Raw genomic sequence first — 57,671 nt, 5'->3', positions numbered from 1 at the left:
GTCAGGGCCAGGACCATCAGTTCCTGGTCCTTGAAGGTGTAACCGAGCTGACGCTCAAGACGGCTTAAAGAGACGCTCACGGCTTATCCACGCTGAGTTCGTGGTCGAGATCCGCCAGGGCGAGGCCCTGGAGGGCTAGAACAATTAACGCTGTGTTCAAAAATAACTTCCTGAATATCGTTGGCTGCATAGGGGCGGCCCGTTTGGCGGCACCAAAAATGCATTCGGCGCTGTGGTCAACAGCGCCGTGGGTGATTACTTGATAAGGCCAACCCGCGAGAAGTTCGGCAGGTGGCTGAGTTTCGGCTCCGGCCAGCTCATCCAGACCGCGAAAGCCTTGCCGACGATGTTCTGGTCGGGAACCATGCCCAGCAGATCCTTGGGAATGCTGGGGTCATCCCAATAGCGACTGTCGTTCGAGTTGTCGCGGTTGTCGCCCATCATGAAGTAATGCCCGGCGGGCACGACCCACTGGCGATCCGGCGGCGACCGGTAGCGGCTCATTTCCTTGCGGATCAGGTGCTCGGCCTCGCCCAGTTTTTCCTTGTACAGCTCGGCGCTGCCCAGGGTACCCGGCTCGGCGCCCACCAACTGCTCGGCGACCGACTGACCATTGACGAACAAGCGTTTGTCGGCGGTATAACGCACCTCATCGCCTGGCAGGCCGACCACACGCTTGATGTAGTTGACGTTCGGGTCGCTTGGGTAGCGGAACACCATCACATCACCGCGTTGCGGGTCACCGACCTCGATGACTTTCTTGTCGATCACCGGCAAGCGAATCCCGTAGGAAAACTTGCTCACCAGGATGAAATCGCCCACATCCAGAGTCGGCTTCATCGAGCCAGAGGGAATCTGGAATGGCTCGACCAAAAACGAACGCAGCACCAACACGATGAACAGCACCGGGAAGAACGATTTGCCGTATTCAACCAGCAAAGGCTCTTTGTTCAGTTTCTCGATCACCAACACATCGGGCTGGCTGACGCTGCCCTGATAATGGGCAACGGCCCCCCGGCGACGCGGCGCCAGAAACACCAGGTCGAGCAACGCCAGCAGGCCGCAAACGGCAACAGCGATGACCAGCAACAGCGGGAAATTTAGCGACATAGGACCTAACTATCCAACCTGAGCACTGCAAGGAAGGCTTCTTGTGGAATTTCCACGTTACCGACCTGCTTCATGCGTTTCTTACCGGCCTTCTGCTTTTCCAACAGCTTGCGCTTACGGCTGACGTCGCCGCCATAGCATTTGGCCAGTACGTTCTTTCTGAGAGCCTTGACAGTGGTCCGCGCCACAATCTGCCCGCCAATGGCGGCCTGGATTGCCACATCGAACATCTGCCGAGGAATCAGCTCCTTCATTTTCTCGGTCAATGCACGCCCTTTGTAGTGGGCGTTGTCGCGGTGGACGATCAACGCCAGGGCGTCAACTTTCTCACCGTTAATCAGTACATCCAGCTTGACCAGGTTCGCCGACTGGTAACGATCGAAATGGTAATCGAGCGAAGCATAGCCGCGGCTGGTGGATTTGAGACGGTCGAAGAAGTCCAGGACCACTTCGTTCATCGGCAAATCGTAGGTCACCTGGACCTGGGTACCGAGGAAGAGCATGTCGTGCTGCACGCCACGCTTCTCGATGCACAGGGTGATGACGTTGCCCAGGTGTTCCTGGGGCACAAGAATGTTGGCCCGCACGATAGGTTCGCGCATGTCCTCGATAGACGACAGATCCGGCAGTTTCGACGGGTTATCGACGTAGATCGTCTCACCGGTCTTGAGCAGCAGCTCGAAGATCACGGTCGGGGCGGTGGTAATCAGGTCCAGGTCGTACTCGCGCTCCAGGCGCTCCTGGATGATTTCCATGTGCAGCATGCCCAAAAACCCGCAACGGAAGCCGAAGCCCAAGGCGTCGGAGCTTTCCGGGGTGTACTGCAGGGACGAATCGTTGAGGGTCAGCTTTTGCAGCGCCTCGCGAAAGTCCTCGAAGTCGTCGGAACTGACCGGGAACAGGCCAGCGTAGACCTGCGGCTGGATGCGCTTGAAGCCAGGCAGTACATCGACGTCCGGGGTGGAGCTCAAGGTCAGGGTGTCGCCCACGGGTGCACCGTGGATGTCCTTGATGCCGGCGATGATGAAGCCCACTTCGCCCGCTTTCAGATCGACGGTGGCGGTGTGCTTGGGGTTGAACACGCCCACGCTATCCACCAGGTGGATCTTGCCGGTGGACTTGACCAGGATCTTGTCGCCCTTCTTCACGCGGCCATGGCGCACGCGAACCAGGGACACGACGCCCAGGTAGTTGTCGAACCAGGAGTCGATAATCAACGCTTGCAGCGGATCTTCGATATTGCCGGTCGGCGCGGGGATGGTCGCGACCAGGCGTTCGAGCACTTCGTCGACACCCAGGCCGGTCTTGGCACTGCAGGTGACGGCGTCGGTGGCATCGATGCCGATGATTTTCTCGATTTCTTCCTTGACCCGGTCCGGATCGGCCTGTGGCAGGTCGATCTTGTTCAGCACCGGCATTACTTCCAGGCCCTGCTCGATGGCCGTGTAGCAGTTGGCCACGGACTGGGCTTCGACGCCCTGGCCGGCATCGACCACCAGCAAGGCACCTTCACAGGCCGCCAGCGAACGGCTGACTTCATAGGTGAAGTCAACGTGGCCGGGGGTGTCAATGAAGTTCAACTGGTAGTTGATACCGTCCTTGGCTTTGTAATAGAGGGTGACGCTGTGGGCCTTGATGGTGATCCCGCGTTCACGCTCCAGGTCCATGGAATCGAGTACCTGGGCTTCCATCTCGCGCTCGGCCAGGCCACCGCACATCTGGATGAAACGGTCAGCCAGCGTCGACTTGCCATGGTCAATGTGGGCGATGATGGAGAAATTGCGGATATGACTCAAATCACTCACGGATGAACACTCAAAAAGGCTGCAGGCATAGCCCGCCGAAAAATAGCCGGGAATTGTACCTGATCCACGGCGCCAGCGTCACGTTCACCTGTCAGCAGCGCACAATGAAAAACGCCCCGGTCTTTCGACCAGGGCGCTTTGCGTGCAGCCTGATACGGGCTCAGCCGGCCCGGCGCAGCAGCCAGACGCCTGCCAGGGCGCAAATCCCGGCCGGCACCAGCACCGCGAACAGCGGCGAGAAGCCGAACACCAGGCTCGAGGGGCCGAGCAAGTCCTGGGCGATGCGGAAGGTGAAACCCACCAGCACACCGGTAAACACGCGCTGGCCCAAGGTCACCGAACGCAGCGGGCCGAAGATGAAGGAAATCGCCATCAGCACCAGCGCCGCCGTAACCAAGGGCTGCAGCACCTTGACCCAAAAGGCCAGCCAGTAACGGCCATTGTTCAGGCCCTGGTCGGCCAGGTAGTGGATGTAACCCCACAGGCCGGTGATGGACAGCGAGTCCGGGGCCATGACCACGGTGCTCAGCAGTTGCGGGCTGAGGGCCACGTCCCAGCGCTCTTCGGGCACATTGACCACTTCAGTGCTGTCGCCATGGAACAGGGTGGTGGTGACGTCCGTCAGTTGCCAGTGATCCTGATCGAACGTCGCCCGCCGGGCGAAACTCGACGATTGCATGTGCCGCTCCTTGTCGAAGCGGTAGCGGGTGACACCGTAGAGCAAGCCGTTGGGTTGCACCGAGTTGATGTGGATGAACTCGTCGCCCTGCCGGTGCCACAAACCGTGCTTGGCGCTTTGCGCCTCGCCGCCGCCCTGGGCCAGGGAGCGGTTGGCCTGGGCCATGTTTTCCGTGGCCGGGGCGACATACTCGCCCACCAGCACGCCCACCAGCATCAGTACCAGCATCGGCTTCATCACCGCCCAGACGATGCGCCCGATGGACACCCCGGCCGCACGCATGATGGTCAGTTCGCTGGCGCTGGCCAGGCTGCCCAGGCCGATCAGGCAGCCAATCAGCGCCGCCATCGGCAGCATGTCGTAGACCCGCCGTGGCGCGGTCAGCAGCACGAAGCTCAGCACATCGACCAAGGTATAGGTGTCGCTGACGTCACCCATTTCATCGATGAAGGCGAACAGGGACGCCAGGCCGAGGATGATCCCCAGCACGGCGATGATGGCCATGAATACGCTGCTACCAATGTAGCGGTCGAGCTTACCCACGGGCCACCTCCAACACACTGCGGCGACTCGCCATCTTCAAACGCCACGGCTCCCAGTACAAAAGCCCCAGGCCAATGGCCAGGAAAATCCCGTGAACCCACCACAAGCCCAGCGCGGGCGGGATCTTGCCTTTTTCCAGGGCGCCACGGGCGGCGATGAGGATGCTCAGGTAAGCCATATAAAGGAGGATCGCCGGCAGCAGCTTGAGGAAACGCCCTTGGCGCGGGTTGACCCGCGAGAGCGGCACCGCCATCAGCGTCACGATGAACACCAGCAGCGGCAGCGATAGGCGCCATTGCAGCTCGGTGCGTGAGCGCAGGTCGTCGTTCCCCAGCAGGGTACGGGTGGACATGGCGTCACGGTCGGTCACTTCGTCACTGACATCAGGCTTGGGCAGCAGCACGCCGTAGGTGTCGTACTTGATGGCACGGTAGTCCGCCTGCCCCGGGTTGCCATCGTAGCGATAGCCGTTTTCCAAGATCAGGTAGCGGTTGCCATCCTCCTGGACCTCCTGGCGGCCCTTCTCGGCCACCAGCACGGAAATGCCCCGGTCTTTCTTGTCCGCCGACACCCGTTTCTCGGAAATAAACACACCGGCCAGGTTGGTGCGGTCGTCGGACAGTTTCTCGGTGTAGGTCACCCGCGTGCCATCGCGCAGCGCTTGGAAGCGGCCGGGCACCAAGGTGTCGAACTCGGTCATCGCGTCCTGCTTGTTGAGCAGCAACTGGAACTGGTTGGCCCCTTGCGGCGCCAGGCTCAGGCTCAGCCAGGCGACGATCAGCGCCACCAGCGCGGCCGGCACCATGGTCATGCCCAGCAGGCGTTGCTGGCTCATGCCGGTGGCCGAGAGCACGGTCATTTCGCTTTCCAGGTACAACCGGCCATAGGCCAGCAGAATGCCGAGAAACAGCCCCAACGGCAGGATCAGTTGCAAAAAGCCCGGCAGGCGAAACCCCATGATGAGGAACAGCGAGCCTGGGTCCAGCGCGCCAGAGGCAGCCTGAGCCAGGTATTTGATGAAGCGCCCGCTCATGATGATGACCAGCAGCACGGCGCTGACGGCGCTGAGGGTCAACAGGACTTCGCGGGATAGATAACGGAAGACGATCAAACCAGACACTCCAGGGTTGTCAGGCTAAGGCGGCCAAACAAGCAAACGTCGCGAGCGGGCGCGCAATAGACGGCCGCCGAAAAAGATGGCGCATTATCCTGTGATTGGGTGCGCCTGTCACTGCGCATGCGCTGCGAGGGTTGTCAGCCTCGGGCGGCGAGGTTCAAACTGGCCGCTTTGTCGCTGGCACGCACCGGCGCCTTTCTTTATAGAACACGCCTCAAGCGCCCGCTGCCTGGCGGTGCGCCTATTGACCATTTATTCAGGGAGCCGGACATGGAATTGGTTGTAAAGAGCGTTAACCCAGAAACCGTGAAGACCGCCACCGTGGTCGTCGCTGTCGGTGAAGGCCGCAAACTGGGCGCCAGCGCCAGCCGCCTCGACGAACAAAGCGGCGGCGCCATCAGTGCCGTGCTCAAGCGCGGCGACCTGGCCGGCAAAATCGGCCAGAGCCTGCTGCTGCACAACCTGCCCAACCTCAAAGCCGAACGCGTGCTGCTGGTGGGCGTGGGCAAGGATCAAGAGCTGGGCGACCGCCCTTTGCGCAAAATCGTCGCCGCCATCCTCAGCACCCTCAAAGGCCTGGGCGGCAGCGACGCCGTGCTGGCCCTGGACGACGTGCAGGTCAAGGGCCGCGACAGCTACGGCAAGACCCGCCTGCTGGCCGAAACCCTGCTCGACGGCCAATACAGCTTCGACCGCTTCAAGAGCCAGAAAGCCGAACCCCACGCCCTGAAGAAAATCACCCTGCTGACCATCAAGGCCGCCCAGGCTGAAGTCGAACGCGCCGTGACCCACGCCCAGGCCATCGCCGGCGGCATGGCGTTCACCCGCGACCTGGGCAACCTGCCGCCAAACATCTGCCACCCAACCTTCCTCGGCGAGCAAGCCAAGGAGCTGGGCAAGGCTTATAAAAGCCTGAAAGTCGAAGTCCTGGACGAGAAGAAAATCAAGGAACTGGGCATGGGCTCGTTCTACGCCGTCGGCCAAGGCAGCGAGCAACCGCCACGCCTGATCGTGATGCAGTACAACGGCGGCAAGAAATCCGAGAAACCCTTCGCCCTGGTCGGCAAGGGCATCACCTTCGACACCGGCGGCATCAGCCTCAAGCCCGGTGCCGGCATGGATGAAATGAAATACGACATGGGCGGCGCGGCCAGCGTGTTCGGCACCCTGCGTGCGGTGCTGGAACTCAAGCTGCCGATCAACCTAGTGTGCATCCTGGCCTGCGCCGAGAACATGCCCAGCGGCAAGGCCGCCCGTCCTGGCGATATCGTCACCACCATGAGCGGCCAGACCGTGGAAATCCTCAACACCGACGCCGAAGGGCGCCTGGTGCTGTGCGATGCCCTGACCTACGCCGAACGCTTCAAGCCCCAGGCTGTGGTCGACATCGCCACCCTGACCGGCGCCTGCATCGTTGCCCTGGGCTCCCACACCTCGGGCCTTTTGGGCAACAACGACGAACTGATCGGCCAACTGCTCAGCGCCGGCGTGCAGGCCGACGACCGCGCCTGGCAACTGCCGCTGTTCGATGAATACCAGGAGCAACTGGACAGCCCGTTCGCCGACATCGCCAACATCGGCGGGCCGAAGGCCGGGACCATCACCGCGGCCTGCTTCCTGTCGCGCTTTGCCAAGAACTTCAACTGGGCACACCTGGACATCGCCGGCACAGCCTGGACCAGCGGCGGCAAGGACAAAGGCGCCACCGGCCGGCCAGTGCCGCTGCTGACCCAATACCTGATCGATCGCGCCAACGCCTGAACCCAATGAGCACGGGCGGCGTTGCTCCATTCAACGCCACCCGGGCCCAGGAACCGCAATGACCCAAGTCGACTTTTATATCCTGCCCAGTGCCGATCCTTCGGCGCGCCTGGATTTTGCCTGCAAGCTCACCGAAAAGGCCTGGCGCATGGGCCACCGCATCTACCTGCATTGCTGCGACGCGGCTCAGCGCGACGATCTCGACGCCCGCCTCTGGCGTTTTAAGGGCGAAAGCTTCGTGCCCCACGGCCCGGCCGAAAGCGAGCGCGACGGCCAGGTGGTCCTGGGCCTGGGCGACGACTGCGGCGAGCACCAAGACCTGCTGGTCAACCTCGCCCTCAAGGTCCCGGCCTTCGCCCCGCGCTTTGCCCGCGTAGCGGAAGTGGTGGTCGAAGACCCGGCAATTCGTCAGGCCGCACGGGAGAGTTTCCGCTTCTACCGTGAACAGGGCTATCCTCTGCAAGATCACCGATTACAGCGACTCTGAGCCCACGATGGACACCCCGAACCCACTACAAAAATCCGCGCACCTGCTGGACGACCTTGAGTCGATCCGCCAACTGCTCGGCGACGACAACCTGCAACCGCCGCTGCTGACCGAAACGGTCGCCAGCGAGGTGCAAATCCCCCTGCTATTCGAGCAAATCAGCGCCCAGCTCCCGGCTGCACCTGCGCCCAAACCAACCCCCGCTCCCGTCGCGGACAACGCTCCCGACACTCTGCTGCACCTGGAGAGCGAACTGCGCGCCGCGGCCCAGCTCATCATGCAAGACGTCATCGACGACTTCGCCCCTCACATCGAAACCGAAATCAAGCGCCGCCTCGAAGCGCGGATGGAGCGGTTACTGGCCGCGGCTACAAGCGGCAAGCTTTAAGCGGCAAGCCGAGCACTCTCTTCTTGTAGCTTGCAGCTTGTGGCTTGCCACGCCCCCCGCCGCTATACTTCCCGGCTTTTCCTGAATAAATGCCAATAGGGTCCCGCCGCGCATGGATAAGACCTACCAGCCGCACGCCATTGAAACTTCCTGGTACAACACCTGGGAGTCCGAGAACTACTTCGCCCCGCAAGGCGCGGGCGATTCCTACACCATCATGATCCCGCCACCGAACGTCACTGGCAGCCTGCACATGGGCCATGGCTTCAACAACGCGATCATGGACGCCCTGATTCGCTTTCGCCGCATGCAGGGGCGCAACACCCTGTGGCAGCCAGGCACCGACCACGCTGGCATCGCTACGCAGATGCTGGTAGAGCGCCAACTCGAAGCCAAGGGCCAGAGCCGCCACGACCTGGGCCGGGAGAAGTTCCTGGAAAAAGTCTGGGAATGGAAAGCCGAGTCCGGTGGCAACATCACCCGTCAGATCCGTCGCCTCGGCTCGTCCGTAGACTGGAGCCGCGAACGCTTCACCATGGATGATGGCCTGTCGGAAGCGGTCAAGGAAGCCTTCGTGCGCCTGCACGAGGATGGCCTGATCTACCGTGGCAAACGCCTGGTCAACTGGGACACCAAGCTGCACACCGCGATTTCTGACCTCGAAGTGGAAAACCACGACGAAAAGGGCTTCCTGTGGAACCTCAAGTACCCGTTGGCTGACGGCGCCAAAACCGCCGAGGGCAACGACTACCTGATCGTCGCCACCACCCGCCCGGAAACCATGCTGGGCGACTCCGCCGTTGCGGTTAACCCCAACGACGAGCGCTACCAGGCCCTGATCGGCAAGTTCGTCGAACTGCCGCTGGTCGGGCGCCGTATCCCGATCATCGCCGACGACTACTGCGACCCAGCGTTCGGCACCGGTTGCGTGAAAATCACCCCGGCCCACGACTTCAACGACTACGAAGTGGGCAAGCGCCACAACCTGCCGCTACTCAACATCTTTGACAAGAACGCCAGCGTGCTGCCGGCCTGCCAAGTGTTCAACCTCGACGGCACCCTCAACGACAGCGTCGACGGCCAGATCCCGGCGCAGTACGCCGGCCTGGACCGCTTCCAGGCCCGCAAGCAGATCATCGCCGACTTCGATGCCGCCGGCCTGCTGGTCAGCGTTGACGACCACGCCTTGAAAGTGCCCAAGGGCGACCGCTCCGGCACCATTATCGAGCCGTGGCTGACCGACCAGTGGTACGTCTCCACCAAACCCCTGGCCGAGCCCGCGATTGCCGCCGTTGAAGACGGCCGCATCCAGTTCGTGCCCAAGCAATACGAAAACATGTACTTCTCCTGGATGCGCGACATCCAGGATTGGTGCATCAGCCGCCAACTGTGGTGGGGCCACCGCATTCCGGCCTGGTACGACGAGGCCGGCAAGGTCTATGTCGGCCGCGACGAAGCGCAGGTGCGTGCCAAGCACAACCTGGGCCCGGACGTGGCGCTGCAACAGGACAACGACGTCCTCGACACCTGGTTCAGTTCCGGCCTGTGGACCTTCTCCACCCTGGGCTGGCCAGAGCAGACGGAGTTCCTGAAGAAATTCCACTCCACCGACGTTCTGGTCACCGGTTTCGACATCATTTTCTTCTGGGTCGCCCGGATGATTATGCTCACCATGCACCTGGTGAAAAACGAAGACGGCACGCCGCAAGTGCCGTTCAAAACTGTCTACGTGCATGGCCTGGTACGCGACGGCCAGGGCCAGAAGATGTCCAAGTCCAAGGGCAACGTCCTGGACCCGCTGGACATCATCGACGGCATCGACCTGGAAACCCTGGTGCAAAAACGCACCACCGGCCTGATGCAGCCCAAACTGGCGAAAAAGATCGAGAAGCAGACCCGCGACGAGTTCGCCGACGGCATCGCCAGCTACGGCACCGACGCCCTGCGCTTCACCTTCTGCTCGCTGGCGTCCACCGGCCGCGACATCAAGTTCGACATGGGCCGCGTCGAAGGCTATCGCAACTTCTGCAACAAGATCTGGAACGCTGCGCGCTACGTGCTGGACAAGGGCGAAGATTGCGGCCAGAACGGCGAAGCGGTGGAGCTGTCCCTGGCCGATCGCTGGATCATCTCCCAGTTGCAGCGCACCGAAGCCGAAGTGACCCGCCAACTTGACCAGTTCCGCTTCGACCTGGCGGCGCAGGCCTTGTACGAGTTCATCTGGAACCAATACTGCGACTGGTACCTGGAACTGTCCAAACCCGTGCTGTGGGACGAAAACTCGCCCATCGAACGCCAGCGCGGCACCCGCCGCACCCTGGTACGCGTGCTCGAAGTGGCGATGCGCCTGGCCCATCCGTTCATGCCGTTCATCACCGAAGAAATCTGGCAGCGCCTCGCGCCGCTGGCCGGTATCGAGGGCAAAACCATCATGCTGCAGCCTTGGCCAGTGGCCAACGAAGCTCGCATCGATGAGGCGGCCGAAGGCGATATCGAATGGCTCAAGAGCTTGATGCTCGGCACGCGCAACATCCGTGGCGAGATGAACATCGGCCCGGGCAAACCCCTGCCGCTGTTCCTCAAAAACGTCAACGCCCAGGACCAGCGTCGCCTGAGCGAAAACGAAGCGATGCTGAAAAAACTGGCCAAGCTCGAATCCATCACCGTATTGGCCGCGGGCCAAGAAGCGCCGCTGTCCGCCACCGCCCTGGTGGGTGAGATGGAAGTGCTGGTGCCCATGGCCGGCCTGATCGACAAAGCTGCCGAACTGGCGCGCCTGGACAAGGAAATCCAGCGCCTGCAAGGCGAAGTGCAACGGGTCGGCGGCAAGCTGTCCAATGCCGGTTTCGTTGACAAGGCCCCGGCCGAAGTCATCGACAAGGAGCGCGCCAAACTGGCCGAGGCCGAACAGGCCCTGGGCAAGTTGGCCGAGCAACATGCGCGGATTGCCAGCCTGTAAGGTGTCGCCCGTATGAAAAGAGACCTTCGGGTCTCTTTTTTTTTGGCCCCCAAACGCCCTGCGCAAAAACACCGGGGGAGCGAGCAGGCTCGTACAGTTGATCGGTACTCCCCATAGATGTGGGACAATGCCCGCCACTTTGAGCCAACCCCCGAATCGACCCGCCCATGACCGCCCCCAGCAAACCTAAAGCCCCGCGCACCAAAACCAAGCCTGCCAAGGCTGTAGAGCCACGCGCCAAGGCCAGCCTGCACCCGCGCAACCGCCACCAGGGTCGCTACGACTTCCCGGCGCTTATCAAGACCACACCGGAATTGGCGCGTTTTGTGATCCTCAACCCTTACGGCAAGGAAAGCATCGACTTCGCCAGCCCCGATGCGGTGCGGGTGTTCAACCGGGCGCTGCTCAAGTCCTTCTATGGCGTTGCCCACTGGGACATTCCCGCCGACTACCTGTGCCCGCCGGTACCGGGACGTGCCGATTACGTGCACTTCCTCGCCGACCTGCTGGCCAGCGTCAACGAAGGCGTGATCCCCCGTGGCGCGCCGGTCAAGGTGCTGGATATCGGCATGGGCGCCAACTGCGTCTACCCGTTGATCGGCTATAGCGACTACCGCTGGCACTTCCTGGGTTCGGAGATCGACCCCAAGGCCATCGCCGCCGCCAAGGCCATCGTGCAATCCAATGGCCTGAACAAAGCCATCCAGTTGCGCCAGCAAAATAACCCCAAACACATCCTGCTGGGTTTGCTTGAGGCCAACGAACGTTTCGACCTGACCATGTGCAACCCGCCGTTCCACGCCTCGATGGACGAAGCGACCCGTGGCAGCGAGCGCAAATGGCGCGCCCTGGGCCGCGCCGACCCCAAGCGCCAGTTGCCGGTGCTGAACTTCGGCGGCCAATCGGCAGAGTTGTGGTGCGAGGGCGGTGAAGCGCGCTTCGTCACCCAACTGATCGCCGAAAGCGCTCATGTGCCCCAGCAAGTGCTGTGGTTCAGCACCCTGGTTTCCAAAGCCTCGAACCTGCCCGCGATCCAGACCGCCCTGAAAAAGGCCGGCGTCCTGCAAAGCCAAGTGGTGGAAATGTCCCAGGGCCAGAAGCAGAGCCGCTTCGTCGCCTGGACGTTCCAGACCGAGGCACAACAGCAGGCTTGGCGCCAACGCTGGGCCCGCAAGGACTGAGCACCAACAAATCGCAGGCAATAAAAAACCGTGCCCGGATCGCTCCGGCGCACGGTTTTTTTTGAACTTCGGTCTTACTTGTTAACAGCGTCGGTCAGGCCTTTAGCCACAACCAGCTTGATAACTTTTTTGGCAGCGATTTCGATGGCAGCGCCAGTCGAAGGGTTACGGCCAGTACGGGCAGGACGCTCGGTCACTTTCAGCTTGCCAATGCCTGGCAGAGTGATTTCGCCGCCATTTTCCAACTGATCGGCAACGATTTGGGCCAGTTGGTCCAGAGCGTTGCGTGCGGTGGTCTTCGGCTCGCCGATGGCACCAGCGATATCGCTGATCAGTTCGTCTTTAGTCATAGCCATTGTGGTGTTCCTTCCCTATCAAATTCATTTGGATTGCAGAGTGCAGTGTCAGCCATCGAGCCAGATCTTCTGGACCTGGCACCCCGGTTGGAACCACGACGGGTCGGGGCTATAGATACCGAAATCAGGGTTTGGTTCGACCTGACAGTGCTGAATGCACGCTTAACGCCGAGAGTTCGCGTAAGACGGGGGCAAAACTAGCACAGAGACGGGGAAATATCCGCCTCTACCTACCCAATTGGTCAGCTTTATCGCCTCAAACCCATAAAAAATTGCATGACACGGGTCAGAACCGCCCAAATCTGTCGTCGGACAGCGCCCAAACCCGCAGGTACGGTACACTTGGGCCTTTTCCGGCGAGCCCGCCCCCGCCCTTCCACCAGCCGAGAAGCCCATGCCGATCCGTCATTGCATCGTCCACTTGATCGACAAAAAACCCGACGGTACGCCTGCCGTTCTTCATGCCCGCGACTCGGAACTGGCAGAGTCGACGGCCATCGAAAACATGCTCGCCGACCTCAACGAGAGCTACAACGCCAAGCAAGGCAAGGCGTGGGGGCTGTTCCATGGCGAATCAGGGGCGCACCCGTTCAGCGGCTGGCTCAAGGAATACCTGGACGGCGGCAAGGACTTCACCGCGTTCAGCCGCGTCGCGGTCGAACACCTGCAAAAGCTGATGGAAGAGTCCAACCTGTCGGTCGGCGGCCATGTGCTGTTCGCCCACTATCAACAGGGCATGACCGACTACCTGGCCATCGCCCTGCTACACCACAGCGAAGGCGTGGCTGTTACCGAGCAACTGGACGTGACGCCCTCGCGCCACCTGGACCTGGGCCAGTTGCACCTGGCGGCGCGGATCAACATTTCCGAGTGGCAGAACAACAAGCAGTCCAAGCAGTACATCTCCTTTATCAAGGGCAAGAATGGCAAGAAAGTCTCGGAGTACTTCCGCGACTTCATCGGCTGCCAGGAAGGCGTCGATGGCCCCGGCGAAACCCGCACCCTGCTCAAGGCCTTCAGTGACTTCGTCGAAAGCGAAGACCTGCCGGAAGAATCGGCCCGCGAGAAAACCAAGACCCTGGTGGACTACGCCAGCAGCCAGGCCAAGCTCGGCGAGCCGATGGGCCTGGAAGAGTTGTCGGAATTGATCGACGAAGAACGGCCCAAAGCTTTCTACGACCACATCCGCAACAAAGACTACGGTCTGTCCCCGGAAATCCCTGCCGACAAACGCACCCTCAATCAATTCCGCCGTTTCACCGGCCGCGCTGAAGGCCTGTCCATCAGTTTCGAGGCGCACTTGCTGGGCTCCAAGATCGAGTACGACGAAGAAGCCGGCACCCTGATTATCAAGGGCCTGCCCACCCAACTGACCGATCAGCTCAAGCGCCGTAACTGATGCTGGGCGGTGTATTGAAGAAAATCCTGCTGGTTTTGCTGGTGGTGGTGATCTATCAGAACTGGGGCAAGGTCGAGCGCTTGTTCAACCCCGGGGAAGCGGTCTCGCAGGCAACCCGCACCCAGGCCAAAGTGGTGTTCTACACCACCGCGTGGTGCGGTTACTGCCAGAGCACCCGGCGGTTTCTCGACCACAAAGGTATCCCGTACCAGGAGTTCGATATCGACAAGGACGCCCAGGCCCGCCAGGCCTACCAGGCACTGGGCGGTGGTGGAATTCCGATCCTGGACGTCAACGGTACGCTGATCCGCGGCTACGAGCCGGACGCCATCCTCAAGGCCCTACCGTAGCAAGCGGGCTTGCCCGTGCTCGGTCGCGTAGCGGCCCAACACCGTCTAGGGCAAGCCCGCTTGCGCCTCATTGCGCTTCGATGCGAAAGCCTAAACGCGGGAAGTGCACATGCACCACGCCTGCGCGTTCGTCTTCGCGGCGCAGGATCAATTCTTCGCTGCCGGCAAACAGCAACTCACCGGCCACCGGATCGACACCGTAGTCGGTCGCCGCGATCAGCACTGGCTGGCCGGGTTTCACACCGTTGGGTTCAGCGAACACCTCACTCGGCAACACCGCCGGTTGCGCCGCGCGGGCCACCTGCAAGGCCTCTTCGGCGCTCATGTCGCTGGCTGCGCCTTGGCCAAACGCCAATACCCGCGCGAACCAGGCCGAAACCGCCGGATAGGCGTCCACCAACGGTGCCGTGACGGGCGTGCCCTTGAGGAACCACAAAGGGTGGGCCATGGCGAAGTCGGCGATCGACGGCTCGCCGAAGAGGAAATCCCCCGGCTCATGCTGCAACTGCTGTTCCAGGCGCGCCATGATGCTCGGCCACTGGTGACGGGCCTGCTGCGCCGACAACCGGCTGGCACTGCCGCCATTGAACAACCCGGCACGGTCGGCCAGGAACGCCTTGACTGCTTCGGGCGGCAATTGGGCAAACCGCAGGGCCACGGATTCGGGCTGAAACACCAGGCTTACCGCGTGCTGGAACACCACCGAGTCTGCCCACGCGGCGAACGCCGTCACGATCATTCCCTGGCCTTGGGGGAACAGCGTCGGCGCAGCTTTTTCCTGCTCCAGGCGCCGGGCGATCAGGGCCGTATCGCAGTAGATATCGGCGCCGACTTGCAGCACCGGGGTCTTGCGGTAGCCGCCGGTCAGGGCTGTGAGGTCGGGTTTGGGCATCATCGGCGGGATTTTCACCGAGCGCCAGGATAGGCCTTTGAAGCCCAGCAGCAAGCGGGCCTTTTGCGCGAATGGGGACGTCGGGTAGTGGTGCAGGATCAACGCGGACATGCTGGAAACCTTCGCCGTTGTGGGGAATGCGCAGCTTAGCGCGCAAATCCGCGCCAGTGCCTGATGGGAACCCATCAGTCAGCGTGATGGGCCCACCGCGGCGCTGGCCACCAGGCATTCCTTGGCGCTCTTACGCAGTTTTTTAATCAGCCGCTCCTGGCGCAGCGCTTCGCCCTTGTCGCGGCAGGCTTCGGTATACACCAGCGCCACCGCTGGGCTGGAGAGAAAAAACCGCGCGCCCTTGCCCCGTTGGTGAGCGGCGAAACGGCGCACCGGGTCATCGCTGATGCCGCAGTACAAGGCGCCATTGGCGGCGCGCACCAGGTACACGAACCAGGTTTTGGGGCTGGGCAGGTCGTTCACGGGGCAATCTGGGCGAGGAAAGAGAAGCCGCGATCTTATCAGCGACTGGCCTGGAATGCCTTCAAGCCCTTCAGGGCCTGGCCCCGCACGGCGTTGCGCACCAGGGGCGTCCAGCCCAGCAACAGGCCTTTGGTGCCCAAGGCCTGACGCGCCCAACGCCACAGGTCGAAATGGTCGTGGTGCTCGCAGATCTTGCCGTCGCGAAACACAAAGCGTGCCTGGATATCGTTGACCACCACCCGGCCAGTTTGGCTGAACAGGTAGGTGGCGACCCAGTGAGCGCTACCGGTGTTGCCCTCGCTGCGCACGCTGTCGAAGGTCAAGGTGAAATCCTTGGCCCGGGTGGTGAGCATGCGCCACATGTCACCGGCATCACGGCCACGCAACGGGCCGAACGCTGGGTCGTGGAACAGCACGTCGTCGGTGTAGCAGGCGCTCATCGCCTCGGCATCCAGACGCTGGAACGCGCGATAGAACTCGGTAATCAGGGCGTTATGGGCGTCAGTCATGGCCAGGCTCCACAAGTAAAAAGAATGCAGCACGATAATCCGCCAACGCCGGGAAAACCACGGGCATTCGCTGGGCGAATGGCAATGGTGCTAAGGCACCATGCCGCTGCTGCGGGCATAGGTGAACAAGTCCACATCGGTGGAGATGCACAAGCGCTGCATGGCGGTGCTCTTTTGCTTGCTGATGGTGGAAATGCTGCGGTTGACGTGGGCTGCGATCTGGCTGACGGTCATGCCGCTGGCGAGCATGCGTACCACTTCACGCTCCTTGCCAGACAACTGCGGTTGCGCCGAAGGGTCGCCGCACCCCGCCTCCACCAGTTGCTCCCGCAGGCACTCGCTGACGAAGGTCTGGCCTTCGCTCACGGCCCTGATGGCCCTGGGCAGTTCCCGGGCCGAGGCGCTCTTGGCCACGATGGCCTGGGCACCGTGGGCAAAGGAGGCACGCAGGGTAGCGACATTGGCGAACATGGTCACCAGGATCACGGGCAGGTGCGGGTACTGACGGCGCAACAGGCCCAGCAGGCCGTAGCCATCGGACTGACGGTTGCCCGGCATGGCAAAGTCAGTGACCAGCACGTCACAGGGAACGCTGCCCACCAAGGCCAGCAGTTCATCGGGGCCATCGGCCTCGCCTACGACCTTGCAGCGCCCTCCGGCCTCGATCACCACTCGCTGGCCGACACGCACAATGGGGTGGTCGTCGGCGATTATGACGCGCAGCATCGGTGCTCTCCCTGGATGATGGCAAATTGAATTCGCGCAAAGTACCGCTGCCGCACGCCTCTCACAACCGGCAAAAAAACGCGCTAAACAACCATCCCCCGTGTTTGCGAGAGCGCGCATAAAGCCCACAAAACAAAAAGAAAAAGCTTACATACACAAATTACAGACACAGAAGAAACATCCTGCATTTGTCGTGCGAAATGTGGGTTATCACCTACAAGGCGACCAAGTGATTGAGGCAGGCTTGCACCTCATCGCGAAAGTGCGCCAGGGCCTGGTCGTTCACGGCCACCCCTGAGGCCAGGACCGCGCTTATCAGTTGCGTGCCGCGCCGCTCCAGATCCGCCATCCCCAGGAAAGCAATGCCCCCCACCAAGCGGTGCAGGCGTTCGGCGGTGGTCCCCGCATCCCGTGCAATACGCGCCTGGGCCAATATCAGGCTGTCTGCCCGGACCTCCTCGATCAACTTGGCCAGCATCAGGTCGACCATTTCGGGGCAACCGAAAATGTTCACTAGTTGCGCCCGCGTCGGCAGCAGGCAGGCTGCCCCCCGGGGTGCGAGCCCAGCAGGTCCTGGTGCCATGAGGGCCGACGCGGGTAGCCAGCGTTCGAGTACTTCGCGCAGTTTTTCCAGGGTTAGGGGTTTGAGCTGCCAGGCGTCCATGCCGGCTTCGGCGCAACGTTGAGCTTCATGGGGGTCGCGGCTGGCGGTCAGGGCGATGATGGGGACGCGCGGGCTGCCCTCGGCCTGCTCACGACGGCGCACTTCGCGAGCCATGGCGTAGCCGTCCATGACCGGCATGCGGCAATCACTGATGAGCAGGTCAAAGGGCCGACGCCTCAAGGCTTCCAGCGCCGCGAGGCCATCGGCGACCACCTCGTGGCCCACCTGCAGGCGTTGCAGGCACCAGCCCATCAAGATGCGGTAAGCCGGGTGGTCCTCCACCACCAGCACGGTCGATGCCTGCCAGCACAAGGGTGGGGCCGCCATTCCCGGACCCTGTCCGGGGTTGCCGCCGGGCTGCCTATTCAGTGCTGGCATCAGCAGGGGCGCACAAAAGCTAAGGAAAACATTCTGATGGTCTTACAGAAAAATTCGGGCAGCGACCTTAGCCAACTCATCAGACATTTAGCGATACAAGAACTACGAAAAGACAAAAAATCCTACAAGTAAATCTACAAATTCCGACGAACAGCCGTCCCGAACGGAAAATTCGCCAATGTCGTAATTGTTGTATTTCCCCTGCGCCGCCCCCCCCGATAGATTTCGCCCTACCCCACCAGAGGGTAAAAACACCTCCCACGGAGGGCTTGAATCAGACCCGCTACCTGGATACCTGCCAGGGCTTTTTGCCACTCGCACATTCAGCCCGGCGCGTCAGCCGACCTTGCACCGGACATAGATCAAATGAACAAGTTTGCCATCGCGCTCAACACCGCCCTATTGATTGCCGCAACACCCACGGCGTTTGCCGCCAGTTCAACCGAATTGGCCATCAGTGGCCTCATTACTCCCCGCGCCTGCTCCCCCATGCTCTCCAGCGCAGGCGTTGTCGATTACGGCAAGATCTCGGCCAAAGACCTCAATGCCAGCAGGCCGATCGCCCTGCCTGATGTCACGCTGCAGTTAACCATCGATTGCGAGGCGGCCACGCTGTTTGCCCTCGAGCCCCTGGATAACCGTAGTACCTCGGGTTTTCCCGGGAGTAGCTACGGCATCGGTTTCGTCAACGGGACCAAAAAGCTCGGCACCTATTACTTGGAGATGAAGAACCCTCTAGCCGATGAAGTGCCGGCGCATACCATCGCGTCCGGCGACAACGGCGTCACTTGGTACAAGGAAAAATTCATGGACCCCGGCTACCTCCATGCCATCAGTTCCCCTGTGGACAACTCCACGCCGATCCCCCTCAAGAACCTGAAGATGGACCTGCTCATCAACACCAGCATTCTGAGAACAGACAACATGGATCTGAGTGACGAGGTGCCGATCGACGGTTCCGCCACGCTTGATGTGATTTACCTGTAACCCCGACCCGAAGGAGCTTTATCGCCCTATGAACCTTTCAGTACCCATGCTGTTGACCGGGCTGTTATTCGCGCCCGCGCTGCTGGCCGCCAGCAATACTCAACTGGCCGTCAACGGGGCGATTACCCCCAATGCCTGCCAGCTGAACCTGACCGGCGGCGGCGACATCGACCATGGCAAGGTGTCAGCCCAAACGCTCAACGCCGACCAGTACACCAGCCTGCCCACCGTGGTGATCGACATGGAGGTGGTCTGCGAAGGTTCGACCCTGCTCGCCTTCAACACCGTGGACAACCGCTCCGGTTCGTCGGCCATCAATGACAACTGGCATGGCTTGGGCATGGTCAATGACGAGGAAAAACTGGGCAGCGTCTACCTGGGCATCATCAATAGCCAGGCGGACGACATGCCTGCCGGTGCCATTCTGTCCAGGGATGGCGGCGCCACCTGGATGCCCACCACCTACCTGGGCCACAACGGCATGACAGCCATTGCCCTGACCAGCCAGCCGCTGGTGCCGGCGGCGCTCACGACCCTCAAGGCACAACTGCGGTTCAACACCATGATCGCCCGCGCCAATGACCTGACCCTGACCGACGAAGTACCGCTCGACGGCCATATCACCGTGCAAATGAAATACCTGTAATCGGGCTCAGCCTGTTTAAGCCCTCTTCTAGAAAGGAACTCTTTAGCAATGAACAAGACACTTGGTTTCGCCGCTTGCGCCCTCCTGCTGGCCACTTCACACGCCAGCTTCGCCGCATCCACCGTAGACCTCACCGTCAAGGGCCTGATCGTGCCGAGCGCCTGCGTACCGGCCCTGGACGGAGGCGGCACCATCGACATCGGCAAGATCTCGGCCAAGGACCTGAACCAGGACACCTCGACCCAGGTCGCCAGCAATACCCTGCAAATGACCGTCACCTGCGAAGGCAAGACCCTGATCGCCCTCAACGCCATCGACAACCGCGCGGGGTCCGCGATCGACACCGATGGCTACGGCCTGGGGCTGATTAACAGCAACCAGAAACTGGGCAAGTACACCCTCGGCCTGCTCAACCCGCAAGCCGACAGCGTCGCCGCGCAGACTATCGCTTCCACCGACGGCGGCCTCACTTGGGGCCAGGGCAGCGACTGGACGCCCGGGCTGTACATGTCGGTAGCCGCCCCAAGCGACCTGAGCGTGCCGATCCCCGTGCAGATCTGGAACGTGGAACTGGTGGTCAACACCATCATCGCCGCTGCCAGCACCCTGGACCTGACCAATGAAGTGCAGATCGACGGCCTCTCCACCCTGGAAGTGAAGTACCTGTAAGCGCCAATGCCCCTGCCGCGCATCTTGGTGCAGCAGGGGCAACAGGCCTCCCCCATGAACCGGACGCACTCACCCCCAGTGAACCGCAGCCCATGAACACATCCACCCGCACACCCACCCTGCTGCTCTCGCTGCTGGCTACCACCACGGCCCTGGCCGACTCTAGCGTGCAACTGGCCGTGCAGGGCGCACTCACACCCAGCGCTTGCGTCGTGTTGCTGTCCAAAAACGGAATCATCGACCTGGGCCGGATTCCCGCCAAAAGCCTGAACAAGGACGAGTTCACCGTACTGCCCAGCCAGATACTGGAACTGAACGTGACCTGTGGCTCACCCACCCTCTATGCCCTGGTGGGCATGGACAACCGCGCCGACTCTTCCCTGGCGCCGGGGTTCTTCTACGGCTTAGGCAAGAACATCCATGCCCCCGTCGAACGCCTGGGCTCGGTGGCGTTTTCCTACCGCAACCCCGTAGGCGATGGGCAAGCCGTGCAACCACTGGCCTCCAGCAACAACGGCGCCTCCTGGTTTCCCGAGCCCAACGCCTACCCGAGAAACTACATGGCCTTCGCCCAGCCCGGAGCGATCGTACCCCGGCACCTCACAAGGCTCGACACCCTCGTGCGGATCGACACCTCGATCAACGCCGCGATGTACCTGACCCTGGATCAAGAGGTGCCGCTGGACGGTTCGATCACCCTGGACCTGCGGTATTTGTGATGCCTCCCTTTAACCCCTACGGACATCCCATGACCACGCACACTCCCCCTCGCTGGCTCGCCGCCTGCCTCGCCAGCCTGACCCTGGGCCTTGGCGCCCCGGCCGCCGCCGACGGCATGATCCCTGACACCTCGGTGGTGATAATCGAAGAGGAACAGGGCGAAGCCCAGGTCTCGGTGACCAACAGCGATCCGACCCTGGCCCTGCTCAACGTCACCCTCGAAGACATCCCCGAAGACACCGAACCCCTGGTATTCGTCACACCACCTCTATCCCGAGTCGAGCCGTCAAAGACCCAACTGGTGCGCTTTATTCTGCAAACCGAAAAGCCCTTGCTGACCCAACGCCTCAAACGAGTGATTTTCGAAGGCATGCCCCAGGGCCGTTCCGCCGTGGCCGACGGCCATGCCAGGGTGGGCGTCACCGTGCGCCAGAACCTGCCGGTGATCCTGCACCCCAAGGGCCTGGCGAAAAACCGCACGCCCTGGACCGACCTGACCTGGCGTCTGGGCGATGGCCAGTTGCACGTCACCAATGCCACGCCTTACGTGGTGCGTCTGGCCCAGGAACTGCAACTGCTGCCGGGAAAGACCAGCGCCATGCTGCCGCGCACCTACGTGCTGCCAGGGGAAACCCTGAGCGTGGCAGCCAACAGCCCCGGTGCGACCAGCGTGCGTCTGCAACCGGCCACGGTGTACGGCTTTGCGGTGGCAGCCTACGAGGCACCCCTGCAATGACCCCGCAAGTGCCTCTCATGTAATAAGCGGGCTCGCCCGCGCTGGGGTGCGCAGCGCCCCTTAGTTTCTGTGGCCGCCGTTTTTTACGGCCGCTACGCGACCGAGCGCTTGCTACAACGCACAACGGCGGCGGCCACAACGCATTTCACAACCTGAGAACCCTGCGTGAACACAGTAGACATTGACCGTGATGGCAAAGCCGTGCCCGGCGTTTCCATCTGCGCCTATACCAGCGCGCTACCGACCCGCAGCGCTCTGGCCCTGGCCACCGCCGTGCTGCTGGCCGACGCCCGGGCGGCCAGTGCATCGACCTTCGACCTGCAAACCCTGCAGCAACGGGGCATCGACCCGCACCTGGCCAGCTTGTTGCTGCAAGCGCCGCGTTTCACCCAGGGCGAGCACCGGGTGACGCTGACCGTCAACGGCCAACGCCGGGGCCGAGTCGATGCGCGCTTCGATCAAGACGGCAAATTGTGCCTGGCCCCAGCGCTGCTGAGCGCGGCGGGCCTGCGCCTGGGCAGCGATGACAGTTGCCAGGGCTTTTTGCGTGAGTACCCGCAAACCCTGATCGAACAAGACCCGGCCAGCCTGAGCCTGGCGCTGGTGGTGCCCACCGACGCCCTCCGCCCGCAGGAGCGGGAACTGTCAGGCTATGAAACCGGCGGTTTCGCCGGCCTGCTCAACTACGACCTCAGTGGCCTGTACAACCGCTATGGCGACGACAGCAGCCGCTTCGGCTCGGCCAACACTGAGGTGGGCTTCAATGCTGGCGACTGGATCGTGCGCAGCCGCCAGGTGCAGACCTGGCAGGATGACAGCTCCCGCGCCACCCACCTGGAAGCCTACGCCCAGCGCACCTTCGCCCAACACCAAGCAGTACTCCAGGCCGGGCAGATCAACCTCTACAACCCGGTACTCGCCGGGGCACAGATCACCGGCGTGCAGGTGCTCACCGAACAGGCCCTGCAAGACCAGGCCCAGGGCGCCAGCATCCAGGGCGTCGCCAACAGCCCGGCGCAGGTCGAGGTGCGCCAAAACGGCGCGTTGATCCACTCCACCGTGGTGCCCGCCGGGCCCTTCAGCCTAAGCAACGTGCGCCGCCTCAACAGCCGCGCCGATGTCGAGGTCACGGTCAAGGAAAGCGCGGGCGAGGAACGGCGCTTCACCGTCCCCGCCGCCATGCTCGGCATCGGCCTGCCCGCCCCCGGCTTCTCGGTGGCTGCCGGGCAAGTACGCAACCTGGGCGACAGCCGCGGCGAAGCCCCATGGGTGGTCAGCGCCGGTTGGAGCGGCGCGCTCGCCCCCCACGCCAGCTATGGCCTCGGCGCACTGGCGGCCAGCGATTACCGCTCCGTCGGCGCCAGCCTGGGCCTGACCCCATGGCCGGCCAGCCAGGTGCAAGTGGCCGTGCAAGCGGCCGACAGCCAGGCCGACGAAACAGCGCGGGGGATGCAGGCTGACCTGTCGCTGTCCCAGCAAATCGGCGAGCGCTGGTCGGTCAGCGCCGGCACCTCGTACCGCACCCGAGGCTACCGGGAATTACAGGACGCCGCCTTCGATGCCGACTCGCGCTCCAGCACCAACGCACGCTACCGCGACCAGCAAAGCCTCAGCGCTGCCTGGTCGCACCCTTGGCTGGGGGCCTTCAGTGGCGGTGTGTCGCGCACCACCTCCTTTGGCGGTAAAAGCAGTGATCGCGCCCTGGCCTCCTGGGGCACCAACCTGGGCGCGGTGTCGATTTCCGCCAGCGCCGAATGGCAAATGGGCGGCGCTGCCCACCAGGACAACAGCCTCTACCTGAGCGTCAGTGTGCCCCTGGGCGGTAATCGCCGCGGTCGCACCTGGGTGCGCGACTCCGGCGGCGAGCACCGCACCGGCCTAGGCATGAGCGAGCAGGTCAACGATCAGTTCAGCTACCGCGTCGGGGTGGAGCAAGACACCCGCGATCATCAGGTCGAATCCTCCCTGGGGGTTTCCGTGCTGCCGCGCTACAGCCAACTGGACCTGAACTACACCTGCGACGATGGCGAACGCTCCAGCTACCAGGGCGGCATGCGCGGCGCCGTGGTGCTGCACGGCACCGGCATGACCCTGTCGCCCTACCCGGTGCGCGACACCTTCGCCGTGCTGTCGGTGGCGGACATGAGCGGTATCAAAGTCAGCACCCCCAGCGGCCCGGTATGGACCGACTGGCAAGGCCAGGCTGTGGTGCCGCAGGTCAGCGCCTACGGCCGCACCCCGGTGCAAGTGCAGACCCGCTCACTGCCGCGCAATGCCGACATCGGCAACGGCCTGGCGATGATCGCCGCCGGCCGTGGCGCCGTAGACCGTGTCGAGTTCGAGGTGAGCAAAACCCGCCGCGCGCTGCTCACCGTTAGCACACCCCAAGGCCAACCGCTGCCACGGGGGGCCACGGTAAGTGACGCCAACGGCGAATTCGTCACCCTGGTGCTGGAGGGCGGCAAGGTGTTCCTGACCAACGTCCTGGAGGTGCCGCGCCTGTGGGTCAAGGCCCCGGGGCAATCGCGCTGCGAACTGAGCTACGAACTAGCAGCCCAGCCCGACCTCGACCGTTACTACGAAACTGCCCCGGCCCTGTGCCGCGAAGCCACCGGAGAACAGCCATGAACCTCGTACCTTCCTTCTGGATGGCCGCCTGTGCCTTGGCCCTACTCGGCGCAGTCGCCCCGCAGGCCAGCGCCGACACCTGCCAACTGAGCCTGAGCGGACCGCTGCTGGATTTCGGCCTGATGAACCGCGCTGCCCGCAACCCCTCGGCCCCGCAATGGCTGTTGGGTGAACGGCGCATCAGCGTGCAGCTCAATTGCCCCCAGGCCCAAGACATGACCCTGTTCTACCGCGCCCCCGCCGCCAGCGCCGAACGCCTGCGCTTCACCGAACGCGGCAGCTACGCCCTGCGTGTACAGGAGGCGGTGCTCGACGGCCAAGCCGTGGAACTGGGCTTGCTCGCAGGCAGTGGCCAGGCGCCGGGGCACGTCGCCCAAGCCCTGGCCTGGCGACCGAACCACGCCATCACCCCGCTGCGCGATGGCGTGCCCGCCCAGGGCAAGAGCCTGGCGCTGGTGGTGCAGGTCAGTGCCTGGGCCCAAGCCGATGCCACCCAACTGCGCGAAGCCGTCACCTGGGAAACCTCAGGCCTGCTCGACTCAGTCGCCACGGGCCGCTCGCAGCCCCTGACCCTGCAAGCCCGCTTCGCCCCGGCGGCCTGCGAACCCAGCCTGTCGGGCGGCGGCGTGGTGGACTTGGGCAAGCTCTCGGCCAGCGACCTGCGCCCCGACGAACACACTCGCTTGCCGGCCAAAAGCCTGCTGCTGAGCATCCGCTGCGACGCACCCACCTCCTTTGCCCTGGTGATGCACGACAACCGCGAAGGCACCGCCACTGGCGGCGCCGACGAAACCGCCTACGGCCTGGGCCTGGACAACAGTCGGCAAAAAATTGGCCGTTATTACCTCAACATCCACCCCGCCGATATCAGCGCCGATGCCTTGCCCCAGGTCTACCGCACCGACTCCACCACCGCCGGCACAGCTTGGAGCGGCGCTAGCAACCAACCCATTCCCATCGGCGCGCGCAGTTACCTGGGTTTCACTGCCACCCCCGGCAGTCACGCCGGCCCCGCAGCCATCCAGAACCTGAGCGGCAACATCAGCATCCAGGCCTGGATCGCCCCGACCCAGGCCCTGGACCTGAGCAACGAAGTCGCACTCGACGGCTCGGGCACCATCGAGATCATCTACCTGTAACGCAGCGAGGGCTTCACCATGAACGCAAGACTGAACACTTGGGCGGCCATCGGCCTCCTCAGCGCCGGCGCTCCCGCCCTGGCCGCCTCAACAGTGGACCTGGCGGTCAACGGCCTGATTACCCCGACAGCGTGCACCCCGACCCTGTCCAGCGGTGGCCTGATCGACTTCGGCAAAATATCCCAGCAAGACCTCAACGCCGACAAAGGCACGCGCCTGCCCCGCCGCAACCTGACGCTGGCCATCGACTGCGACGGCTTGAGCCGCTTCGCCCTGCGCATGCGCGACAACCGCGACGGCACCGCCATGGTCAACAGCGAGATCTACTACGGCCTGGGGTTGGACAACGCAGGCAACCGCATCGGCCTGTACTCGGTGACGTTCGACCCCACGCTCACCGTCGCCGACAGCCATGGGCAGATCCTCGGCACAGAATCCACCACCGCTGGCCTGGCGTGGCGCATGGCCAACCTCAACCCGATCCAGGTCGGCGCCCGCAGCTACCTGGGTTTTACCGACATCCAGGGCAGCACCAGCGGCCCGGCGGCCTTGCAACACCTGACGAGCCTGTTGGGTGTTGAGGTGGTGATTGCGGCCAAACAGGTGCTGGACCTGAGCACCGATGTGCGGCTCGATGGGTCTGGGACGTTGGAGTTGGTTTATTTGTAGGGGGGGGGAGGATCGGGGGGTCACCTCACCCAAGGAACAAGAAGCGGCCGTCCTGAAAAAAGGATTTGTCCGACATCAGCTCGGGAGGCCCAGTCCTTACCCTCTGCGCTCGCGTGCGCGCCAACCCCGGCGCTGACGAGCACTGGGCCAGCACAGCGCCCAAGGAGGCTCTGTGAGCCAATGCGACCCCTCGAAAATCTGCTCCATCTGTGACCAAAAAGGCCTGGCGCTCTTGCCGCTGCGCTATGCCGTGGCCCGTCCCGCCCAACTCAGTGCTCCGCCCTTGCAGGCGCCTTTCGGTCAGGGCCTGGAGCAGGTGCCGTTGCCCGGCGACAGCGCCCACTACACCCTGCGCCTCCTGCGCGGCGGTTACCTGTATGTGTTCAATGAAAGGCGTGGCGAGTGGAAGGCCTATGTAGTGACCACCGATGCCTACCTGTTTGAGTACGACATCCACGACAAAACCCCGCCCAACCTCGAAGGGGCTGTGCCTTGTAAACGCATGGCCAAGTCGGCGTCCTCGCGCTGCGTGATGATTCCTGATGCGACTCGCTCCACAAAAATCTGGCTGGGTTTCAGCGACGTAGCCTGGACGGCGCGGGTGCTGGAGCGCCACCGGCAGCAGGCTTACCGGGAACGCCATATGCGCTGCATCGATATCGGGGCGTGGTCCAACAGCCAGGGGCAGCAGGCGCACTTGGCCGGTTTGGCCACGGCCCACGAGTGCGTGGCCGAGTATCACCTGCCGGTCCCAGGAGACGGGGCGTTGAGCGACTCCCCCCAGGCTTTTCAGAGCGGTCACGACGACCTTGAGCCGTTTTTGGCCAGTGCCCTGGCCTCAAGCCAAGGCGTGCCAGCCGCCATGGTGGCGCTGATGGACCCGGTGGGCATCGCCTTGGAACTCAACAGTCTCACCCTCGGCCGGGTGGAACGGTTTGAGCGCCAAGATGATCGTGACTGGAAAAAAGCCACGTCAACGGCCATCCAGGGACTGCGCCAGATGATGGAAGAAGACGCCGTGGCCAAGGCATTGCAGCGCCATCAAGGCGAGCGTTATGCAACGTTAGAAGGCATGCCGCTATACCCGGAATGGAGCGAAGCGGACCGTAAGCGCAACGATCTGATCTTTTCCACCTTGCCTGCGGCTCAAGAGCAAAAAGCCCGTACCCAAGCCTGGGCGCGCTATGTCGATAATTACCGCGAAGACGACCGTGCCGCTTTTGAGGCGCAACTGCAGGTTGACCTCGAGCGCTTTATGCAGCAAACGGTCACGCCGCTGGTGCAGGCCTTGGCCGGCTGGTACTGGAGCGAGGCTTTTCGCCACAGCATGCAGTGCAACCACGACGAGGAGGACTGGGACAGCGGGCTGTGTTTCACCACGTTGGTGACCACGTGTTTGACCGGGTTGACCGGCCACGCGTTGATTCTCGACAGGCTGGTGGAAGATTTGCGCGGGCGCTACAGCGACCCCGACAACCTCACCCTGCGCGCCCTGGTGTTGAACAACCGCCAGATTGCCGCGCGCCTGGATGAAGCCGCCACGCCGGAGCTGGCCCTGGGCAATCCTTTCGCCTGGCGCAACGTGCTCAATGCCTTCGCCCATGTGCTGCATGAGTACGACAAAGGCCAGGTCGGCGGCGGCTTGGCCAGGGCGGCCGGGTGGGCTCACCAAATTAGCGGGGCCATGGTGCGCAGCCTGGGTACCCCTTTGAAGGCCGGGGCATCCGGGGCGCTGGATTTGGGGATCCGCTACCGCCTGTTGGGGTTGCTGGGGGCCTTGTCGGGCAAGCAGATCCTGGCGTTGTCGACCACGGCATCCGAGGCGCAGATGGCGCACATCATCAGCGAAAAAGTAGCGTTGTTGCAGCTGGGGATTGACCGCAAGGCCTTGCAGGACAAAGTCAGCAAGGAGCTCAAGCAACTGGAACGACAAGCAGGCGTGCGTGAACCCACAGGCAACAGAAATGCCCGCCAGAAAAAGGTTTTCAACTGGTACCTGATGTACGACGCCGACGTGGGCAAAGCCTTGACCGTCGACCACCGCGGCAAACTGAACAGCAACGCCCCCTTGCTCCTGAGCCAGGACGAACTGCGGCGGGTGGTGGCACAACGTCAGGCGACCTTGCCCAGGCTGGCGAACCTGGATGTCGGGGTCGGCGTGGTGGGTGGGGTATTGGATGGGTGGAATGCGTACATGGCGGTGCAGTTGGTGGATAAAGAGGGAGTTACGGCGAAGGCGGGGGTTAATTTGACGGCGGCGGCGTTTAGTTTGGCGGGGGCAGGGGCGGAGTTGGCGGGGACTGTATGGTCCAAGTATCCTTTCGGTAAACTTCGACTAGCTGAATCTTGGAAGCTCTTCGGGGGGCGCATAATAATTGATGTGAAACTTCTAAAGTTTGTTGGAAGAGTATTGGCGGCGTCTGGTGGTTTGTTTACTGCGTTGTTTGATGTTATGACTGCGCTGGATGCAAGAGAGAATGGTGACTTCCCCGTCTTTGTTCTGCGCCTTTCGGTAGGGATTATTGGTGGAGTAGCCTCGCTGGCTATACTCTTCGGGGTTATGACGGTTGGTATTGGATTTGTTGTTTTTTTGATTTTGGCAGGATTGTCGCTACTTGGAGAATGGCTCATAGGTTTGATTCGCGAGGATAAGGTCGAGGGGTGGTTGGGGCAAACGCCCTTCGGTACGAATGAGGCGAATTTGTTTGAATCCTTAGCTAGCCAAGAAGAAGCATGGATAAAAATAACGAAGATGGACAGTGGAGGCGTTTAGTGAGTAAGGACTCAAGGGAATTTGAAGGCTGGTTGACAAGTTATAAAATCAACAGAGAATTAAATCCGTATGAGCTTGATGAGTCGCTGAATACAAGTGTGCCAATTGATATTTGGCCATCGGATAGAGGTCTGATTAAGGCCAATGGTGCGTTTCTAGAGTTTATAGATCGTTATTTTTATCTGCGCGGCTGGGCCGCGATGGGATGTATGCCTATTGCAGGTGCATGTCTATATTTGTTTTTTTTGTTCGGGGGGTCTATACATACTCCGCCAAATAATGGGGGTACTCTAACGTTTGAGTATGTTTTTTCTGGCTGGCTTGCAACTGTGCTGTTTGGGTTGTTACTTGCGGCAATATGCTTTTTTGGGTTACAAAAGGATTTTTTTTGTTATACACATTACCCAATTCGATTTAATCGACTAAATCGCAAAGTGTATGTATTTCGCCACAATGGTAAGGGTGGCGTATTAGCGTTGGATTGGGATAAGGCCTACTGGTTTGTCGGTCGAACACGTGACGGGTCAGATATAAGTTATGACCTGCGCTGTCATGTTCTTGATACGCAGGGCATTGTACGTGACACCTTTGCAGTGGGGCATTTTGCAGCGACTCGCGCAGAGATCCTCCAACACTGGGAAATGATCCGCCGTTACATGGAAGAGTCCCCAGCCACTTTGCCCTTCCCACCCCTGGCGTTGGTTATTTCCACCGAGCCAACTTGGCGAAACTGCTTGACCATACAAGTCGGCGGTACAAGTGGGCACTCTCCCTCTTTTATGTTGTTGACCGTGCCCTGGGCATTTTTTCGTTGGATATCCCAGCTCACCTGTCGGCGCCCGCGCTGGCCTGATGAGGTGGAAGAGGCCTGCCAAGTCCCTCCGGACGATCCTTATCGTTTGCCTGAGCCTGTGTCGTGCGGGGTGGTTGCCGGTATGGATGTAGCAGCAGAGGCCGCCTTGCTTGAGTATCGCGAGAAGGCGCAACTCGCTGCCGAAGCTTATGAAAACGCCCATCCGAAGCCGGGTACCCACTAATGCCTGAACGCGCGCCCTCGAAAATCTGCCGCGACGAGTGGAAGGCCTAGATGGTGACCCCCGATGCCTACTGCTGGATGAGTACGACAAAGGCCAGGTCAGCGGCGGTTTGGGTGGGCTCACCAAATTAGCGGGGCCATGGTGCGCAGCCTGGGTACCCCTTTGAAGGCCGGGGCATCCGGGGCGTTGGATTTGGGGATCCGCTACCGCCTGTTGGGGTTGCTGGGGGCCTTGTCGGGCAAGCAGATCCTGGCGTTGTCGACCACGGCATCCGAGGCGCAGATGGCGCACATCATCAGCGAAAAAGTAGCGTTGTTGCAGCCGGGGATTGACCGCAAGGCCTTGCAGGACAAAGTCAGCAAGGAGCTCAAGCAACTGGAACGACAAGCAGGCGTGCGTGAACCCACAGGCAACAGAAATGCCCGCCAGAAAAAGGTTTTCAACTGGTACCTGATGTACGACGCCGACGTGGGCAAAGCCTTGACCGTCGACCACCGCGGCAAACTGAACAGCAACGCCCCCTTGCTCCTGAGCCAGGACGAACTGCGGCGGGTGGTGGCACAACGTCAGGCGACCTTGCCCAGGCTGGCGAACCTGGATGTCGGGGTCGGCGTGGTGGGTGGGGTATTGGATGGGTGGAATGCGTACATGGCGGTGCAGTTGGTGGATAAAGAGGGAGTTACGGCGAAGGCGGGGGTTAATTTGACGGCGGCGGTAGTGGGTTTGGCGGGTGCTGGGGCTGATCTTGCACACCGCGCGTGGAGTAGATACCCAATTGAGCAGATGCGTTTGGCTCAGAGCTTAAGACGAATCATCGAAAGTAAAGCAATAAAACTTGGTGGACTTGAATTCATAGGTCGAACACTTGGAGCCGTTGCTGGAGGTTTGACTGCTCTCGTAGATTTAATGGGCGCGTTTGATGCGAAAAATAAAGGAGATAGTCCGGTTTTTTTTTTGCGTTTGTTTACGGGGCTTATAGGGCTTGGTGCCTCGCTTGGGATACTGTTTGGTTTTATGACTGCCGGTTTCGGGTTTGTGGTTTTCCTAGTTCTTGCGGGGCTTTCTTTGCTTGGGGACTGGATTGTTAATGTGATTACAGATAATAAAATTGAGATTTGGTTAGGTCAAACGCCATTTGGCATCGAGAGGACTGTCCCATTTGAAAGTCTATCTGCACAGGACGTAGCATGGAAAATACTTTTAGGGGTACAAGATGAGGTGGGTAAATGAGTGCGAGGGGGCGAATTTTTGACGGTTGGATAACTCGTTATAAAATCAATCGTCCGTTAAATAAGTATGAGATTGATGAGAGGCTTCGAGTTGGCGTGCCAATAAATTTACCTCCAGTAGATAAAGGCATAGTTAAAATGAATGGTGTTTTCGTTGAGTATGTCGATCGCTATTTTTTTCTCCGCGGCTGGGCTGCGATGTGGGGGGTGATTTTCGCTATTGTTTTACTGTGGTTTGCAATCCTGTTTGGCTCTGCGGCATATGCTCTATACAAGGAGGATAGCGCTCTCCCGATAAATCGGCTGTTTGATCTCTCATTCGCACCTTTCTTGTTTGTGGGTTTGCTGTTGATTGTATTTGTCGTGGTGATTTTGAAAGATTTTTTTCGATATACTTACTATCCTATTCGCTTTAACCGTAAGACGCGTAAGGTGTATGTCTTTGCGGGGAATAAATATCTTAGAGCAATGGAGGTCAACTGGGATGACGCTTATTGGTTTATCGGTCGAGCGGGTGATGGCTCTAGTGTTATATATGATTTGCGCTGTCATATACTTAGTGTGGATGGTTTTGTTGAGTGCACTTTTGCGATAGGGTATTTGAGTGATACGCGCGCAGAGGCTTTGCAACACTGGGAAATGATCCGCCGTTACATGGAAGAGTCCCCAGCCACTTTGCCCTTCCCACCCCTGGCGTTGGTTATTTCCACCGAGCCAACTTGGCGAAACTGCTTGACCATACAAGTCGGCGGTACAAGTGGGCACTCTCCCTCTTTTATGTTGTTGACCGTGCCCTGGGCATTTTTTCGTTGGATATCCCAGCTCACCTGTCGGCGCCCGCGCTGGCCTGATGAGGTAGAAGAGGCCTGCCAAGTCCCTCTGGACGATCCTTATCGTTTGCCTGAGCCTGTGTCGTGCGGGGTGGTTGCCGGTATGGATGCAGCAGCAGAGGCCGCCTTGCTTGAGTATCGCGAGAAGGCGCAACTCGCTGCCGAAGCTTATGAAAACGCCCATCCGAAGCCGGATAGCCACTAATGCCTGAATGCGACCCATCGAAAATCTACCGCGTCTGCGACAAACGAGGCCTGGCGCTATTGCCGTTGCGCTACGCCGTGACCCGTCCCGCCCAACTCAGTGCACCGCCCTTGCAGGCGCAAGGAAGGTCATCATCGACCGTCATTTGACCTTGCCGAGATTGGCGAACATGGATGTTGGGGTCAGCGTCGTGGGCGGAATATTGGATGGATGGAACGGCTACATGGCGATGGAGTTGATGGGTAAAGAGGGAGTAACGGTTAAATCGAGAATCAACTGGCGGCGGCCTTAGTTTGTCGGGGCCAAGCTGGATATGGCGGATCGAGTTTTGAAATAGTTGCACCTCAAAAAAACACCCCCGCCCGCCCCAAGAAAACAGATGAACCCTACCCCACCTTCTCACTCACCACATTCACATATAGCGCCCGCCCGGCCCCCAGCCCCGCGATGATCGCTCCCAGGCCAATGACCCCGAAGATCCAGCCCAGGGCCGTCCAGCCGCCGGTCCAGTCGTGCACCAGGCCCACAGCGAAGGGCCCCATGGACGCTAGGGTGTAGCCAAAACCCTGGGCCATGCTCGATAAATTCGCCGCCACGTGGGCGTCGCGCGAGCGCAGCACGATCAGGGTCAGCGCCAGGGCAAAGGTGCCGCCCTGGCCCAGGCCCAGCAGGATCGCCCAGCCCCACAGGCCGTCGAGGGGCGCGTACAGGCAGCCGAACAAGCCCGCCAGGGCCAGCAACATGACGATGACAATCGCCAGGCGCTGGTCCTTGCCCCGCGTCGCCAGCCAGGGCGCGGCCAGGGAGCTGGCCAACTGCACGATCACCGAACCCGACAGCACCAACCCTGCCTGGGTTGGCGTCAGGCCCCGGCCGATAAGGATCGACGGCAACCAGCCGAACACGATGTAGGCCAGGGACGATTGCAGGCCCATGTACAACGTCACCTGCCAGGCCAGCGGATCGCGCAATAGCCCGCGCACCCGGTAGGCGGCATGGTGCGCACCTTGGCGACGCCCCACTTGCGGCAACCAGAACATCGCCGCCAGCACCGCCGGCACCACCCAAAAGCCCAGGCCCATGGCCCAGTTCTGGCCAAAGTGCTGGCTCAGCGGCACGGTCGCCCCCGCCGCCATCGCCGCGCCCAGGCACAGGGCCATGGTGTAGACCCCGGTCATGGTGCCCGCGTGCTTGGCGAAATCGCGCTTGACGATACCCGGCAACAACACGCCGATCACACCGATGCTGGCGCCAGCCAGGATGCTGCCGGCAAACAACCCGACCTCGCCGAACGAACTGCGCAGGACAATGCCGCCGCCCAGGGTGAGCAAAATGCCCAGCACCACCCGCTCGGCGCCAAAGCGCCGTGCCAGCACCGGCGCCAGGGGCGCGAACAGGCCCAGGCACAGCACCGGCAAGGTGGTCAGTAACCCGGCCTGGGCCGCCGACAACCCCAGGTTGCGCGACACCTCGCCCAGCAGCGGCGCCATGCTCGACAGGGCCGGGCGCAGGTTCAGCGCCACCAGCACCAGCCCCAGCAACAACAGCCAAGGGCGCAGCACCACAGGGGGGGCGTGTTGCACCTGCTCGTCGTCGGCTTCAGCGTCGATCAGCAGTTCCTCCAACTCGGCCGTGCGCTTGGCGTGAGGGCTGTCGTGGGGCCGGGCAGGCAAGGCGTTGTCGGTTTCAGGGCTCATTAATCAGTTGCCTCATCAGGGCCTTGGCCCGTTCTGGATCTTGTTGTTCAACCGCCGCCAACAGTTCGATATGCAAGTCGAACACTTCCTGGCGCCGTGGCGTGATGTTCAGGGTCTGGCGCAATTGCGCGCCGACGATGCTGGAAAAATAACGATACAGCTCGCTCAAGGTCGGGTTGTGCGCGGCCTCCACCAAGCGCCGATGGAAGGTCAGGTCGCAGGCGATGTAGTGGTCGAGGTCGCCGTGGTAATGGCGGCCGCTGATGTCCAGCGCCTCATGCAGGGCCTTGAGGTCCTCATCGGTACGGCGCAGCGCGGCCAGGCCGATGGCTTCGACCTCAAGGATCTGCCGGGTTTCGCGGGCCTGGTTCAGGGAACAGCGCGATAGCACCTTGAGGGTGTCCATCGGGTCGACCACGGCGCGCAGGTAACTGCCATCACCCTGGCGAATCTCGATCAGCCCGCAAAACGCCAGCACCCGCATGGCCTCGCGCACCGTGTTGCGGCTGATGCCCAACTCGCTCGCCAGTTCCGGCTCGGTGGGCAAGCGCTGGCCTACCACCCACAGGCCGTTGGAGATGCGCAGGCGTAATTGCTCCAGGGCCTGATCCACCAGAGAGCGCTTAACGATTGGAAGTATTTCTGTCATTGAATTTCGCCTTTTCATCCAATCATCGGATGAATTTTCCGACATGCTAGCCAGCTTTATCAGCACATTCAATGCGCCATAAAAATTCAAGTGGGTCATCGCCGCCCGGCAGGAAATCGGTGCAGAAATGAAGCGCATCCGCCGCAGACTGCACCTGTCGCAAAAAGACGCAGTGCTATTGCTGTCCGGTGGCGGGCACAACGCGTTTTCCCGTTAGGAACGCGGCGAGGTATTGCCGCCTAAGCCGTTGGCCGTGCTGATGCGTTTGCTGGATCGATACCCGCATCTGTTAGCCGATGCCAGGACGCTGGGAGAAGGGGTGGACTACGGCAACTCAAGCAGCGGGTGCACAAGGATCACGAGACCCTGACCGCTACCTGACAGGCAACGTGTGGGAGCGAGCCTGCTCGCCCCCACAAGAGCCCATCTTAATTAATTGCCCATCAATGCAGGATCTGGCTCAGGAACAGCTTGGTGCGGTCATTTTGCGGGTTATCGAAGAAGTCGTTCGGTGCGGCTTGCTCGACGATTTCACCCTTGTCCATGAAGATCACGCGGTTGGCCACGGTGCGGGCAAAGCCCATTTCGTGGGTCACGCAGAGCATGGTCATGCCGTCTTCAGCCAGGCCGATCATGGTGTCCAACACCTCCTTGACCATCTCCGGGTCCAGGGCCGAAGTGGGTTCGTCGAACAGCATGATCTTGGGTTTCATGCACAGCGCCCGGGCAATCGCCACGCGCTGTTGCTGGCCACCGGAAAGCTGCCCCGGGAACTTGTGCGCCTGCTCTGGAATGCGCACGCGCTCCAGGTAATGCATGGCGATTTCCTCGGCCTTGCGCTTGGGCAACTTGCGCACCCACATCGGCGCCAGGGTGCAGTTCTGCAGGATGGTCAGGTGCGGGAACAGGTTGAAGTGCTGGAACACCATGCCCACTTCGCGGCGGATCGCTTCGATCTGCTTGAGGTCGTTGGTCAGTTCCACGCCATCGACCACGATGCGCCCCTGCTGGTGTTCTTCCAGGCGATTGAGGCAGCGGATAGTAGTGGACTTGCCCGAACCTGAAGGCCCGCACAAGACAATACGCTCGCCTTGCTTGACGTCCAGGTTGATGTCCTTGAGCACGTGAAACTGGCCGTACCACTTGTTTACGCCCTGCATCTGAATAATGCCTTCAGGGCTCACAGGCTGTTTGATTGCTTCGCTCATCAGAAAACTCCTAACGCTTGTGGCCGGTGTCGAGTTTGCGTTCCAGGTGCATGGAATAGCGCGACATGCCAAAACAGAAAATCCAGAACACCAGGGCCGCGAACACATAGCCTTCAGTGGCCATGCCTAGCCACTTGGGGTCGGCGGCGGCTTGCTTGACGCTGTTGAGCAGGTCGAACAGGCCGATGATGATGACCAGGCTGGTGTCCTTGAACAGGGCGATGAAGGTGTTGACGATGCCCGGAATCACCAACTTCAAGGCCTGCGGCAGAATCACCAGGCCCATGCTGCGCCAGTAGCCCAGGCCCATGGCCGCCGCCGCTTCGTACTGGCCCTTGGGGATGGCCTGCAAGCCACCGCGCACCACTTCGGCAACGTAGGCTGACTGGAACAGGATCACACCGATCAAGGCCCGCAGCAGCTTGTCGAAGTTCATGCCTTCGGGCAGGAACAACGGCAGCATCACCGAGGACATGAACAGCACCGTAATCAACGGAACACCGCGCCAGAACTCGATGAAGGTCACGCAGACCACACGAATAGCTGGCATGTTCGAGCGCCGCCCCAGGGCCAGGACGATGCCCAACGGCAAGGCGCCGGCGATGCCCACAGTGGCGATCACCAGGGTCAGCATCAACCCGCCCCATTGGCTGGTGGCCACGGTGCTCAGGCCCAACCAGCCGCCGTGGAGCAAGGTGTACGCCAGGATCGGGTAGACCACCAGAAAGCTCAGGCCGTAGATCGCCTTGCGCGGGAAACGCGAAATGAACAGTGGTGCGACGCCTATCACCGCCAGCCACACGGTCAGGTCCACGCGCCAGCGCAGATCGGCTGGGTAGTAGCCGTACATGAACTGGCCAAAGCGCTGCTGGATGAACACCCAGCAGGCGCCCTCCTTGGTGCAATCGGCCCGCTCGGTGCCGACCCAATTGGCGTCGATGACCGCCCAACTGAGGATCGGCGGCACCACCAGGTAGATCAGGTAGAACGCGAACAGGGTCAGCAGGGTGTTGAGCCAACTGGAGAACATGTTGGCGCGCATCCACGCCACGATGCCGATGCTGCTACTCGGCGGGGGCATGTCGGGTTTGAAGGTATGGGTTGTCATGCGCGTTTCCTCACCGCTCGATCAGCGCAATGCGCTTGTTGTACCAGTTCATCAGCAGGGAAATGCTGATGCTGATCGCCAGGTACACGCTCATGGTGATGGCAATGACCTCGATGGCCTGCCCGGTCTGGTTGAGCACCGTGCCGGCAAACAGCGACACCATCTCCGGGTAGCCGATACCGGCAGCCAGGGACGAGTTTTTCGCCAGGTTCAGGTACTGGCTGGTCAGCGGCGGAATAATTACCCGCAGCGCCTGGGGGATGATGACCTTGCGCAGGGTCGGGCCGTTGCGCAGCCCCAGGGAGTGGGCCGCCTCGGTCTGGCCATGGCTGACCGACTTGATCCCCGAACGCACGATCTCGGCGATAAACGCCGCGGTGTACACCGTCAGGGCCAGGGTCAGGGCCAGCAGTTCCGGGATCAGCACCCAGCCGCCGACAAAGTTGAAGCCTTTGAGCTGGGGCATTTCCCAATGCACGGGCACGCCGAACATCAGGGTGCACAGCGCCGGAATCACCAGCAACAGCGCCAGGCCCACCCAGAACTTGTGGAACGGCACGCCGGTGGCGTCAAAACGCCGGTTGGCCCAGCGGCACATCAGCCCGATGGCCGCGATGGCCACCAGCACGCTGACCACGAACGGCCAGAAGCCTTCCGCGCCAATGGCCGCAGGCATGTTCAGGCCCCGGCTGCTGACAAAGAAGGTGTCGCCGAAGTTGTGGCTGTTGCGCGGCCCCGGCATGGTCAGGAACACCGCGAAGTACCAGAACAGGATTTGCAGCAGCGGCGGGATATTGCGGAACACCTCCACATAGACCGTCGCCAGTTTGCTGATGATCCAGTTGGGCGAAAGCCGCGCCACACCGACGATGAACCCCAGGAGGGTTGCCAGGATCACGCCGATGAAGGTCACCAGCAGGGTGTTGAGCAGGCCGATGACAAAGACCCGGGCATAGCTGTCCGCCTCGGTGTAGTCGATCAGGTGCTGGGCGATGCCGAAGCCGGCGCTGCGTTCAAGGAAGTCGAAACCGGAGGTGATGCCCCGGTGTTGCAGGTTGGTTTGGGTGTTGTCGAACAGGTACCAGCCCAGCGAAACAACGGCCACGATGGTGATGATCTGAAATAGCCAGGCACGCACTCGCGGATCGCTGAGGCTGAACCTCTGCTTGGGTGCGCCAATTGTTTTTTGCATGAAGTGCCCCAGGAAAAATGGAACAGAACATCACCCGGCGGTTGGCCCGCCGGGTGATAGATCCATCAGCGCACGGGTGGTGCGTATTGAATGCCGCCGTTGTTCCACAGGGCGTTCAACCCGCGGTCGATTTCCAGTGGCGTGCTCTTGCCCAGGTTCTTCTCGAACACTTCACCGTAGTTGCCTACTTGCTTGACCACCTGCACGACCCAGTCCTTGGGCAGTTTCAGGTCCTTGCCGTACTCGCCGTCAGCGCCCAGCAGGCGAGCGACGTCCGGGTTCTTGGTGGACTTGGCCTCAGCCTCGACGTTTTTCGAGGTGATGCCCGCCTCTTCGGCGTTGAGCATGGCGTAGCCGGTCCAGCGCACGATGGCCAGCCATTCGTCGTCGCCGTTACGTACCACCGGGCCCAGGGGTTCCTTGGAGATGGTTTCCGGCAGCACCACGTAGTCCTTGGGCGACGCCAACTTGCTGCGTTGCGCAAAGAGTTGCGACTTGTCGGAGGTCAGCACGTCGCAACGCCCGGATTCCAGCGACTTGGCGCTTTCATCGGAGGTGTCGAAGGTGATCGGGGTGTATTTGAGACCGTTGCCGCGAAAGTAGTCGGAGACGTTCAGCTCGGTGGTGGTACCGGCCTGGATGCAGATGGTCGCGCCGTCCAGCTCCTTGGCGCTCTTGACCCCCAGCTTGTTGTTCACCAAAAAGCCGATGCCGTCGTAGTAGGTGATAAAGCCGGGGAACTTCAAGCCCATGCCCGCGTCACGGGAACTGGTCATGGTGGTGTTGCGCGACAGCACGTCGATTTCGCCCGATTGCAGCGCGGTGAAGCGTTCCTTGGCGTTCAACTGGCTGAATTTCACTTTGGTCGCGTCGCCAAACACGGCGGCGGCCAGGGCGCGGCAGACATCAGCGTCGATGCCCAGGATCTTGCCGGTGGCGTCCGGTACCGAGAAACCCGGCAGGCCATCACTGACACCGCACTGTACAAAGCCTTTCTTTTTCACCGCGTCCAAGGTTGCGCCCGCCTGGGCAAACCCGCTGACACCGAGTACCGCTGCGGCAGTCACGACGGCCAGGGTGGATTTCAACATCTTCATTCAAACCTCCAGTTTTGCTCTTGTTGTGTCGGAGCGAGAGTCTTGCCGCACCCTTGTGAGGCGCTGTTGACCCGTGTTGGCGTTTTTTGGGCCAAGCGGCGTAAGACCTTCGCTATGAGTCTAGTAGGAGAATTCCCAAATCACGGGAAACCTCACGGCTCACCAAGCGGTCGAACGGGCTATGCCCTTTGCAGTTCGCCGAACCGTGAAGCGGCTGGTGAACGCCCATCCCTGGAGTGATTGCTGTCCCACGAGCACGGGGGCCTGGTAGTGTTACCGCCCCGCGTAGGATCGTCTGTACGAACTTACACATAGCAAACGTCGTACCATTCCTACCGCTAAAGCGATTCAGCGACACTGCAATAGCAAAACGTGCAGCAATGCGACATCTTCGTAACCGACAACCCTGACGCGCCCCCAAAACTCGCACCCACTCTGCGCGCGTGCACAACAATGGAGCAGCCATGACCGAGCCCTTGATTCTTCAACCCGAAAAAGCCGCAGATGCCTGCGTGATCTGGCTGCACGGCCTGGGCGCCGACCGTTATGACTTTCTGCCGGTGGCCGAGGCGTTACAGGAAACCCTCAAGACCACACGCTTCGTCTTGCCCCAAGCACCGACCCGCCCCGTGACCATCAACGGCGGCTACGCGATGCCCAGTTGGTACGACATTCTGGCCATGAGCCCGGCCCGGGCCATCAGCCGCGAACAGCTGGATGAATCCACGCAAAGTCTCACCGACCTGATCGAAGAACAGAAAACCCTTGGCATAGAGCCTTCGCGGATTTTCCTCGCCGGTTTTTCCCAGGGCGGCGCCGTGGTGCTGCACACCGCATTCGTGCGATGGCAGGGTGCCTTGGGCGGCGTGATTGCCCTGTCTACCTATGCGCCAACCTTCAGCGACAGCCTCCAATTGTCCGCCAGCCAACAGCGCATTCCGGTGCTGTGCCTGCACGGCCAATACGACGAAGTGGTGCAAAACGCCATGGGCCGCAGCGCCTACGAACACCTGAAATCCCGCAATGTCACCGTGACATGGCAGGAATACCCAATGGGCCACGAAGTGTTACCCGAAGAAATCCACGACATCGGCACCTGGCTGGGCGAACGCCTGCGCTGACCCTGGCGCAGGCTCTTTAAGCAATCCACTACGCCGCGCCCGGTTCTTGCATTACACTGGCCGGCACTTAACCAATTGATGAGATGACCGTGCTCAAAGCACTCAAGAAGATGTTCGGTAAAAGCGAGGCTGAGCAGCTCGCCCCTGTTTCCAGCGCCCCTTCTTCCAGCCCCAGCCAGCCGGCCTGCGGTCATCCGCCCAGGCCAGCCGAGCCTCAGGTTGCGCCCAGGGCCCCTCGCCCTGACGCGGAAAAACCACCGCAACCGCGTCGCGAGCGGGCGCCAAAACCGCCAGTAGCGGCCTGGAAACTCGAAGACTTCGTCGTCGAACCCCAGGAAGGCAAGACCCGCTTCCATGACTTCAAACTCGCCCCGGAACTGATGCACGCCATCCAGGACCTGGGCTTCCCGTACTGCACGCCGATCCAGGCCCAGGTGCTGGGCTTCACCCTCGCCGGCAAGGACGCCATCGGCCGCGCCCAGACCGGCACCGGCAAGACCGCCGCGTTCCTGGTGTCGATCATCACCCAACTGCTGCAAACCCCGCCGCCCAAGGAACGCTACATGGGCGAGCCGCGGGCGCTGATTATCGCGCCGACCCGCGAACTGGTGGTGCAGATCGCCAAAGACGCCGCCGACCTGACCAAGTACACCGGCCTCAACGTGATGACCTTCGTTGGCGGCATGGACTTCGACAAGCAGCTCAAGCACCTCGAAGCGCGCCACTGCGACATCCTGGTCGCCACGCCGGGCCGCTTGCTGGACTTCAACCAGCGCGGCGACGTGCACCTGGACATGGTCGAAGTGATGGTGCTGGACGAAGCCGACCGCATGCTCGACATGGGCTTCATCCCGCAGGTGCGCCAGATCATCCGCCAGACCCCGCCCAAGAGCGAACGCCAGACGCTGCTGTTCTCCGCCACCTTCACCGAAGACGTGATGAACCTGGCCAAGCAATGGACCACCGACCCGTCCATCGTCGAGATCGAAGCCCAGAACGTGGCCAGCGAAAACGTCGAGCAACACATCTACGCCGTGGCCGGCGCCGACAAATACAAGCTGTTGTACAACCTGGTCACCGACAACGGTTGGGAACGGGTCATGGTTTTTGCCAACCGCAAGGACGAGGTGCGGCGCATCGAGGAACGCCTGGTGCGCGATGGCGTGAACGCGGCGCAGTTGTCGGGCGACGTGCCGCAGCACAAGCGCATCAAGACCCTGGAAGGTTTCCGCGAAGGCAAGATCCGCGTGCTGGTGGCAACCGACGTTGCCGGGCGCGGCATCCACATCGACGGCATCAGCCACGTCATCAACTTCACCCTGCCGGAAGTGCCGGACGACTACGTGCACCGCATCGGCCGCACTGGCCGCGCGGGCGCCGATGGGGTGTCCATCAGCTTCGCTGGCGAGGACGACTCCTACCAGTTGCCGTCCATCGAAGCGCTGCTGGGCCGCAAGATCAGCTGTGAAACCCCGCCCACGCACCTGCTGCGAGCCGTGGAGCGCAAGCGCCCGTAAACCTGCGGGCAAAAAAACAGGCGCAGCCGGCAACGGACTGCGCCTTTTTTACGCCTGGCAATTGCAGATAAAAACTAAAAGTCCATAATGGACAAATTAGTTTAATCCAGCCGATCCGGGAGCTTCTGTATGTCCAGCACGCCTTACGTGATTGCCCAACCCCAGGCGCGCCAGCTCCTGGCCCAGGTCGATGTGCCGCAGATTTTGCGCAAGCTGTTCCGCGACCTCGCTGCCGGGCACGCAGTGCAACCGGCCCAGCAACGGGTGGAGTTCCCCCAGGGCGCGGGGGATTTCATCAACTACCTGGGCGTGTTGGCCGAGGACGGCGTGTACGGGGTCAAGACTTCGCCCTACATCGTGCGCGCCGAAGGCCCGTTGGTTACCGCGTGGACGCTGTTGATGTCGATGCACAGCGGCCAGCCGCTGTTGCTGTGCGATGCCGGCGAGTTGACTACCGCCCGCACCGCCGCCACCACCGCCGTGGCGGTAGACGCCCTGGCGCCCGCCACCGCCACGCGTCTAACCCTGATCGGCAGCGGCCCGGTGGCCTTGGCCCATTTGCACTACATCAAAGGCCTGCGCCCGTGGCAGGACATCCGCCTCTACTCCCCTGCCCTGGCGCACAAAAGCGCCGAGGAACTGGCCGGTTTGCGTGCCCTGGACCCGCGCCTGGAGATTGCCAACAGCCGCGAACAGGCCTTGCACGACGCCGATGTGATCCTGCTCTGCACCTCTTCGGCCGGCCCGGTGATCGACCCGGCCACCCTGAGCAAACCGGCGCTCATCACCTCCATCAGCACAAACGCGCCCCGCGCCCACGAGGTACCGCCCCAGGCCCTGGGCGCCATGCAGGTGTACTGCGACTACCGCCAGACCACCCCAGGCGCGGCCGGGGATATGCTGATCGCCGCCGAACAACACGGCTGGAGCGCGGACGCCATTGTCGGTGACCTCGCCGAACTGCTCAGCGACCAGACCCCACGCCCAACCTACGAACGCCACGTGTTCTTCCGCTCCATCGGCCTGGGCCTGGAAGACATCGCCCTGGCTAATGCCTTGTACCGCCAGCTCACCCCCCAGGCGCTGTAGCCAGCAGGCTTGCCCGCGCTCGGCTGCACAGCAGGCGCACACCATCAAGGAGCGCTTTGCGCTCCAGTGCGGGTAAACCCGCTTGCTACGGATGACCGACCTAGTCAGGAGCCCCCATGCCCCAAGCAGACTTCATCATTATCGGCGGCGGTATTGCCGGTGCTTCCACTGGCTTCTGGCTGTCGCGCCAGGGTCGCGTGGTGGTGCTGGAACGCGAGTCGCACCCCGGCTATCACTCCACCGGGCGCTCGGCGGCGATCTACACCGCCGCCTACGGTACGCCCCAGGTGCGGGCGCTGACCCTGGCCAGCCGGGAGTTTTTCGACCACCCGCCCGAGGGCTTCTGCGAGCACCCGTTGCTGTCGCCCCGGGGCGAAATGACCGTGGACTTCACCGGTGACGCGGCCGAGCTCAACAACCAATACCTCAGCGCCAAAGCCACCGTGCCACAGATGCAATTGCTCAGCGCCGACGAAGCCTGCGCACGCCTGCCGATCCTACGCCGGGACAAGGTTCACGGCGCGATCTACGACCCCAGCGCCAGCGACATCGACACCGACGCCCTGCACCAGGGCTACCTGCGCGGCATCCGGCGCAATGGCGGCCAGGTCCACACCGACACTCAAGTGCTGGGCCTGCACCGCGATGCCGGCGGCCAGTGGCAGGTGCAAACCCGCGCACAAACCTTCAGCGCGCCAATCATCGTCAACGCCGCCGGCGCCTGGGCCGACCAGCTCGGGGCAATGGCCGGCGCCGCGCCACTGGGCCTGCAACCCAAACGCCGCGCGGCGTTTGTCTTCGCCGCACCCGAAGGCGTTGAAACGCACCACTGGCCGATGTTGGTCAGCCTCGACGAGTCCTTCTACATGAAGCCCGACGCCGGCATGTTCCTCGGCTCGCCGGCCAACGCCGACCCGGTCGAACCCCACGACGTGCAGCCTGAAGAACTGGACATCGCCATGGGCATCTACCAGATCGAAGAAGCCACCACCCTGACCATCCGCCGCCCCACCCGCACCTGGGCCGGGTTGCGCAGCTTTGTCGCCGATGGCGACCTGGTGGCCGGGTTCGACCCGCAGGTGCCGGGGCTGTTCTGGGTGGCGGCCCAGGGCGGTTACGGCATCCAGACCTCCCCCGCGATGGGCATGGCGTCGGCCGCCCTGGTATGCGCCCAGGACCTCCCCGAGCCCCTCGTGCGCTGCGGCCTGAACGCCGCCATGCTGTCGCCGCAACGCCTGCGCGGGTGACGCCCCGCCCCGATTGCGGCACACTCGCAGCGCCCTGTTAAAGGGCGCTGACCTCGCCCGGAGCACCACCATGACCCCACCCCACGCCGACCCGGCCCTGGATAACTTCCGCGCCATTGCCGACGCCATTGCTACGCTGTTTTATCCCCACGCCGAAGTGGTGGTGCACGACCTGCGCACGCAAAAGGTCGACTACATCGCCAACAATCTGTCCAAGCGGCAAATCGGCGACGACGCGGCCCTTGAGGACATGCTCACCGGTGACAGCAGCGAACGGAACATCGGCCCGTATGAAAAGCTCAATTGGGACGGCCAGAAAATCCGCAGCCTGAGCAGCGTGATGCGCGACAGCCACGGCCAGGCGATGGCCGTGCTGTGCATCAACCTGAATATCTCGCTGTTTGAAAGCGCCAAGGCGGCGCTGGACCTGTTTCTGTCACCGAGCAGGCTGATCGCCCAGCCGGACTCGCTGTTTCGCGATGACTGGCAGGAGCGCATTAACACCTTCCTCCACGCCTGGCTGCGCGAGCGGCAACTGAGCCTCAACCTGCTGACCCGCGACCACAAGCGCGAACTGGTGCTGGCACTGCATGCCGAAGGCGCCTTCAAGGGCAAAAGCGCCTCTCACTACGTCGCCAACGTGCTCAACATGGGCCGGGCGACGGTGTACAAGCATTTGAAGGAAGCGAAGGCGGGGTAAAGAGCTGACGCTGTGGAGCGAATAGCCCTGTGGGAGCGGGTGGCGACCCGACGAATGCATCGGATGTACTGGCGCTATTGCGGGCAAGCCCGCACCCACAGCTGAACTGTACTGTGGGTGGGATTTTCATTTTTCCTCTGTGGGAGCGAGCCTGCTCGCGATGGCGGCACTGAGTCGCGCTGACGAATAGCAGGGGGTAAGGCAGTTGCTCCCACAGGGAAGCGGCAGGCGTATCAATCGCCGTAGATATCGGACTTGAAGTATTTGGCCTGGATCTTCTGGTATTCGCCGCTGGCGCGGATACCGTCGATGGCCGAGTTCAGTTCGCTCACCAGGGCTTCGTTGCCCTTGCGCACGGCGATGCCGGCGCCTTCGCCCACGTATTTGGGGTCTTTGAGCTCCGGGCCGACAAAGGCAAAACCGGCGCCGTTGGGCGTGTTGAGGAAACCCTGCTCCAGCGGGATGGTGTCGGCGAACACGCCGTCCAAGCGCCCGGCGGCCAGGTCCATGAAAATTTCTTCGTTGCTGGTGTAGCGCACGATCTCGATGCCCTTGGCTTCCATCACTTCGGTGGCATAGCGGTCGGTGGTGGTGGCGCGCTGCACACCGATGCGCTTGCCCTTGAGGCTGGCGTACTGGTCGTCGACCACCGAGCCTTGCTTCATCGCCAGGCGTGAGGACGTGAAATAGTACTTGTGAGTGAAATTGACCGATTTCTTGCGCTCATCGGTGATCGTCATGGACGACAACGCCGCGTCGATTTTCTTCACTTTCAGCGACGGAATCAGGCCATCGAATTCGCCCTCGACCCATTGGCACTTGACTTGCATTTGCGCGCACAAGGCGTTGCCAATGTCGTAGTCAAACCCGGCGATTTCCCCTTTATCCGTCTTGTAGGCGAACGGTGGGTAAGCGGCCTCGATGCCGATGCGCAGGGTTTTCTCGGCGGCAAACAGGCCGCTGCTGGCCAGAAGGCTCAGGGCCAGGCCGGTAATCAGGGGGTGCTTTTTCATGGGTGTTCTCTCGAAGTGGGCGGAAGAGAGGCAGAGGGATGCAGCAACGACTTAATTTGTACTTATAAATCCATACTGGACTTTTACGTACACCTCGTCAATCGAACGTAAATACCTCCCACCACGGCCCCGGGTGAGGGCCATGCTGGAAGGTGCAAGCAAGGTCAGTGCCGACAGCGTCAGCCCGCGTAAATATCGCCCAACGACGACTGGCGAATCCGCTGCGCCTGCTTGCGGAACGCCTCGAAAAAGCGCTGGCTGTTGCCGAGGGTATCGGCGTGACGGTTTTCATTGCTGTCGCCTTGCAGCGAAGGCTGCTGGGGCGCCTCGTCCTTTGCATTACTGCCGGTGGGGTCACCATTGAGGCTATCAATCCGGCTCAGCGTGCTGCGAACGGTACCTACCGTGCTCAAGGCAAACTTGGTCACGCCCACTCCCCGGTTCACCCAGGTGGGCGCTTCTTGGCCAAGCGAGAGCGACCACCCGCTGTATTTCTGGACACCCGCCAACAACCCGACACTACCTGGCGAAAGCCGTCCCGGGGCCGCACCGGCCACCGCGTTGCTCGCCGCAGCCTGGGCAGCGGAGCGGCCCGCCAGAACGGCCCCGGCGGCGCCCAACGCGGTCGCGGCCAAGCCAAAGCCGAAGGAGGCCCAGCCCAGATTATTGACATGCTGCGATCGGTCCCAGCCCATCACCAGGTCCACGGCCTCGACACCCAGGCCGGCAATCCCCAGGGTGCCACCCACCAGGCCCAGGCTGCCCCCAACCAGGCCTAAGGCCGTCATCCCGGTCAACGTCACCGCGGCAGCACCCAATAGTGGTGCAACGGCAGCGCCCAGTGTGACCACCGACAGCACCAGCGAAGCCACGCCCAGTACCCATTTGAGCCACGTAGGCACCCAACCGCTGGGGTCATTGAGGTTGACCGGGTTGCAGTAGCAGTAGGCGTAGCTATTTCTACCGCCTTCGCCGAATGGGCTCATCGGGTCCGGCGAGAGGAAGATCATCAGTTCAGGGTCATAGCTACGCCGACCACCGCCCAGGTGATACAGGCCCGTGGCACCATCCAGGCGCTCGCCGTTGAACGCCGGATACTGGCGATCCACCAGGGCCTGGATCTGCGCGCCCTCGGTCGCTGCCGTGCCATAGCCATAAGGTAGGTAGTGCCGATGCTCCTGCGCCTGCCCTGCACGAAGCACCCCACGAATGCTGCCTGCGGCATCCAGCACCTGCAGCTGTGCAGCAGACTCGCCGCCCGTGCGGGCCAGCACCTGCTCTTCATTGCGCCGGAAACTCACCTTGAGCGCCCCCTGGGCCAACCCTTCCAGCCGCCCGCCGCCGTAACCCAAGTGGACCGGCGGCTCACCATCGATACTTTGGCTGACCTGCCGCGCATCGGCGTCATAGCGGTAGGCAAGGTTGGCGCCGGCGCTATGTACGCCAATCAGTTGTTCAAGCCCGTTGAACTCGTAGATGCGCCCCGCCGTACCGCGGACCAGGTTGCCCGATTCGTCATAACTCAAGCGCTCGTCCCGGGGCGGGTGGCTGTGGGTCAGGCGCGTCAGTTGGCCAGGGTCGGTGCCTTCGAAATAACGGGTACAGGTGTCCTCACTGCCATCGCGCAAGCGGGTGACCACTTGGGTGATGTTGTCGAGGCCATCATAGGTGAAGCTCTGGCTCGCCACTGGCCGCCCCAGGGCGTCCTTGGGGAACTGCGGCCCCTGGCACTGGTAAGCGCTCAAGCGCTGGTAACCGTCATAGGTGAAAGTCTCCTCGATCACAACCTGCCGGGCGGGATCGCGCAGGGTCCGCGATGCCAGTAACCCATTGGGCAGGTAAGTGCTGGAGATGGTTTGCAGCAACCCGCCATTGCGGATGAATTCACGCTCCTGCTCCCGGCCGAACGGGTCATGCTTGAGCGCCATCACCAGCCTTTCGCTGCCTTGGCGGGTTTCCACGTGGATGACACGGCCGAAATGGTCATAGCCCTGGGTCACCACCAACGAACCTGCGGTCATCGACAGCAAACGCCCCGCATGGTCATAGTCGAACTCGACGGCCTCACCAAAGTCGGACTGTTGTTGCACCAAGCGGCCCGAGGAGCCATAGCGGTAACCAAACGCGCGCGTTACGCCGTCACTGACCTGGGCGTCCGCCACGAGACGGCCATGGATGTCGTAATCGAGCTTATGCGCCCTGTCCGCTTCCTTGGAGCTGAGCAACAGCGCCGAAATGGGGTCGTACTCGAAAGTTCGGTCAGGGTGTTTTTCCAGAGTACTGCGCACCACCAGGCCCAAATGTGGATCGTAAGTGTGCCGATCCACGTGTCCACGAGGGGAGGTGCTGGAAGACGGTAGTAGCGAGCCAGGCCCGTATTGCCAATGGGTCGGTTTGCCAGAGCCTCGTTGCTGGGACTGCAATCGCCCCAGGTCATCAAACGCGCGGGTGGCCAGCGCAACCCCGTCGACTGTGATGCTCGCCACCCGCACCTCGCTGCTTCCCGGCGCGTAGCCCAACACCGTCTTGCGCTGGGCCTGGCCCCCAGGCGGCGTTTCAGCAATGAGGGCCACCCGGTCAAACAGGTCGTAGGTGAACTCGGTGCGTTTGCCGTTTTGATCGACCGTTCGCATTCGGCGCCCAAAACCATCGTACTCATGGGTGACCTTCGTCACCCGCTCGCCGGACGAACTCAAGTGCTCGACCCGCAGCGGCTGCCCAAAGTCATTGAAGTGGGTTTGCGTCAGGTCCAAGCCGTCGACCCCTTGTGTGCGCAGGTTCAGGCGCGGGTCGGACTCATCGATATGTACCGTGGCATCCGGTGCGGTCGTGCGGCTCAGTTGCCCCCAGCCGTTGTAGGCGAACTCGGTCACCAGGATGCGCACGTTGTTTTCATCGAGATAGTCGATCAGGGTTTGCCGGATTTTTTGCCCCAGGGCGTTGTAATCCAGGCGTTTGAGTACCTGTTCCTTCTGCTCGTCGCCGGTTCCGATCAACCGGGCGCAGGACACCTCCCGGCCATCGCCATCGTAGCGCGTGACAACGCTAACCCCCTTGGCGTTCGTGGCGGTCATCCGCGCCAGCAGCAAATTGCTCGCATTGGCATAGACGTAACTGCGCTGGGCTGCTGCGGCCGTACCCGGCGCCGAAACTTCTGAAACGAGGCGTCCAAGGGCATCGTAGGAAAACGCCAAGGTCGCCCCATCCTCCCCAGTCAGGGCAAGCATGCGCCGGGTACTGAGAGATAAGGTTTGCGAAGACTTGAGCCACTGATTTTCATCGCCACCCACGCGGCGGATCAGCTTGTTCTGTACCAGGCTGTCGCCTTCGAGGCTGTAGGTACATTGCATGGCGACGGACACCTTATCCTGGGTGGTCACGGACGCTTGCAGCCGACCATGCTCGCCCCACTGGCCCGGCGCGTTGTAATGGGTGAGGCGGGTCTGGACCCCTGTGCCGGTAGTGATTGAGGCGGGCAACACAAAAGCAAGGCCGTTGCTGGCGGCCAAGGCGTAGTAGGTGTAGTCGGTAGTCTTGGCCGCCGTCGTTGGGCCACCGGTAGGCGTCGCGGGAAGCTCCCTGGACTGTTTCAGGAAGCGCACGAACGCCCCGTGAGGCTCTGCCGGGCAGCGTTGTACGCCTTGGTCCATCGCCCCTGCGACCGGGTAGAAGTCGTATTCCCTGCGCAGCCCCGACGGCTCGACCCGAGTCAGCTCATTGCCATAGTCGTCGGTGGTGATTTCGGTCACCTCCTTGCGCCCGGCCTGATCGGCAAACAACCTGAAATGGCGGGTGGTACGCCGAGGCAGTTGGAGATTGGCTGGCTGCTCGGCGAAAAGCCGGCCCGGCACCGCGTTGTACTCAATCTCGCGCTCGGTGAGCGTGCCCGCGCAATCGGTGACCTCCCGGGTCAGGAGGTGAAACTTGTTGTACTCGGTGCGCACCACCTGCAGCACCTTATTGGCGTCGTCCCCTTCCTGGCTGCGGACCTCGGTCCAGTAGTCGTAGAGGCCCAGGACCAGGTACAGGTTATCTTCGCCGTCGACAAAACCACCGGAGAACGGGTAACCCGTGAAGTTTTGGGAAGCACTGTAACGGTACGTACGCTTCAACGAGGGTTGGCCAGCGCCAGGAAAGCGAGTCCAACTCTTGACCCGGGGCAGGAACGTGTTGTCCCGGTACTGATGGCCATTTTCCTCGTAGTCGATCCGCTCATCCCCCCCCATAGGGGACTTCACCCGCCTGATCGCCACCAGGCCGCTGCGCAAAGCCTCGTACTCAAACACATAGCTACCGGGCACCCCAGGCCCCATCGGCGCATGCGCCACATCGACGCGCACCAACTGTTCATTGAATTGTTCAAACCAGGTGCGGGCAAAACGCCCGCCTTCGATGCGGGCCTCCACTCCTGCCAACCGCCGGCCGGAATAGTGCAGCACCAGCAGGTCTTCCCCTTGCTGGTTGACGATTCGCTCCAGTGCACCTTGCGGATCGTAGCGAAAGTGCACGCGCTCACCGCTCTCGAACTGCACAGTACTGATGATGTACGGCCTCAGGCTGTTCTGACGGCGCAGGACCTCGACCGTGCCGTCCTTGTAGATCACGTGCAGGCTATCGACGTCCGGGCGTTTGACCACCAAATCTTTCAACTTGCGGTCCTTGAGCGCCATCACACCGCCCACGGACGGCATCCCGTGGGTCTGGAACTGCTCGCCCGTCAACAACGTCAGGCGGCGGGTGTTGAGATCGAACTCGGTATTACTCAGTCGCCAACCAATGCCATAACCATCGTTACGCGGGTTGTACATGGAAAACGACAAGTTGATATCGCGGCTGGCCTCGACCGGCCCTTCGGGTAAAGCGTGGTCAATCGTACCTGGCAGCCATATTGGCCAGTGCGAGGATCGACCTGACCATTCAAGTGGGCACTGAAATTGAAGGCGTTGGAATACACATTCATGGATGAATGTCTCCTCTTAACTCGGATTCAGGATGAAGTAACGGATACCGAGACGACAACTCGATATCCGTGAAAGTAGCGAAATTCAATCAACCGTGGTCGCGCAATACCAGAACATTCGATTCATCTTCAGAGCCCAGCAAGAAACTATGTTCCACACCGTAGTTATCCAAAATCCGCCAAACGACATCACGACCCTTGACAAGTCTCAAAAACATTCTCGCCCAAACACGAATCGCGCGCATTTGCGTCGGGTACTTATCAATCCGAAACGTTTTATTCTCATGACCCTTGACCGGACAAACATCAATCACCCGCAATGTAGTCACAGAAGAGTCTATATCGATCACGCCCCCCACCAGCATGGTGCTGTTCATTCGAAAGTCACTATAGAAGGGGCGCAACGCACGCCCTACGCCAGCGATATCGACTGCATTGTCGATCCCTAAGTTCTTGACCAGGCGCAAACCCGCCGGCAGGCTCCAATAGTAAACATCGATATCGAGAAAAACGGGGTTGGCCGACAAGGCATCATCTCGTTCAGCGACGAGTTGCGCGGCGCGCAGTTTTTCATAAGGCCGAGTGGGTTCGATAATCACCGATGAGCCAGCCCCCACGTTGTAGGTGGTGTATGTCTTGCCCGCCACCACTACCCGAGCCATGAAACGCTGGGCTTCGATCGCCACGCGCGCATCGACCCGCAAATAGCGCTCTACCACCTCGCCGCCGCCCGTAGTACCGGCCGATGAGGCAATTGGGGAACCACCCCGCAAGCCCGTATCGAACTCGTTCTTGGTGGTATCACACGACCATCCGGTTGGCAGTTTTTCATTTTCATTGGCCGAGTAACGAGTAATTGTGAGGCTGGCAAGCTCCTCGGGAGTCAGGGGTTCAGACTCTCCGACTTCCCATTCATCACGGATGAAGCGCCTTTCCTTATCGATAATTACTTCGACCTTACATTGATGCCGGCCGTTGGCATAAAGTGCCTTTGTCGAATCTCCCACACCGGGCAGTACAACTTTGAAGATATTGACAATATATTTATCAGCAGAAACCATATTCACTCTCCCTGTGTGCCTTGCGGCATGGTTCGCGCACTGATTGCAGACGTGTCAGTGAGCGCGCATAAATCTACAAGTTAAAATAACAACCAGAAGCACAAGTGACCCGCCATTACTGCCACAAGCAAACTTTAAGGCCTTTCCTCTAGCGTTAACTGAAGCGTATCAGAAAAACAAAAATAGTCACCTCAAGAGCAAGAGCAACAAGTTTCATTTTGTGAGATTAGAAAATCGAACAATATAGGTAACAGCACCGTTTCCTCGCGCAAAAGTACAAAGGATTAATCCAACACGCGAAATAGTACCCACAGCCATACGCCGAAGTAACGAGCCCCTACGGTTAAACTTTTAAGTAAATAGAATTTATTCCCAGCAGGCGAGATCAAGGCTATTAATCGCGCTTTACTCGATCACTGTCGCAACAAGTTGTACGAAGTTACTTCCAGCGATCCGCCGCCGCGTGGTCGCTGTCGCGGCCTTCGACCCAACGCGGGCCATCGGCGGTGGTTTCTTTCTTCCAGAACGGGGCGCGGGTTTTCAGGTAATCCATGACAAAGGCGCAGGCGTCGAATGCGGCCTGGCGGTGGGCGCTGGCGGCGGCGACGAAGACGATGGGCTCGCCCGGTTCCAGGGCACCAACGCGGTGCAGCACTTCAAGCTTGAGCAACGGCCAGCGCTGCTCGGCTTCACCCGCGATCTTAGCCAGGGCTTTTTCGGTCATGCCCGGGTAGTGCTCCAGGAACATCCCGGCCACGTCTTGGCCATCGTTGAAGTCGCGCACGTAGCCGACAAAACTCACCACCGCGCCCACACCGGCATTGGCCGCGTGCATCGCGTTGACTTCAGCGCCGGGGTCGAACGCCATGGGTTGCACGCGAATGGCCATCTCAGCCTCCGGTCACAGTGGGGAAAAACGCCACTTCATCGCCATCGGCCAGCGGTTCGTCGAGCTGGCACAGCTCTTCGTTGCGGGCGCACATCAGGTTTTGCTCACGCAGGACCTCGGCGCCGTCGCGCTGTGCCAACAACAGGCGCACGTCATTGACGGTGGTGAACTCGCCTTCGACGCTCAAAGCGTCCACGCCCAGCGCCTCACGGTAACGGGCAAAGAACTTGACGTTGATGGTTTTCATTGCGCATCCGCCTGGTAGTGGCCGCTCTTGCCGCCGAGTTTTTCCAGCAGGCGCACCGACTCGATGGTCATGCCTCGGTCCACGGCCTTGCACATATCGTAGATGGTCAGGGCCGCGACGCTGGCGGCGGTCAGGGCTTCCATTTCGACGCCGGTCTGGCCGGCGAGTTTGCAGCGGGCCACGATCAGCACCGCGTCGTCGCCCTGGGCGCTGAGCTCGACCTTGATGCTGGTCAGCAGCAGCGGGTGGCACAAAGGGATCAAGTCGCTGGTTTTCTTCGCCGCCTGAATGCCGGCGATGCGCGCCACGGCGAACACGTCACCCTTGGGGTGGCCGCCGCTGACGATCATGTTCAGGGTGTCGGGGAGCATGCGCACAAGCGCCTGGGCCACGGCTTCACGGGAGGTCACGGCCTTGTCGGTGACGTCGACCATGTTGGCGCGGCCTTGGGAATCGAGATGGGTCAGCACGGGGTTACTCCTTATCAGGAGGCCCGATTGTAAACCCGTGGGTCAGTTTCCCGCAGGGCTGATTGACCGGGTGGGTGCGACAGGACGCCGCTGCGGGGGTGAACACACGCTTGTGGCAGCCAAATACCTGTGGGAGCGGGCTCTGCCCGCGATGGCGGTCTACCAGCCAGTTGATGTACCGACTGGTGAGCCGCTATCGCGGGCGGGCCCGCTCCCACAGGGTTAGGGGTTAGAGGTGGCTCTCGGCGTATTCGGCCAGGATCGAGCGCGGCACCCCTTGCAGGGTGATGTGGACGCCGTTGGGGAAGTCCTTGAAGCGTTCGGTCAGGTAGGTCAGCCCCGAGCTGGTGGCCGACAGGTAAGGGGTATCGATCTGCGCCAGGTTGCCCAGGCACACCACTTTGGAACCGGCGCCGGCACGGGTGATGATGGTTTTCATCTGGTGCGGGGTGAGGTTCTGGCATTCATCGATCAGGATCAGGCTTTGCTGGAAACTGCGCCCACGGATGTAGTTGAGGGATTTGAACTGCAACGGCACCTTGCTGAGGATGTAGTCGACGCTGCCGTGGGTGTTCTCGTCGTCCATGTGCAGGGCTTCGAGGTTGTCGGTGATGGCGCCGAGCCAAGGCTCCATTTTTTCCGCCTCGGTGCCGGGCAGAAAGCCGATTTCCTGGTCCAGGCCCTGCACGCTGCGGGTGGCGATGATGCGCCGGTAACGCTTGCTGACCATGGTCTGCTCGATGGCCGCCGCCAGGGCCAGGATGGTTTTGCCGGAACCGGCCGCGCCGGACAGGTTGACCAGGTGGATGTCGGGGTCGAGCAAGGCATACAGCGCCAGGCTCTGGTAGATGTCTCGCGGTTTGAGACCCCAGGCCTCCTGGTGCAGCAGGGGCTCCTGGTGCAGGTCGAGGATCAGCAACTTATCGACCTGGATTTCCTTGATCCAGCCGACAAAACCCTGCTCGTCGATGATGAACTCGTTGATGTGCACCGCCGGCAGGTTGTCGATCAGTTGCACCTGGTGCCAGGTGCGGCCGTGGTCCTGGCGGGTTTCGACCTTGCTCACGCGGTCCCAGAAGGAGCCGGTCATGGTGTGGTAGCCATTGGGCAGCAGCGACACGTCGTCGACCAGTTGGTCGGTGCTGTAGTCTTCGGCCGCAATTCCGCAGGCGCGGGCCTTGAGGCGCATGTTGATGTCTTTGGTCACCAGCACCAGGGGCAGCGACTTGTCGCGGGCGTGCAGGTCCAGCAACTGGTTGATGATGATGTTGTCGTTCAGGTGCTCAGGCAGCACCAGGTTGGGCTCGGCGCGCTTGCTCATCAGGATCGACAGCAAGCCCTTGGGCCCGCTCTTGCCGCGCTGGATCGGCACACCCAGTTCGACGTCCTGGGGCGTGGCATCGCCCAGGGTCTTGTCGATCAGGCGGATCGCCTGGCGGCATTCGGCCGCGACGCTGTGATGGCCACTCTTGAGCTTGTCCAGCTCTTCAAGCACGGTCATCGGGATGGCCACGTGGTGTTCTTCAAAATTGAGCAGGGCGTTGGGGTCGTGAATCAATACGTTGGTATCGAGTACATAAAGGATTGGCTGGTTGGAGGAAGGTCTGCGTCCGTTATCATCCATACTCGGTCACCTTTTTGGGAGCCAGTCGACGCAATCGCTGCGCCTCGAAATGGCCGCCGAATTTCACCTGTGGGGACTCAAGTGAACCTGACACGTGTGGGTCTTGGAAGACGCCACCTGTGTTGCAGGTTTCGGCGGTCTGCCTTCGTAATACTCCAAAACCTGTGACAGGAAAAAGCACTTTGACGCTTTTTTGAAGTTTATTTTGCAGAGTGACCAATAGCCCTTGGCGCACCGCCATCAGGCAACTAGAGTCAATGGTTACGCCGTGGTCATTTGCCGCAGCCCATCGCCTCCAGCCCCAGCAAATACGGGGCTTGGCCCGTTTCAGCGAAACCCGTCCTGGCAATCCTCCCAACCGATGCCACTTTGCGCCGTTTGCGTGACCAACCAGGGCAACGCGGTCTTGGCGCCGTCCTGGCGCGCATTGAAGTTAATGACCCCGTGGCGCCACAGCAGCATCAGGGTCAGCACCCGGTCGGCGCTCTGCTGGGGGCTGAGGCGGCCGGAGGCGTCCTGCGGGTCGATGTCCCACAGCGCCACCTGCAAACCCTGGGCACGCAAGAACCCGCCGGCGTCGGCCCGGCGCTGGCCGTAGGGTGGGCGGAACAGCGGCACGAAGTTCTCCGGCAGTTTGTTTTTCACCAGGTCCACGCTGCGCTCGATGGAGTATTGCCAGTCCTGCCAATGGCTGTGGGAGCGGTACTCCCAGCCCTGCACCCCCACGCATTGGCGCGAGTACAGCGCCTGCAGCGAAGCCACCGAACCCTGGGCCAGGCGCGCCTGCACCTCGGCGCCGAGTACAAAGAAAATCGCGCTCAGGTTGGCCTTGCGCAGGTAATCGGCCAGCCACGCGGCGTTGTCGGGCTGCAGCGCCGCCGAGCTGTCGAAGGTGAGCAAAAACAAGCGGTCGTTGAGTTCATCGCCATTGCGTTCGTAGTCGCCAAAGCGCTCGATTTCGCTGCTGGTCTGCGGGAAGAGCGCGGCCTTGCGCAGTTGCTCGTCCAGGTAACGCTCATGGAAGCTGCGGCTGGGCTCGGCCCAGCGGGCGTAGAACGAGTCCTCGCCCAGGGCGAACTTGCCGGCCTGCTCGCGCAGGGTGTCCAGGTCCTGCACCCAATAGCAGAACGAGGCGTCCTGGTCGCAGCTTTGCTGGGCGAAGTTGTAATTGGCCAGCAGGCGCTGCCACATCCGCTCGCGCACCCGCTCGATGGCGTCGCGGTTGATCTGGCGCAGCCCCAGGCGTTGCTTGAGGGCGGTTTCGTCCAGGGCTTCGGAGGCCAGCAAGGCGCGGGCGAAGGTCAGGATCTCGGCCCGCGAGGCGACGTCGAACAGGGTCGGGCTGCTCAAGGGTTCGGGCCAGGTGCTGCGGTCCAGGGTCGCCACGTCACCGGGCGCGGCCAGCGCGCCGACGCTCAACAACCCAGCCATGAGAAAACACGCGATACGCAAGGGACTGCCTCCATAACAAAGCCCGCGCGGCACTATAGCCGATTCGCGGGTGCGCTCCCCGCTTGCTACGGCCAGGCTATGGCCGTCATAGGTGGAGTCAAAACGCCATAGCCCCTAGAATCGCCGCACGTTTACAGGAGACGACTTCATGCTGATGGTGATTTCCCCCGCCAAAACCCTCGACTATGAGACCCCGCCCGCCACGTCGCGCTTCACCTTGCCGCAGTACCTGGACCATTCCCAGGCATTGATCGAGCAGTTGCGCGAGCTGAGCCCGGCGCAGATCAGCCAGTTGATGCACGTTTCCGACAAAATCGGTGGCCTCAACGCCGCGCGCTTTGGCAGTTGGACGCCAGCCTTCACCCCAGACAACGCCAAACAGGCGCTGCTGGCGTTCAAGGGCGACGTCTACACCGGCATGCACGCCGAAGACTTCAGCCAAGCCGACTTCGACTACGCCCAACAACACTTGCGCCTGCTGTCCGGCCTCTACGGCCTGCTGCGCCCGCTGGACCTGATGCAACCCTATCGCCTGGAAATGGGCACCAAACTGGCCAACGCCCGGGGCAAGGACCTGTATGCGTTCTGGGGCACGCGCATCAGCGAATGGCTCAATGAGGCCCTGGCCGAACAGGGTGACGACGTGCTGCTCAACCTGGCCTCCAACGAATACTTCTCGGCGGTCAAGCGCAGCGCCCTCAACGCGCGCGTCATCAACACCGAGTTCAAGGACCTGAAAAACGGCCAGTACAAGATCATCAGTTTCTACGCGAAAAAGGCCCGGGGCCTGATGAGCCGCTTCGTCATCCAGGAACGCATCAACGACCCCGCCGCCCTCAAGCACTTCGACGCCCAGGGCTACCGCTTCAGCGCCGAACAGTCCAAGCCCGACAGCCTGGTGTTCCTGCGCGATCACGCGCCCCAGTAACAGCCCATACAAATCCCTGTGGGAGCGAGCCTGCTCGCGATGGCCAAGTGTCCTTCACCCAGGCAACCATCGCGGGCGAGCGGAGCGCCGCCCGGCCCGCTCCCACACAGGCCGTCTCCATACAACCTTGTCCTACAAAACCCGTTGTTCTCACCTTGCCCTACACGCCTCTCAGAAAAAAATTGCAAAATATTTCGTAGTGGCACGTGACTTTTTTATCGATAGTGGCCCTGAATTCAACACATAAGTGCAACGCTCACCCCTGCATAAACTTCGTACGGCGTCTTCCAGCCCAGGCGTTTTCGCGGGCGTAAATTGATCTTCGTTACCACGCGACTGACCGCCTCGACGGTCAG

General features: G+C 61.5%; 51 protein-coding genes and 2 pseudogenes (1 of these 53 running past the window's edge). 27 read left to right on the top strand and 26 right to left on the bottom strand.

The features are described 5' to 3' along the window. From rnc to lptF, 5 genes are all read right to left on the bottom strand, one after another. Window positions 1-80, bottom strand: partial view of a ribonuclease III gene (gene rnc, locus AC19YR_RS09500; protein WP_095106246.1) — the 5' portion only. The gene continues 610 nt to the left of window position 1, outside the view; the window shows 80 of its 690 coding nt (coding positions 1-80); the start codon lies at window positions 78-80; its stop codon lies beyond the left edge, outside the window. 175 nt (window positions 81-255) lie between these two features. Further along, on the bottom strand, window positions 256-1,110 hold the full coding sequence (lepB, locus tag AC19YR_RS09495; RefSeq protein WP_500598167.1) for a signal peptidase I: 855 nt from the start codon (window positions 1,108-1,110) through the stop codon (window positions 256-258). A 5-nt stretch (window positions 1,111-1,115) separates the two neighbouring features. After that, the gene (gene lepA / locus AC19YR_RS09490; protein ID WP_095106242.1) at window positions 1,116-2,915 is read right to left on the bottom strand and encodes a translation elongation factor 4; all 1,800 of its coding nucleotides are present in this window, start codon (window positions 2,913-2,915) and stop codon (window positions 1,116-1,118) included. 160 nt (window positions 2,916-3,075) lie between these two features. After that, on the bottom strand, window positions 3,076-4,137 hold the full coding sequence (lptG, locus tag AC19YR_RS09485; RefSeq protein ID WP_095106240.1) for an LPS export ABC transporter permease LptG: 1,062 nt from the start codon (window positions 4,135-4,137) through the stop codon (window positions 3,076-3,078). Beyond that, a complete protein-coding gene (gene lptF, locus AC19YR_RS09480; RefSeq protein WP_095106238.1) occupies window positions 4,130-5,248 on the bottom strand; it encodes an LPS export ABC transporter permease LptF in 1,119 nt (372 codons plus the stop codon). The genes lptG and lptF overlap by 8 nt, the downstream gene beginning before the upstream one ends. Before the next feature lie 276 nt (window positions 5,249-5,524). Here lptF and AC19YR_RS09475 point away from each other — a divergent pair, with 276 nt between their 5' ends. The 5 genes from AC19YR_RS09475 (at window position 5,525) to rlmF (ending at window position 12,030) form a co-directional block, all read left to right on the top strand. After that, entirely contained in the window at window positions 5,525-7,015 is a 1,491-nt protein-coding gene (locus AC19YR_RS09475; protein ID WP_500598165.1) for a leucyl aminopeptidase, read from the top strand. A 58-nt stretch (window positions 7,016-7,073) separates the two neighbouring features. Next, on the top strand, window positions 7,074-7,502 hold the full coding sequence (locus AC19YR_RS09470; RefSeq protein ID WP_095106234.1) for a DNA polymerase III subunit chi: 429 nt from the start codon (window positions 7,074-7,076) through the stop codon (window positions 7,500-7,502). 7 nt (window positions 7,503-7,509) lie between these two features. Further along, window positions 7,510-7,890 (top strand): DNA polymerase III subunit chi, encoded by a 381-nt coding sequence (locus tag AC19YR_RS09465; RefSeq protein WP_500598163.1) that lies wholly within the window; start codon window positions 7,510-7,512, stop codon window positions 7,888-7,890. Between the two features lie 112 nt (window positions 7,891-8,002). Next, window positions 8,003-10,849 carry a valine--tRNA ligase gene (locus AC19YR_RS09460; protein WP_500598161.1) on the top strand — a complete coding sequence of 949 codons (2,847 nt, stop codon included), beginning with the start codon at window positions 8,003-8,005 and terminating at the stop codon, window positions 10,847-10,849. A 167-nt stretch (window positions 10,850-11,016) separates the two neighbouring features. Further along, window positions 11,017-12,030, top strand: a complete 1,014-nt coding sequence (gene rlmF, locus AC19YR_RS09455) for a 23S rRNA (adenine(1618)-N(6))-methyltransferase RlmF (RefSeq protein ID WP_095106230.1) — start codon at window positions 11,017-11,019, stop codon at window positions 12,028-12,030. Window positions 12,031-12,104: 74 nt separating this feature from the next. On the opposite strand, the gene AC19YR_RS09450 is transcribed toward rlmF, so the two are convergent. Continuing rightward, complete coding sequence (locus tag AC19YR_RS09450; RefSeq protein WP_095106229.1) at window positions 12,105-12,386, bottom strand: HU family DNA-binding protein; 282 nt, start codon at window positions 12,384-12,386, stop codon at window positions 12,105-12,107. 394 nt (window positions 12,387-12,780) lie between these two features. Between AC19YR_RS09450 and yejK the strand changes: the two genes are divergently transcribed. Together yejK and AC19YR_RS09440 are read left to right on the top strand one after the other, a co-directional pair. Continuing rightward, window positions 12,781-13,785, top strand: a complete 1,005-nt coding sequence (gene yejK / locus AC19YR_RS09445; RefSeq protein WP_095106227.1) for a nucleoid-associated protein YejK — start codon at window positions 12,781-12,783, stop codon at window positions 13,783-13,785. Next, window positions 13,785-14,135: a glutaredoxin family protein gene (locus AC19YR_RS09440; RefSeq protein ID WP_095106226.1), complete on the top strand. Its 351-nt coding sequence runs from the start codon at window positions 13,785-13,787 to the stop codon at window positions 14,133-14,135. The genes yejK and AC19YR_RS09440 overlap by 1 nt, the downstream gene beginning before the upstream one ends. 67 nt (window positions 14,136-14,202) lie before the next feature. Here AC19YR_RS09440 and AC19YR_RS09435 read toward each other — a convergent pair whose 3' ends face one another. The 5 genes from AC19YR_RS09435 to AC19YR_RS09415 form a co-directional block, all read right to left on the bottom strand. Then, complete coding sequence (locus tag AC19YR_RS09435) at window positions 14,203-15,138, bottom strand: glutathione S-transferase family protein (RefSeq protein WP_095106225.1); 936 nt, start codon at window positions 15,136-15,138, stop codon at window positions 14,203-14,205. A gap of 78 nt (window positions 15,139-15,216) precedes the next feature. Then, window positions 15,217-15,501 carry a GIY-YIG nuclease family protein gene (locus AC19YR_RS09430; protein WP_095106223.1) on the bottom strand — a complete coding sequence of 95 codons (285 nt, stop codon included), beginning with the start codon at window positions 15,499-15,501 and terminating at the stop codon, window positions 15,217-15,219. 38 nt (window positions 15,502-15,539) lie between these two features. Then, window positions 15,540-16,010: a nuclear transport factor 2 family protein gene (locus AC19YR_RS09425; RefSeq protein WP_095106221.1), complete on the bottom strand. Its 471-nt coding sequence runs from the start codon at window positions 16,008-16,010 to the stop codon at window positions 15,540-15,542. Between the two features lie 90 nt (window positions 16,011-16,100). Then, the gene (locus AC19YR_RS09420; protein ID WP_095106219.1) at window positions 16,101-16,736 is read right to left on the bottom strand and encodes a response regulator; all 636 of its coding nucleotides are present in this window, start codon (window positions 16,734-16,736) and stop codon (window positions 16,101-16,103) included. A gap of 214 nt (window positions 16,737-16,950) precedes the next feature. Next, window positions 16,951-17,727, bottom strand: a complete 777-nt coding sequence (locus AC19YR_RS09415) for a response regulator (protein ID WP_500598157.1) — start codon at window positions 17,725-17,727, stop codon at window positions 16,951-16,953. 417 nt (window positions 17,728-18,144) lie between these two features. Between AC19YR_RS09415 and AC19YR_RS09410 the strand changes: the two genes are divergently transcribed. From AC19YR_RS09410 to AC19YR_RS09350, 13 genes are all read left to right on the top strand, one after another. Continuing rightward, on the top strand, window positions 18,145-18,765 hold the full coding sequence (locus AC19YR_RS09410; RefSeq protein WP_500598155.1) for a DUF1120 domain-containing protein: 621 nt from the start codon (window positions 18,145-18,147) through the stop codon (window positions 18,763-18,765). 28 nt (window positions 18,766-18,793) lie between these two features. Next, a complete protein-coding gene (locus AC19YR_RS09405; RefSeq protein ID WP_095106211.1) occupies window positions 18,794-19,411 on the top strand; it encodes a DUF1120 domain-containing protein in 618 nt (205 codons plus the stop codon). Between the two features lie 48 nt (window positions 19,412-19,459). Next, a complete protein-coding gene (locus AC19YR_RS09400) occupies window positions 19,460-20,080 on the top strand; it encodes a DUF1120 domain-containing protein (protein WP_095106210.1) in 621 nt (206 codons plus the stop codon). Between the two features lie 92 nt (window positions 20,081-20,172). Continuing rightward, a complete protein-coding gene (locus tag AC19YR_RS09395; RefSeq protein ID WP_500598153.1) occupies window positions 20,173-20,799 on the top strand; it encodes a DUF1120 domain-containing protein in 627 nt (208 codons plus the stop codon). A gap of 29 nt (window positions 20,800-20,828) precedes the next feature. Then, complete coding sequence (locus AC19YR_RS09390; protein WP_095106207.1) at window positions 20,829-21,536, top strand: fimbria/pilus chaperone family protein; 708 nt, start codon at window positions 20,829-20,831, stop codon at window positions 21,534-21,536. 165 nt (window positions 21,537-21,701) lie between these two features. After that, window positions 21,702-24,164, top strand: a complete 2,463-nt coding sequence (locus tag AC19YR_RS09385) for a fimbria/pilus outer membrane usher protein (protein ID WP_500598152.1) — start codon at window positions 21,702-21,704, stop codon at window positions 24,162-24,164. Beyond that, a complete protein-coding gene (locus tag AC19YR_RS09380; RefSeq protein WP_500598150.1) occupies window positions 24,161-25,303 on the top strand; it encodes a DUF1120 domain-containing protein in 1,143 nt (380 codons plus the stop codon). The genes AC19YR_RS09385 and AC19YR_RS09380 overlap by 4 nt, the downstream gene beginning before the upstream one ends. Window positions 25,304-25,321: 18 nt before the next feature. Beyond that, window positions 25,322-25,972, top strand: coding sequence for a DUF1120 domain-containing protein (locus AC19YR_RS09375; protein WP_500598148.1), 651 nt, complete (start codon window positions 25,322-25,324; stop codon window positions 25,970-25,972). Window positions 25,973-26,144: 172 nt separating this feature from the next. Further along, entirely contained in the window at window positions 26,145-28,745 is a 2,601-nt protein-coding gene (locus tag AC19YR_RS09370; protein WP_500598146.1) for a T6SS effector BTH_I2691 family protein, read from the top strand. After that, entirely contained in the window at window positions 28,706-29,782 is a 1,077-nt protein-coding gene (locus AC19YR_RS09365) for a DUF6708 domain-containing protein (RefSeq protein ID WP_500598144.1), read from the top strand. Before AC19YR_RS09370 ends, AC19YR_RS09365 begins: the two co-directional genes overlap by 40 nt. A 138-nt stretch (window positions 29,783-29,920) precedes the next feature. After that, entirely contained in the window at window positions 29,921-31,012 is a 1,092-nt protein-coding gene (locus AC19YR_RS09360) for a hypothetical protein (protein WP_500598142.1), read from the top strand. Next, window positions 31,009-32,046: a DUF6708 domain-containing protein gene (locus AC19YR_RS09355; RefSeq protein ID WP_500598141.1), complete on the top strand. Its 1,038-nt coding sequence runs from the start codon at window positions 31,009-31,011 to the stop codon at window positions 32,044-32,046. The genes AC19YR_RS09360 and AC19YR_RS09355 overlap by 4 nt, the downstream gene beginning before the upstream one ends. After that, a complete protein-coding gene (locus tag AC19YR_RS09350) occupies window positions 32,046-32,195 on the top strand; it encodes a hypothetical protein (protein ID WP_500598139.1) in 150 nt (49 codons plus the stop codon). The genes AC19YR_RS09355 and AC19YR_RS09350 overlap by 1 nt, the downstream gene beginning before the upstream one ends. A 237-nt stretch (window positions 32,196-32,432) precedes the next feature. Here the strand turns inward: AC19YR_RS09350 and AC19YR_RS09345 are convergent, their stop codons facing one another. Next, on the bottom strand, window positions 32,433-33,743 hold the full coding sequence (locus AC19YR_RS09345; protein ID WP_500598138.1) for a CynX/NimT family MFS transporter: 1,311 nt from the start codon (window positions 33,741-33,743) through the stop codon (window positions 32,433-32,435). Next, window positions 33,733-34,392 carry a FadR/GntR family transcriptional regulator gene (locus AC19YR_RS09340; RefSeq protein WP_095106199.1) on the bottom strand — a complete coding sequence of 220 codons (660 nt, stop codon included), beginning with the start codon at window positions 34,390-34,392 and terminating at the stop codon, window positions 33,733-33,735. Before AC19YR_RS09340 ends, AC19YR_RS09345 begins: the two co-directional genes overlap by 11 nt. 106 nt (window positions 34,393-34,498) lie before the next feature. On the opposite strand from AC19YR_RS09340, the pseudogene AC19YR_RS09335 reads away from it, so the two are divergent. Further along, a pseudogene (locus AC19YR_RS09335) lies at window positions 34,499-34,773 on the top strand (type II toxin-antitoxin system MqsA family antitoxin); the annotation flags it as partial. A 62-nt stretch (window positions 34,774-34,835) separates the two neighbouring features. Here the strand turns inward: AC19YR_RS09335 and AC19YR_RS09330 are convergent. The 4 genes from AC19YR_RS09330 to AC19YR_RS09315 form a co-directional block, all read right to left on the bottom strand. Further along, window positions 34,836-35,600 carry an amino acid ABC transporter ATP-binding protein gene (locus AC19YR_RS09330; RefSeq protein WP_095106197.1) on the bottom strand — a complete coding sequence of 255 codons (765 nt, stop codon included), beginning with the start codon at window positions 35,598-35,600 and terminating at the stop codon, window positions 34,836-34,838. Between the two features lie 10 nt (window positions 35,601-35,610). Next, window positions 35,611-36,708, bottom strand: coding sequence for an amino acid ABC transporter permease (locus AC19YR_RS09325; protein ID WP_095106195.1), 1,098 nt, complete (start codon window positions 36,706-36,708; stop codon window positions 35,611-35,613). A gap of 10 nt (window positions 36,709-36,718) precedes the next feature. After that, on the bottom strand, window positions 36,719-37,900 hold the full coding sequence (locus AC19YR_RS09320; RefSeq protein WP_095106193.1) for an amino acid ABC transporter permease: 1,182 nt from the start codon (window positions 37,898-37,900) through the stop codon (window positions 36,719-36,721). A gap of 65 nt (window positions 37,901-37,965) precedes the next feature. After that, window positions 37,966-38,997, bottom strand: a complete 1,032-nt coding sequence (locus AC19YR_RS09315; RefSeq protein WP_095106191.1) for an amino acid ABC transporter substrate-binding protein — start codon at window positions 38,995-38,997, stop codon at window positions 37,966-37,968. A 464-nt stretch (window positions 38,998-39,461) separates the two neighbouring features. Here AC19YR_RS09315 and AC19YR_RS09310 point away from each other — a divergent pair, with 464 nt between their 5' ends. From AC19YR_RS09310 to AC19YR_RS09290, 5 genes are all read left to right on the top strand, one after another. Then, window positions 39,462-40,118: an alpha/beta hydrolase gene (locus AC19YR_RS09310; RefSeq protein ID WP_095106189.1), complete on the top strand. Its 657-nt coding sequence runs from the start codon at window positions 39,462-39,464 to the stop codon at window positions 40,116-40,118. Between the two features lie 83 nt (window positions 40,119-40,201). Beyond that, window positions 40,202-41,635 (top strand): ATP-dependent RNA helicase RhlB, encoded by a 1,434-nt coding sequence (gene rhlB, locus AC19YR_RS09305; RefSeq protein ID WP_095106187.1) that lies wholly within the window; start codon window positions 40,202-40,204, stop codon window positions 41,633-41,635. A 129-nt stretch (window positions 41,636-41,764) separates the two neighbouring features. Then, a complete protein-coding gene (locus AC19YR_RS09300; RefSeq protein ID WP_095106185.1) occupies window positions 41,765-42,724 on the top strand; it encodes an ornithine cyclodeaminase family protein in 960 nt (319 codons plus the stop codon). Window positions 42,725-42,840: 116 nt separating this feature from the next. Beyond that, window positions 42,841-43,971, top strand: coding sequence for an NAD(P)/FAD-dependent oxidoreductase (locus AC19YR_RS09295; RefSeq protein ID WP_500598133.1), 1,131 nt, complete (start codon window positions 42,841-42,843; stop codon window positions 43,969-43,971). 70 nt (window positions 43,972-44,041) lie between these two features. Then, window positions 44,042-44,671, top strand: a complete 630-nt coding sequence (locus tag AC19YR_RS09290; protein WP_095106181.1) for a helix-turn-helix transcriptional regulator — start codon at window positions 44,042-44,044, stop codon at window positions 44,669-44,671. A 233-nt stretch (window positions 44,672-44,904) separates the two neighbouring features. On the opposite strand, the gene AC19YR_RS09285 is transcribed toward AC19YR_RS09290, so the two are convergent. The 8 genes from AC19YR_RS09285 to AC19YR_RS09250 form a co-directional block, all read right to left on the bottom strand. Beyond that, entirely contained in the window at window positions 44,905-45,684 is a 780-nt protein-coding gene (locus tag AC19YR_RS09285; protein ID WP_500598131.1) for an ABC transporter substrate-binding protein, read from the bottom strand. A gap of 179 nt (window positions 45,685-45,863) precedes the next feature. Then, entirely contained in the window at window positions 45,864-50,504 is a 4,641-nt protein-coding gene (locus AC19YR_RS09280) for an RHS repeat domain-containing protein (protein WP_500598129.1), read from the bottom strand. Window positions 50,505-50,733: 229 nt separating this feature from the next. After that, complete coding sequence (locus AC19YR_RS09275) at window positions 50,734-51,705, bottom strand: hypothetical protein (RefSeq protein WP_500598128.1); 972 nt, start codon at window positions 51,703-51,705, stop codon at window positions 50,734-50,736. Window positions 51,706-52,144: 439 nt separating this feature from the next. Further along, complete coding sequence (gene moaE, locus AC19YR_RS09270) at window positions 52,145-52,594, bottom strand: molybdopterin synthase catalytic subunit MoaE (protein ID WP_095106172.1); 450 nt, start codon at window positions 52,592-52,594, stop codon at window positions 52,145-52,147. Between the two features lies 1 nt (window position 52,595). Continuing rightward, complete coding sequence (gene moaD, locus AC19YR_RS09265) at window positions 52,596-52,841, bottom strand: molybdopterin converting factor subunit 1 (RefSeq protein ID WP_500598125.1); 246 nt, start codon at window positions 52,839-52,841, stop codon at window positions 52,596-52,598. Next, on the bottom strand, window positions 52,838-53,311 hold the full coding sequence (gene moaC / locus AC19YR_RS09260) for a cyclic pyranopterin monophosphate synthase MoaC (protein ID WP_095106168.1): 474 nt from the start codon (window positions 53,309-53,311) through the stop codon (window positions 52,838-52,840). Before moaC ends, moaD begins: the two co-directional genes overlap by 4 nt. A 229-nt stretch (window positions 53,312-53,540) precedes the next feature. Continuing rightward, the gene (locus AC19YR_RS09255; RefSeq protein WP_095106166.1) at window positions 53,541-54,935 is read right to left on the bottom strand and encodes a PhoH family protein; all 1,395 of its coding nucleotides are present in this window, start codon (window positions 54,933-54,935) and stop codon (window positions 53,541-53,543) included. Window positions 54,936-55,262: 327 nt separating this feature from the next. After that, window positions 55,263-56,366 carry a polysaccharide deacetylase family protein gene (locus AC19YR_RS09250; RefSeq protein WP_500598228.1) on the bottom strand — a complete coding sequence of 368 codons (1,104 nt, stop codon included), beginning with the start codon at window positions 56,364-56,366 and terminating at the stop codon, window positions 55,263-55,265. Between the two features lie 169 nt (window positions 56,367-56,535). Between AC19YR_RS09250 and yaaA the strand changes: the two genes are divergently transcribed. Continuing rightward, window positions 56,536-57,315, top strand: coding sequence for a peroxide stress protein YaaA (gene yaaA / locus AC19YR_RS09245; RefSeq protein ID WP_500598122.1), 780 nt, complete (start codon window positions 56,536-56,538; stop codon window positions 57,313-57,315). Window positions 57,316-57,551: 236 nt separating this feature from the next. Here the strand turns inward: yaaA and AC19YR_RS09240 are convergent. Beyond that, window positions 57,552-57,671: pseudogene (locus AC19YR_RS09240) on the bottom strand (IS30 family transposase); the annotation flags it as partial.

The sequence above is a fragment of the Pseudomonas sp. MF08817 genome (assembly GCF_059862705.1).
The sequence above is the reverse complement of the archived record's forward strand: the minus strand, read 5'-3'. Positions and strand labels throughout refer to the sequence as shown.

What these genes read in the sequence shown, in the direction of transcription:
- AC19YR_RS09380 (WP_500598150.1), top strand. Translation starts at nt 24,161, where the DNA reads ATGAACCTCGTACCTTCCTTCTGGATGGCCGCCTGTGCCTTGGCCCTA.
- AC19YR_RS09400 (WP_095106210.1), top strand. Translation starts at nt 19,460, where the DNA reads ATGAACAAGACACTTGGTTTCGCCGCTTGCGCCCTCCTGCTGGCCACT.
- moaE (WP_095106172.1), bottom strand. Translation starts at nt 52,594, where the DNA reads ATGGCCATTCGCGTGCAACCCATGGCGTTCGACCCCGGCGCTGAAGTC.
- rhlB (WP_095106187.1), top strand. Translation starts at nt 40,202, where the DNA reads ATGACCGTGCTCAAAGCACTCAAGAAGATGTTCGGTAAAAGCGAGGCT.
- AC19YR_RS09410 (WP_500598155.1), top strand. Translation starts at nt 18,145, where the DNA reads ATGAACAAGTTTGCCATCGCGCTCAACACCGCCCTATTGATTGCCGCA.
- AC19YR_RS09295 (WP_500598133.1), top strand. Translation starts at nt 42,841, where the DNA reads ATGCCCCAAGCAGACTTCATCATTATCGGCGGCGGTATTGCCGGTGCT.
- moaD (WP_500598125.1), bottom strand. Translation starts at nt 52,841, where the DNA reads ATGAAAACCATCAACGTCAAGTTCTTTGCCCGTTACCGTGAGGCGCTG.
- AC19YR_RS09420 (WP_095106219.1), bottom strand. Translation starts at nt 16,736, where the DNA reads ATGCTGCGCGTCATAATCGCCGACGACCACCCCATTGTGCGTGTCGGC.
- AC19YR_RS09395 (WP_500598153.1), top strand. Translation starts at nt 20,173, where the DNA reads ATGAACACATCCACCCGCACACCCACCCTGCTGCTCTCGCTGCTGGCT.
- AC19YR_RS09315 (WP_095106191.1), bottom strand. Translation starts at nt 38,997, where the DNA reads ATGAAGATGTTGAAATCCACCCTGGCCGTCGTGACTGCCGCAGCGGTA.
- AC19YR_RS09285 (WP_500598131.1), bottom strand. Translation starts at nt 45,684, where the DNA reads ATGAAAAAGCACCCCCTGATTACCGGCCTGGCCCTGAGCCTTCTGGCC.
- AC19YR_RS09475 (WP_500598165.1), top strand. Translation starts at nt 5,525, where the DNA reads ATGGAATTGGTTGTAAAGAGCGTTAACCCAGAAACCGTGAAGACCGCC.
- AC19YR_RS09250 (WP_500598228.1), bottom strand. Translation starts at nt 56,366, where the DNA reads ATGGCTGGGTTGTTGAGCGTCGGCGCGCTGGCCGCGCCCGGTGACGTG.
- AC19YR_RS09465 (WP_500598163.1), top strand. Translation starts at nt 7,510, where the DNA reads ATGGACACCCCGAACCCACTACAAAAATCCGCGCACCTGCTGGACGAC.
- AC19YR_RS09450 (WP_095106229.1), bottom strand. Translation starts at nt 12,386, where the DNA reads ATGGCTATGACTAAAGACGAACTGATCAGCGATATCGCTGGTGCCATC.
- AC19YR_RS09365 (WP_500598144.1), top strand. Translation starts at nt 28,706, where the DNA reads ATGGATAAAAATAACGAAGATGGACAGTGGAGGCGTTTAGTGAGTAAG.
- AC19YR_RS09300 (WP_095106185.1), top strand. Translation starts at nt 41,765, where the DNA reads ATGTCCAGCACGCCTTACGTGATTGCCCAACCCCAGGCGCGCCAGCTC.
- AC19YR_RS09425 (WP_095106221.1), bottom strand. Translation starts at nt 16,010, where the DNA reads ATGACTGACGCCCATAACGCCCTGATTACCGAGTTCTATCGCGCGTTC.
- AC19YR_RS09440 (WP_095106226.1), top strand. Translation starts at nt 13,785, where the DNA reads ATGCTGGGCGGTGTATTGAAGAAAATCCTGCTGGTTTTGCTGGTGGTG.
- yaaA (WP_500598122.1), top strand. Translation starts at nt 56,536, where the DNA reads ATGCTGATGGTGATTTCCCCCGCCAAAACCCTCGACTATGAGACCCCG.
- AC19YR_RS09415 (WP_500598157.1), bottom strand. Translation starts at nt 17,727, where the DNA reads ATGGCGGCCCCACCCTTGTGCTGGCAGGCATCGACCGTGCTGGTGGTG.
- AC19YR_RS09350 (WP_500598139.1), top strand. Translation starts at nt 32,046, where the DNA reads ATGCCTGAATGCGACCCATCGAAAATCTACCGCGTCTGCGACAAACGA.
- AC19YR_RS09325 (WP_095106195.1), bottom strand. Translation starts at nt 36,708, where the DNA reads ATGACAACCCATACCTTCAAACCCGACATGCCCCCGCCGAGTAGCAGC.
- AC19YR_RS09390 (WP_095106207.1), top strand. Translation starts at nt 20,829, where the DNA reads ATGACCACGCACACTCCCCCTCGCTGGCTCGCCGCCTGCCTCGCCAGC.
- AC19YR_RS09435 (WP_095106225.1), bottom strand. Translation starts at nt 15,138, where the DNA reads ATGTCCGCGTTGATCCTGCACCACTACCCGACGTCCCCATTCGCGCAA.
- AC19YR_RS09375 (WP_500598148.1), top strand. Translation starts at nt 25,322, where the DNA reads ATGAACGCAAGACTGAACACTTGGGCGGCCATCGGCCTCCTCAGCGCC.
- yejK (WP_095106227.1), top strand. Translation starts at nt 12,781, where the DNA reads ATGCCGATCCGTCATTGCATCGTCCACTTGATCGACAAAAAACCCGAC.
- AC19YR_RS09345 (WP_500598138.1), bottom strand. Translation starts at nt 33,743, where the DNA reads ATGAGCCCTGAAACCGACAACGCCTTGCCTGCCCGGCCCCACGACAGC.
- AC19YR_RS09405 (WP_095106211.1), top strand. Translation starts at nt 18,794, where the DNA reads ATGAACCTTTCAGTACCCATGCTGTTGACCGGGCTGTTATTCGCGCCC.
- AC19YR_RS09275 (WP_500598128.1), bottom strand. Translation starts at nt 51,705, where the DNA reads ATGGTTTCTGCTGATAAATATATTGTCAATATCTTCAAAGTTGTACTG.
- AC19YR_RS09310 (WP_095106189.1), top strand. Translation starts at nt 39,462, where the DNA reads ATGACCGAGCCCTTGATTCTTCAACCCGAAAAAGCCGCAGATGCCTGC.
- AC19YR_RS09360 (WP_500598142.1), top strand. Translation starts at nt 29,921, where the DNA reads ATGGTGCGCAGCCTGGGTACCCCTTTGAAGGCCGGGGCATCCGGGGCG.
- AC19YR_RS09355 (WP_500598141.1), top strand. Translation starts at nt 31,009, where the DNA reads ATGAGTGCGAGGGGGCGAATTTTTGACGGTTGGATAACTCGTTATAAA.
- lepB (WP_500598167.1), bottom strand. Translation starts at nt 1,110, where the DNA reads ATGTCGCTAAATTTCCCGCTGTTGCTGGTCATCGCTGTTGCCGTTTGC.
- AC19YR_RS09320 (WP_095106193.1), bottom strand. Translation starts at nt 37,900, where the DNA reads ATGCAAAAAACAATTGGCGCACCCAAGCAGAGGTTCAGCCTCAGCGAT.
- AC19YR_RS09460 (WP_500598161.1), top strand. Translation starts at nt 8,003, where the DNA reads ATGGATAAGACCTACCAGCCGCACGCCATTGAAACTTCCTGGTACAAC.
- AC19YR_RS09470 (WP_095106234.1), top strand. Translation starts at nt 7,074, where the DNA reads ATGACCCAAGTCGACTTTTATATCCTGCCCAGTGCCGATCCTTCGGCG.
- AC19YR_RS09255 (WP_095106166.1), bottom strand. Translation starts at nt 54,935, where the DNA reads ATGGATGATAACGGACGCAGACCTTCCTCCAACCAGCCAATCCTTTAT.
- rlmF (WP_095106230.1), top strand. Translation starts at nt 11,017, where the DNA reads ATGACCGCCCCCAGCAAACCTAAAGCCCCGCGCACCAAAACCAAGCCT.
- AC19YR_RS09340 (WP_095106199.1), bottom strand. Translation starts at nt 34,392, where the DNA reads ATGACAGAAATACTTCCAATCGTTAAGCGCTCTCTGGTGGATCAGGCC.
- AC19YR_RS09290 (WP_095106181.1), top strand. Translation starts at nt 44,042, where the DNA reads ATGACCCCACCCCACGCCGACCCGGCCCTGGATAACTTCCGCGCCATT.
- AC19YR_RS09330 (WP_095106197.1), bottom strand. Translation starts at nt 35,600, where the DNA reads ATGAGCGAAGCAATCAAACAGCCTGTGAGCCCTGAAGGCATTATTCAG.